The 57,221-nt window shown below is 68.9% G+C and carries 46 protein-coding genes and 3 tRNA genes; 9 read left to right on the top strand and 40 right to left on the bottom strand.

Going from position 1 to position 57,221, the window contains the following annotated elements; all coding sequences use genetic code 11:
* Positions 1 to 76: 76 nt before the first annotated feature.
* Both ACTHK2_RS07770 and ACTHK2_RS07765 read right to left on the bottom strand, forming a co-directional pair.
* A complete protein-coding gene (locus ACTHK2_RS07770) occupies positions 77 to 961 on the bottom strand; it encodes a DnaJ C-terminal domain-containing protein (protein WP_440245130.1) in 885 nt (294 codons plus the stop codon).
* Positions 962 to 1,173: 212 nt separating this feature from the next.
* The gene (locus ACTHK2_RS07765; protein WP_440245129.1) at positions 1,174 to 1,614 is read right to left on the bottom strand and encodes an Hsp20/alpha crystallin family protein; all 441 of its coding nucleotides are present in this window, start codon (positions 1,612 to 1,614) and stop codon (positions 1,174 to 1,176) included.
* A 150-nt stretch (positions 1,615 to 1,764) separates the two neighbouring features.
* Between ACTHK2_RS07765 and ACTHK2_RS07760 the strand changes: the two genes are divergently transcribed.
* The gene (locus ACTHK2_RS07760) at positions 1,765 to 2,253 is read left to right on the top strand and encodes a peroxiredoxin (protein WP_440245128.1); all 489 of its coding nucleotides are present in this window, start codon (positions 1,765 to 1,767) and stop codon (positions 2,251 to 2,253) included.
* Between the two features lie 278 nt (positions 2,254 to 2,531).
* Here ACTHK2_RS07760 and gyrA read toward each other — a convergent pair whose 3' ends face one another.
* The 19 genes from gyrA to murJ form a co-directional block, all read right to left on the bottom strand.
* Positions 2,532 to 5,192 carry a DNA gyrase subunit A gene (gene gyrA, locus ACTHK2_RS07755; RefSeq protein ID WP_440245127.1) on the bottom strand — a complete coding sequence of 887 codons (2,661 nt, stop codon included), beginning with the start codon at positions 5,190 to 5,192 and terminating at the stop codon, positions 2,532 to 2,534.
* A gap of 185 nt (positions 5,193 to 5,377) precedes the next feature.
* Positions 5,378 to 5,818 carry a GtrA family protein gene (locus ACTHK2_RS07750; RefSeq protein WP_440245126.1) on the bottom strand — a complete coding sequence of 147 codons (441 nt, stop codon included), beginning with the start codon at positions 5,816 to 5,818 and terminating at the stop codon, positions 5,378 to 5,380.
* 23 nt (positions 5,819 to 5,841) lie between these two features.
* The gene (gene mtnA / locus ACTHK2_RS07745) at positions 5,842 to 6,867 is read right to left on the bottom strand and encodes an S-methyl-5-thioribose-1-phosphate isomerase (RefSeq protein ID WP_440245125.1); all 1,026 of its coding nucleotides are present in this window, start codon (positions 6,865 to 6,867) and stop codon (positions 5,842 to 5,844) included.
* 94 nt (positions 6,868 to 6,961) lie between these two features.
* On the bottom strand, positions 6,962 to 8,725 hold the full coding sequence (gene recD, locus ACTHK2_RS07740) for an exodeoxyribonuclease V subunit alpha (RefSeq protein ID WP_440245124.1): 1,764 nt from the start codon (positions 8,723 to 8,725) through the stop codon (positions 6,962 to 6,964).
* Positions 8,722 to 12,339 carry a UvrD-helicase domain-containing protein gene (locus ACTHK2_RS07735; RefSeq protein WP_440245123.1) on the bottom strand — a complete coding sequence of 1,206 codons (3,618 nt, stop codon included), beginning with the start codon at positions 12,337 to 12,339 and terminating at the stop codon, positions 8,722 to 8,724. Before ACTHK2_RS07735 ends, recD begins: the two co-directional genes overlap by 4 nt.
* Entirely contained in the window at positions 12,336 to 15,782 is a 3,447-nt protein-coding gene (gene recC / locus ACTHK2_RS07730) for an exodeoxyribonuclease V subunit gamma (protein ID WP_440245122.1), read from the bottom strand. Before recC ends, ACTHK2_RS07735 begins: the two co-directional genes overlap by 4 nt.
* A 146-nt stretch (positions 15,783 to 15,928) precedes the next feature.
* Positions 15,929 to 16,003, bottom strand: a tRNA-Val gene (locus tag ACTHK2_RS07725).
* A gap of 75 nt (positions 16,004 to 16,078) precedes the next feature.
* Positions 16,079 to 16,154 (bottom strand) — tRNA-Thr (locus ACTHK2_RS07720).
* A 56-nt stretch (positions 16,155 to 16,210) separates the two neighbouring features.
* Positions 16,211 to 16,624, bottom strand: a complete 414-nt coding sequence (locus ACTHK2_RS07715) for a type IV pilin protein (RefSeq protein ID WP_440245121.1) — start codon at positions 16,622 to 16,624, stop codon at positions 16,211 to 16,213.
* Between the two features lie 70 nt (positions 16,625 to 16,694).
* Positions 16,695 to 20,807 carry a pilus assembly protein gene (locus ACTHK2_RS07710; RefSeq protein ID WP_440245120.1) on the bottom strand — a complete coding sequence of 1,371 codons (4,113 nt, stop codon included), beginning with the start codon at positions 20,805 to 20,807 and terminating at the stop codon, positions 16,695 to 16,697.
* A gap of 25 nt (positions 20,808 to 20,832) precedes the next feature.
* The gene (locus ACTHK2_RS07705) at positions 20,833 to 21,513 is read right to left on the bottom strand and encodes a pilus assembly PilX family protein (protein ID WP_440245119.1); all 681 of its coding nucleotides are present in this window, start codon (positions 21,511 to 21,513) and stop codon (positions 20,833 to 20,835) included.
* Positions 21,514 to 21,521: 8 nt separating this feature from the next.
* Positions 21,522 to 22,841: a PilW family protein gene (locus ACTHK2_RS07700; RefSeq protein ID WP_440245118.1), complete on the bottom strand. Its 1,320-nt coding sequence runs from the start codon at positions 22,839 to 22,841 to the stop codon at positions 21,522 to 21,524.
* 29 nt (positions 22,842 to 22,870) lie between these two features.
* Entirely contained in the window at positions 22,871 to 23,377 is a 507-nt protein-coding gene (gene pilV / locus ACTHK2_RS07695) for a type IV pilus modification protein PilV (RefSeq protein WP_440245117.1), read from the bottom strand.
* An 11-nt stretch (positions 23,378 to 23,388) separates the two neighbouring features.
* The gene (locus tag ACTHK2_RS07690) at positions 23,389 to 24,024 is read right to left on the bottom strand and encodes a GspH/FimT family pseudopilin (RefSeq protein ID WP_440245116.1); all 636 of its coding nucleotides are present in this window, start codon (positions 24,022 to 24,024) and stop codon (positions 23,389 to 23,391) included.
* A gap of 129 nt (positions 24,025 to 24,153) precedes the next feature.
* A complete protein-coding gene (gene ispH / locus ACTHK2_RS07685; RefSeq protein WP_440245115.1) occupies positions 24,154 to 25,101 on the bottom strand; it encodes a 4-hydroxy-3-methylbut-2-enyl diphosphate reductase in 948 nt (315 codons plus the stop codon).
* A gap of 7 nt (positions 25,102 to 25,108) precedes the next feature.
* Positions 25,109 to 25,606 carry a signal peptidase II gene (gene lspA, locus ACTHK2_RS07680; protein WP_440245114.1) on the bottom strand — a complete coding sequence of 166 codons (498 nt, stop codon included), beginning with the start codon at positions 25,604 to 25,606 and terminating at the stop codon, positions 25,109 to 25,111.
* A complete protein-coding gene (gene ileS, locus ACTHK2_RS07675) occupies positions 25,606 to 28,485 on the bottom strand; it encodes an isoleucine--tRNA ligase (RefSeq protein ID WP_440245113.1) in 2,880 nt (959 codons plus the stop codon). Before ileS ends, lspA begins: the two co-directional genes overlap by 1 nt.
* 96 nt (positions 28,486 to 28,581) lie before the next feature.
* Complete coding sequence (locus ACTHK2_RS07670; RefSeq protein WP_440245112.1) at positions 28,582 to 29,523, bottom strand: bifunctional riboflavin kinase/FAD synthetase; 942 nt, start codon at positions 29,521 to 29,523, stop codon at positions 28,582 to 28,584.
* Between the two features lie 105 nt (positions 29,524 to 29,628).
* Positions 29,629 to 31,236: a murein biosynthesis integral membrane protein MurJ gene (gene murJ / locus ACTHK2_RS07665; RefSeq protein ID WP_440245111.1), complete on the bottom strand. Its 1,608-nt coding sequence runs from the start codon at positions 31,234 to 31,236 to the stop codon at positions 29,629 to 29,631.
* A gap of 152 nt (positions 31,237 to 31,388) precedes the next feature.
* Between murJ and rpsT the strand changes: the two genes are divergently transcribed.
* Positions 31,389 to 31,652, top strand: coding sequence for a 30S ribosomal protein S20 (rpsT, locus tag ACTHK2_RS07660; RefSeq protein WP_131995482.1), 264 nt, complete (start codon positions 31,389 to 31,391; stop codon positions 31,650 to 31,652).
* 167 nt (positions 31,653 to 31,819) lie between these two features.
* Here rpsT and cgtA read toward each other — a convergent pair whose 3' ends face one another.
* From cgtA to ACTHK2_RS07640, 4 genes are all read right to left on the bottom strand, one after another.
* Positions 31,820 to 32,863: an Obg family GTPase CgtA gene (gene cgtA / locus ACTHK2_RS07655; protein ID WP_440245110.1), complete on the bottom strand. Its 1,044-nt coding sequence runs from the start codon at positions 32,861 to 32,863 to the stop codon at positions 31,820 to 31,822.
* Positions 32,864 to 33,113: 250 nt separating this feature from the next.
* The gene (gene rpmA, locus ACTHK2_RS07650) at positions 33,114 to 33,371 is read right to left on the bottom strand and encodes a 50S ribosomal protein L27 (protein WP_131994653.1); all 258 of its coding nucleotides are present in this window, start codon (positions 33,369 to 33,371) and stop codon (positions 33,114 to 33,116) included.
* A gap of 11 nt (positions 33,372 to 33,382) precedes the next feature.
* On the bottom strand, positions 33,383 to 33,706 hold the full coding sequence (gene rplU / locus ACTHK2_RS07645; protein ID WP_440245109.1) for a 50S ribosomal protein L21: 324 nt from the start codon (positions 33,704 to 33,706) through the stop codon (positions 33,383 to 33,385).
* 130 nt (positions 33,707 to 33,836) lie between these two features.
* Positions 33,837 to 35,267, bottom strand: coding sequence for a hypothetical protein (locus tag ACTHK2_RS07640; RefSeq protein WP_440245108.1), 1,431 nt, complete (start codon positions 35,265 to 35,267; stop codon positions 33,837 to 33,839).
* Between the two features lie 272 nt (positions 35,268 to 35,539).
* On the opposite strand from ACTHK2_RS07640, the gene uvrA reads away from it, so the two are divergent.
* Both uvrA and ACTHK2_RS07630 read left to right on the top strand, forming a co-directional pair.
* A complete protein-coding gene (gene uvrA, locus ACTHK2_RS07635; protein ID WP_440245107.1) occupies positions 35,540 to 38,407 on the top strand; it encodes an excinuclease ABC subunit UvrA in 2,868 nt (955 codons plus the stop codon).
* Positions 38,404 to 38,871 carry an acyl-CoA thioesterase gene (locus tag ACTHK2_RS07630; RefSeq protein WP_440245106.1) on the top strand — a complete coding sequence of 156 codons (468 nt, stop codon included), beginning with the start codon at positions 38,404 to 38,406 and terminating at the stop codon, positions 38,869 to 38,871. The genes uvrA and ACTHK2_RS07630 overlap by 4 nt, the downstream gene beginning before the upstream one ends.
* On the opposite strand, the gene ACTHK2_RS07625 is transcribed toward ACTHK2_RS07630, so the two are convergent.
* Positions 38,832 to 39,278: a copper chaperone PCu(A)C gene (locus ACTHK2_RS07625; RefSeq protein ID WP_440245105.1), complete on the bottom strand. Its 447-nt coding sequence runs from the start codon at positions 39,276 to 39,278 to the stop codon at positions 38,832 to 38,834. The genes ACTHK2_RS07630 and ACTHK2_RS07625 overlap by 40 nt on opposite strands.
* 61 nt (positions 39,279 to 39,339) lie before the next feature.
* On the opposite strand from ACTHK2_RS07625, the gene ACTHK2_RS07620 reads away from it, so the two are divergent.
* On the top strand, positions 39,340 to 40,764 hold the full coding sequence (locus ACTHK2_RS07620) for a DUF4139 domain-containing protein (RefSeq protein WP_440245104.1): 1,425 nt from the start codon (positions 39,340 to 39,342) through the stop codon (positions 40,762 to 40,764).
* Between the two features lie 38 nt (positions 40,765 to 40,802).
* A complete protein-coding gene (locus ACTHK2_RS07615) occupies positions 40,803 to 41,558 on the top strand; it encodes an enoyl-CoA hydratase/isomerase family protein (protein ID WP_440245103.1) in 756 nt (251 codons plus the stop codon).
* Positions 41,559 to 41,732: 174 nt separating this feature from the next.
* On the opposite strand, the gene ACTHK2_RS07610 is transcribed toward ACTHK2_RS07615, so the two are convergent.
* The 9 genes from ACTHK2_RS07610 to ACTHK2_RS07570 form a co-directional block, all read right to left on the bottom strand.
* The gene (locus ACTHK2_RS07610) at positions 41,733 to 42,584 is read right to left on the bottom strand and encodes a sulfurtransferase (RefSeq protein WP_440245102.1); all 852 of its coding nucleotides are present in this window, start codon (positions 42,582 to 42,584) and stop codon (positions 41,733 to 41,735) included.
* Positions 42,581 to 43,192: a CoA pyrophosphatase gene (locus ACTHK2_RS07605; protein WP_440245101.1), complete on the bottom strand. Its 612-nt coding sequence runs from the start codon at positions 43,190 to 43,192 to the stop codon at positions 42,581 to 42,583. The genes ACTHK2_RS07610 and ACTHK2_RS07605 overlap by 4 nt, the downstream gene beginning before the upstream one ends.
* Complete coding sequence (locus ACTHK2_RS07600) at positions 43,189 to 43,374, bottom strand: DUF1289 domain-containing protein (RefSeq protein WP_440245100.1); 186 nt, start codon at positions 43,372 to 43,374, stop codon at positions 43,189 to 43,191. Before ACTHK2_RS07600 ends, ACTHK2_RS07605 begins: the two co-directional genes overlap by 4 nt.
* 84 nt (positions 43,375 to 43,458) lie before the next feature.
* Positions 43,459 to 44,109, bottom strand: coding sequence for an FKBP-type peptidyl-prolyl cis-trans isomerase N-terminal domain-containing protein (locus ACTHK2_RS07595; RefSeq protein WP_440245099.1), 651 nt, complete (start codon positions 44,107 to 44,109; stop codon positions 43,459 to 43,461).
* Between the two features lie 203 nt (positions 44,110 to 44,312).
* A complete protein-coding gene (locus ACTHK2_RS07590; RefSeq protein ID WP_440245131.1) occupies positions 44,313 to 45,221 on the bottom strand; it encodes a DUF1684 domain-containing protein in 909 nt (302 codons plus the stop codon).
* A 140-nt stretch (positions 45,222 to 45,361) separates the two neighbouring features.
* A complete protein-coding gene (gene mutL / locus ACTHK2_RS07585) occupies positions 45,362 to 47,143 on the bottom strand; it encodes a DNA mismatch repair endonuclease MutL (protein ID WP_440245098.1) in 1,782 nt (593 codons plus the stop codon).
* A 177-nt stretch (positions 47,144 to 47,320) separates the two neighbouring features.
* Positions 47,321 to 48,658, bottom strand: a complete 1,338-nt coding sequence (locus tag ACTHK2_RS07580) for an N-acetylmuramoyl-L-alanine amidase (RefSeq protein ID WP_440245097.1) — start codon at positions 48,656 to 48,658, stop codon at positions 47,321 to 47,323.
* Between the two features lie 106 nt (positions 48,659 to 48,764).
* Positions 48,765 to 49,235: a tRNA (adenosine(37)-N6)-threonylcarbamoyltransferase complex ATPase subunit type 1 TsaE gene (gene tsaE / locus ACTHK2_RS07575; protein WP_440245096.1), complete on the bottom strand. Its 471-nt coding sequence runs from the start codon at positions 49,233 to 49,235 to the stop codon at positions 48,765 to 48,767.
* Complete coding sequence (locus ACTHK2_RS07570) at positions 49,232 to 50,716, bottom strand: NAD(P)H-hydrate dehydratase (RefSeq protein WP_440245095.1); 1,485 nt, start codon at positions 50,714 to 50,716, stop codon at positions 49,232 to 49,234. Before ACTHK2_RS07570 ends, tsaE begins: the two co-directional genes overlap by 4 nt.
* 102 nt (positions 50,717 to 50,818) lie before the next feature.
* Here ACTHK2_RS07570 and queG point away from each other — a divergent pair, with 102 nt between their 5' ends.
* Positions 50,819 to 51,901 (top strand): tRNA epoxyqueuosine(34) reductase QueG, encoded by a 1,083-nt coding sequence (queG, locus tag ACTHK2_RS07565; protein WP_440245094.1) that lies wholly within the window; start codon positions 50,819 to 50,821, stop codon positions 51,899 to 51,901.
* Between the two features lie 144 nt (positions 51,902 to 52,045).
* Here queG and panD read toward each other — a convergent pair whose 3' ends face one another.
* The 5 genes from panD to pcnB all read right to left on the bottom strand — a co-directional run bounded on the left by panD (position 52,046) and on the right by pcnB (position 56,323).
* Entirely contained in the window at positions 52,046 to 52,426 is a 381-nt protein-coding gene (gene panD / locus ACTHK2_RS07560; RefSeq protein WP_440245093.1) for an aspartate 1-decarboxylase, read from the bottom strand.
* Between the two features lie 288 nt (positions 52,427 to 52,714).
* On the bottom strand, positions 52,715 to 53,569 hold the full coding sequence (gene panC, locus ACTHK2_RS07555) for a pantoate--beta-alanine ligase (protein ID WP_440245092.1): 855 nt from the start codon (positions 53,567 to 53,569) through the stop codon (positions 52,715 to 52,717).
* The gene (panB, locus tag ACTHK2_RS07550) at positions 53,569 to 54,384 is read right to left on the bottom strand and encodes a 3-methyl-2-oxobutanoate hydroxymethyltransferase (protein ID WP_440245091.1); all 816 of its coding nucleotides are present in this window, start codon (positions 54,382 to 54,384) and stop codon (positions 53,569 to 53,571) included. Before panB ends, panC begins: the two co-directional genes overlap by 1 nt.
* A 78-nt stretch (positions 54,385 to 54,462) precedes the next feature.
* The gene (folK, locus tag ACTHK2_RS07545) at positions 54,463 to 54,960 is read right to left on the bottom strand and encodes a 2-amino-4-hydroxy-6-hydroxymethyldihydropteridine diphosphokinase (RefSeq protein WP_440245090.1); all 498 of its coding nucleotides are present in this window, start codon (positions 54,958 to 54,960) and stop codon (positions 54,463 to 54,465) included.
* Positions 54,953 to 56,323, bottom strand: a complete 1,371-nt coding sequence (gene pcnB, locus ACTHK2_RS07540; protein WP_440245089.1) for a polynucleotide adenylyltransferase PcnB — start codon at positions 56,321 to 56,323, stop codon at positions 54,953 to 54,955. Before pcnB ends, folK begins: the two co-directional genes overlap by 8 nt.
* A 72-nt stretch (positions 56,324 to 56,395) precedes the next feature.
* Between pcnB and ACTHK2_RS07535 the strand changes: the two genes are divergently transcribed.
* Together ACTHK2_RS07535 and fdxA are read left to right on the top strand one after the other, a co-directional pair.
* Positions 56,396 to 56,471: transfer RNA gene (locus tag ACTHK2_RS07535), tRNA-Glu, on the top strand.
* 345 nt (positions 56,472 to 56,816) lie between these two features.
* Positions 56,817 to 57,140 carry a ferredoxin FdxA gene (fdxA, locus tag ACTHK2_RS07530; RefSeq protein ID WP_440245088.1) on the top strand — a complete coding sequence of 108 codons (324 nt, stop codon included), beginning with the start codon at positions 56,817 to 56,819 and terminating at the stop codon, positions 57,138 to 57,140.
* The last annotated feature ends 81 nt before the right edge of the window (positions 57,141 to 57,221 follow it).

Below are 57,221 nucleotides of genomic sequence, written 5' to 3'. Positions count from 1 at the left end.
ACGCGTGCGTAGGCAGGATCGAGCCGCGCAGGGCGGATCCGGCGCTGGCGCGCCTCGATCCGCCCTGCCTGAAGACTCAGGCGCGTGGATCGTACTCAGGATACGCACGCGCGAGTTGTTCGAAGCATTCGCGCTGCTCGTCGGTTTCCGCCTTCGGCGTGTGCACGACGAGCGTGACGATCTGGTCGCCGGCGACCCTACCCGGCCAGCCGCGTCCGCGCAGGCGCATCTTGCGGCCGCTATCGGACCCCGCCGGCACGCGCAGTTCGACATCGCCGCCGAGCGTCGGCACCGTCACCGTCGCGCCGAGCGCGGCTTCCCATGGCGACAACGCGAGCGTGCTGAGCACGTTGTTGCCATCGAGGGCATAGACATCGTCCTCGCGCAGGCCGACCTCGAGGATGAGATCGCCCGGCGTGCCGCCATGCATGCCCGGCGAACCCTGCCCCGCGAGCCGGATCTGCTGGCCCGGCTGGATGCCCGCGGGAATCTTCACCTCGAGGGTTCGTTCGCGCTTGCCATCGCGCAGGCTGATGCGCTCGCGACCACCGTGGTACGCGGTGCGCAGGTCCACCGCGACCTGCGCGTGCACGTCGCGCCCGCGCCGCGGACCCGCGCGCCCGCCACCGCCACGTCCACCGAACAGCGATTCGAAGAAATCGCTGAAGTCGGCGCCTTCCTCGTCGAACGCGGGGCCATGCTGCCAGTTCGGCGGCGGTCCACGGAATTCGTCGCCACCGCGAGACCCGCCCGCGCGCAGTTGGTCGTAGGCGCGCCGGCGCTGCGGGTCCTTGAGCGCCTCGTAGGCCTCGTTCACCGCTTTGAACTTCTCCTCGGCGCCGCCTTCCTTGCTGACGTCGGGATGATATTTGCGCGCGAGCTTGCGATACGCCGACTTGATCTCGGCGTCGGTCGCGTCGGCCTTCACGCCGAGCGTGTCGTAGTAATCCTTGAATTCCATCCGTTACCCCGCCAGTACGTACCTCGTGGACGGTCGCGGTCGACGATCCGGAGCCCCGGGATGCCCCACGCGCGCCGGCCTCGACCGACGGACCGCGCAAAAACGAACGGCCCGCGGACGGGTCCGCGGGCCGGATATCGAAGACCGCGGTGTGCGCGCGGCCCAGCGTAGCAAAGCCGCGCGCTCCGGGGCGCATCCGCGCCCCTTCGCGTTCAGCCGTTGATCGCGATGCGCCGCGGCGCCGACTGCGCCTTCTTCGGGATCGTGATCTCGACCACGCCATGCTTGCCGCTCGCGCGGATGCCGTCGGCATCGGCGCTCTCGGGCAGCACGAAACGGCGGTCGAAACGGCCGTGCGCCCGCTCGACACGCGTCGCCTTGGCGTCGTCCGCCAGCGTTTCGGCGGCGCGCTCGCCCTTCAGCGACAGCACGTTCTTGTCCATCTGCACTTCGATCGTGGCCGGATCGACGCCGGGCAGGTCGGCGAGAATGACGAAGCGTTCGGCTTCCTCGCGCACGTCGACGCGCGGTGTCCAGTGCGCTTCGGCGGTGGTCCCCGCAGCCGGCTGCTCGCCGTTGAAGAAGCGATCGAGCGCCTGCTTCGCATGCAGGTTGCCGCGCACGAACCAGGGGTTGTAGTGGGTGACGATCATGAGTCTCTCTCCGCGATCTTGGGGCGGCTCGATGCGCCGCGATGGCGGATAGATAGGTGCCGGCAAGGTCGTTTCAAGAGGCGGCACCGACGTATGATGACCGCGAGGCGGCGATTCGCCGCGAATTCCCTGACCCAAGAGCATCCAGCCATGACGATCGAAGTCGGCGAACCCATTCCCGCGGCAACCCTGAACATCCTCAAGGACGGCGTCCAGACGATCACCACCGCCGAGATCTTCGATGGCCGCAAGGTCGTGCTGTTCTGCGTGCCCGGTGCATTCACACCGACCTGCTCGGAGCGCCACCTGCCCGGCTTCGTCGAGCACCATGGCGAATTCCGCGCACGCGGCATCGACGTCGCATGCATCGCGGTCAACGACGCGTTCGTGATGGATGCGTGGGCGAAGGCGCAGCACGTCCCCGACGGCATGCTCATGCTCGCCGACGGCAACGGCGACTTCACGCGCGCACTCGGCCTCGAGATGGACGCGACGAAATACGGCATGGGCATGCGCGGGCGCCGCTATGCGTTGTACGCCGAGAATGGCGTCGTGCGGCACCTCGCGGTGGAGGCGCCGGGCGAGTTCAAGGTGTCGAGCGCGGACGCGATGCTGGGTTGGTTGAGGGCTGAGGGCTGAGGCCGGGCGGCAGCGGCACGCGCTGCGCGCGCCCTACAGGTTGGGGGATCAACGCTTAGGGCGGATCAAGCCGCGCAGCGAAGGATCCTCCTCCACTACCCCGCGTCTTTGCACTTGGCGGCTCCGTCCTTCGGCCTCGAGCCGCCCTACCTCTTCGCCGAGGGCTGGTTTTCCCAACCTCGCCATTGCCGCGAAAGCGGTTTTACTTTGCCACGGCGAAAAATCCCCGCTTTCGCGGGGACTTCGTTCCGTTGGCTTTGCGGCTGCGCGTCGCCGGATCAGGACTCGGCAGGCGTACCGTCAGGGGCTGCGCCAGCCTCGTCCTCGTCGCCCTCGCCGAGCGAATCGACCTTGACCACGCCGACCAGCGATTCGTCGGCCGGCAGGCGGATCAGGGTGACGCCCTGCGTGTTGCGGCCCACGCGCGCGATCTCGGCCGCGCGCGTGCGCACGAGCGTGCCCTGGTTCGAGATCAGCATGACCTCGTGCGTGTCGTCGAGCAGCGCCGCGCCGACGAGGTTGCCGTTGCGTTCGGAGCACTGGATGCCGATCACGCCACGGATGCCGCGGCCCTTGCGCGGATACTTCGACAGCGGCGTGCGCTTGCCGTAGCCACGCTCCGTCGCCGTGAGCACACAGGCTTCGGCCGAATCCGCTTCGATCAGCGCTTCGCCCTCGGCCGGCTCGCCCGCGTCATCGTCTGCTTCGTCCCGTTCGGCCGCATGTTCGACCACCAGCAGGGAAACCACCTGCGCACCATCCGCGAGGCGGATGCCGCGCACGCCGCCGGCGGTACGGCCCATCGGACGCACTTCGTCTTCGGCGAAGCGCACGGTGCGACCGTTGGACGCGAACAGCATGATGTCCTGCGCGCCGTCCGTGATCTGCACGTCGACGAGCGCATCGCCCTCGTCGAGGTTGATCGCGATCTTGCCGCGCTGGAGCTGGAACTCGAACTCCGGCAGCGGCGTCTTCTTGACCGTGCCGTTGCGCGTGGCGAAGAACACGAAACGCCCCTCGGTGTAGTCGTGCACGGCCTGCACCGCCTGCACCTTCTCGTCGGCTTCGAGCGGGAGCAGGTTCACGATCGGCTTGCCGCGCGCATTCGGGCCTGCGTCGGGCAGTTTGTACACCTTGAGCCAGAACACGCGGCCCGCGCTCGTGAACACGAGCAGCGTGTCGTGCGTGTTGGCGATCCACAGGCGCTCGATGAAATCCTCTTCCTTCATGTTCGTCGCCGAGCGGCCCTTGCCACCGCGACGCTGCGCGCGGTAGAGGCTCACCGGCTGGCGCTTGGCGTAGCCCGCATGGGAGAGCGTGACGACGACGTCCTCGGGCTCGATCAGGTCGAGGATGTCGAGGTCTTCCTGGCTCGCCTGGATCACCGTGCGGCGCGCGTCGCCGTACTGCTCCTTCAGCTCGACGAACTCGTCGCGGATGATGCGCAAGAGGACGTCGGGATTCTCGAGGATCTCGATCAGCTTGCCGATCGTCTGCAGCAGGTCGCGGTATTCGTCGCTGAGCTTCTCCTGCTCGAGCCCGGTCAGGCGCGACAGGCGCATCTCGAGGATTTCCTTGGCCTGGATCTCCGACAGCTGGTAACCGTCGACGCCGAGGCCCGCGGCCGGATCGAGGTCCTCCGGGCGCGACGCGTCGGCGCCGGCGGCGGCGAGCAGTGCGCGCACCATGCCCGGCTCCCAGTGGCGCGCGAGCATGCGCTGCTTCGCCTCGTCCGGCGACGGCGAGGTCTTGATGAGTTCGACCATCTCGTCGATGTTGGCGAGCGCGACGGTGAGGCCTTCGACGATGTGTGCGCGCGCGCGCGCCTTGCGCAGGTCGAAGATCGTGCGCCGCGTGACGACTTCGCGGCGATGGCGGATGAACGCGTCGAGGATCTCGCGCAAGCCGAGCGTGCGCGGTTGGCCGTCGACGAGCGCGACCATGTTGATGCCGAACGTGACCTGCAGCTGGGTCTGCTGGAACAGGTTGTTGAGCAGCACGTCGGCCGAGGTGTCGCGGCGCACTTCGATGACGACGCGCAGGCCGTCCTTGTCCGACTCGTCGCGCAGCTCCGAGATGCCCTCGATGCGTTTTTCCTTGACCAGTTCCGCAATCTTCTCGATCAGGCGCGCCTTGTTGACCTGGAACGGGATCTCGGTGACGACGATCGTCTCGCGGCCGTTGTCGTCGCTCTCGATGTCGCACTTGGCGCGCACGAGGATGCGGCCACGACCGGTCTTGTACGCCTCGACGATGCCGGCCGAGCCGTTGATGATGCCTGCGGTCGGGAAGTCCGGGCCGGGCACGAGGCGCATCAGATCGTCGAAGCCGAGTTCCGGATCGTCGATGAGCGCGATGCAGGCCGACAGGACTTCGGACAGGTTGTGCGGCGGCACGTTGGTCGCCATGCCGACCGCGATGCCGGCCGAGCCGTTGATGAGCAGGTTCGGTATGCGCGTGGGCAATACCGTCGGCTCGAGTTCCTTCTCGTCGTAGTTCGGCTGGTAGTCGATCGTCTCCTTGTCGATGTCGGCGAGCAGCTCCGAACTGAGCCGCTCGAGGCGGCACTCGGTGTAGCGCATCGCCGCCGCTTCGTCGCCGTCGACCGAACCGAAGTTGCCCTGGCCGTCGATGAGCGTGTAGCGCATCGAGAAATCCTGCGCCATGCGCACGAGCGCGTCGTAGATCGATGAGTCGCCGTGCGGGTGGTACTTGCCCATGACGTCGCCGACCACGCGCGCGCACTTCACGTACGGGCGGTTCCACGAGGTGTTCGATTCGTGCATCGCGTACAGCGTGCGGCGGTGCACGGGCTTGAGGCCGTCGCGTACGTCGGGCAGTGCGCGGCCGACGATCACGCTCATCGCGTAGTCGAGATAGCTCTTCCTGACCTCGTCCTCGATGTTGACGCGAATGATTTCTTTGGCCAGCTCAGCCATCCGGGAACCTCAAAAAGTCCAATTTCGGGAGGTGCGCACCACGCCGCAACGCCGCCGTCCGGGAAGCCGGAAACGGCGTTCGGCGCCATCGTGGAAGGGGTTCGGGCGAAGCCGGTCCACGGGCGCAAAAGCAACGGGAAATGATACCACACGGCGCCCGGCCAACGGGCGTTTTTTCCCTGATTTCAACGGGACTTAGCGTCGTCCGTGGCGGCGCCGGCGGGGGCCGGCCGGGGTGGCCGGAATATCCAGTATTTGGAACTCAGGAAGTTGACCGCCGCCCCGGCGACCGAACCCGCCGCGACGCCGATCGCCGGCCATTGGCGGACCAGCGGCCACAGCAGCACGCACGCGACGTAAGCGCCGTAATTGAGCGCGAAACCGCACGCCATCGCGACGAGATAACGCACGAGCTGGCGTCGCCGGCTGCCGCCGCCGTGGCCGGCGAACGTGTACGTGCGGTTGAAGCCCCACGTGGTGGTGGCGGCGGCGAGGAAGGACACCACGCGCGCACCGTATGGATTCGCGCCGAGTTCGCGCACGAGGAATTGCACGATGCCCGCGTCGACGACGAATCCGAGCACGCCGCTGATCGCGAACAGGAAGATCTGCCGGCGCCATGCCATCCGGTTCGCCTCGATCGAACGGCTCAGGCGGCGCCGAATACGGCGGCCATGCGTGCGGTGTCGGGGTGCTCGACCACGCCGCGCTCGGTCACGATCGCGTCGATGAGCCCGGCGGGCGTGACGTCGAATACCGGATTCCACGCCATCGCGCCCTCGACGACGGTGCGCTGGCCCGCGTAGCCGAACAGCTCGTCGGGCGAACGCAGTTCGATCTCGATGTCCCTGCCGCTCGCGGTCGCCATGTCCACGGTCGACGAGGGCGCGACGACCATGAACTTCACCCCGTGATGGCGCGCGGAAATCGCCAGCTGGTACGTGCCGATCTTGTTCGCGGTGTCACCGTTGGCTGCGATGCGATCGGCGCCGACGACGACCCACTGCACCTGCCCCGTGCTCATGAGGTGCGCAGCCGCCGCATCGGCGACGAGGGTCGCCGGGATCGCGTCGCGCAGCAGTTCCCACACGGTCAGCCGCGCGCCCTGCAGCCATGGCCGCGTTTCGCCGGCGAACACTCGCGCGATGCGCTCGGCCGAGACGCCGGCGCGGATCACGCCGAGTGCGGTACCGTAACCCGCCGTCGCGAGCGACCCGGTGTTGCAATGCGTGAGCACGCCGCTGCCCGGCGCGATCAGCGCCGCGCCGAGTTCGCCCATGTGGCGATTCGCGGCGAGATCCTCGTCGTGGATCGCCTGCGCCTCCGCGGCCAGCGCGTCGGCGTCCGCGCCACGCGCGATCACGCGCTGCATGCGGTCGAGCGCCCACATGAGGTTCACCGCGGTCGGCCGCGCCGCGCGCAGGCGCGCGAGCGCGGCGTCGAGCCCGGATCGATCCTGGCGCGCCGCGAGTACGACGCCCCACGCCGCGGCAATGCCGATCGCCGGCGCACCGCGCACGACCAGGTCGCGGATCGCCTGCGCGACCTCGTCGGACGTGCGGCAATCGACGTAGGCCTCCTCGCGCGGCAACAGACGCTGGTCCAGGAGGCGCAGGTGATCGCCCTGCCAAAGCACGGCGCGGATCGTGTCGTGGGAACGTGCGGATGGATTCATGCGGCTGCGGTGGCGCGCGGCGCCACCGTGGGATCGGCGGGTGAAGCGGGAGGTTAGCAGCGCGGCGCCGGACTCTCCAGATGCCCGCCGCGCTTCAGAACAGGCTGCCCTGGCGTGGCTGCGCCGCAGCCGGCGCCGGTTGCGGGGCTTCGCCGAGCCGTTTGCGCAGGCCGCCATGACGCTCGACGCGACGCGCGACCGCCGCCTGCAACGCCGCAGCGGTGGTCCAGAGCTCGGCGCGCCGTCGCGCGCGCGAGATCGCGGTGTACACGAGCTCGCGGCTGAGCAAGCGGTGCTCGGGATCGGGCGGCAACACCACCGCGACCTCGTCGTACTCCGATCCCTGGCTGCGATGGATCGTGATCGCCCACGCGGTCTCGCACGCGGGCAGCACGCGCGGCGAGAAACTGCGCAAGGCGCCGCCGTCGCGTCCCGCGGCTTCGAACCAGACGCGCACGCCGTCTTCGCCCGCGAGCGCGATGCCGACGTCGCCGTTGAACAGGCCATGCGCGTAGTCGTTGCGCGTGACGATCACCGGGCGGCCGTGGTACCAGGCCTGCGTCGCGTCGAAGCCGTGGCGCACGCCGAGCCGCTCGGCGATGCGCGCATTGACGCCGGCAGCGCCGAAGCGCCCTTCGCGCAGCGCGCACAGGACCTGGCTCTCACGCAATACGGCGAATGCCGCAGCGGGCTCGATCGGCGTCGAGAAGAGCCGCGCGTGCGCCGGCGCATGCCGATCGAGCCATCCGTCGATGCACGCGTGCATGGCGGTGGCATCCGCACAGGCGCGCAACGACGCGCCCACGGCCGCGTCCCGCGAACGCTCGGTCCAGCCGGCCTCACCGTCGCGCAAGGCCTGGATCGCCCGCTGCAGGTCACCGCCTGCGCGCCACACGTGGCGCAACGCAGCGACGTGGCCGTACAGCGGCGAAGCGGCGGCGGCGGCGCCGGCGACGATGTCCGCGAGCACCGATCCGGCATCGACCGAGGCGAGCTGGTCAGGGTCACCGAGCAGGATCAGCAGCGACGATGCCGGCAACGCCTCGGCGAGCTGGCGCATCGTCGCGAGGTCGACCATCGACGCCTCGTCGACGACGACGATGTGCGCGGGCAGGCGGTGCTCCGCGTCGTGGACGAAGCGGTTGCGTGTCGGCTGGTAGCCGAGCAGGCGATGCAGCGTCTGCGCCTGCTCATGCGGGATCGCCTCGAGCAGTCCGTCGAAGGCGGTTCCCGCGAGAGCCGGCGCGAGACCGTCCTTGCCGCGCGCGATCGCCTGTGCGAGACGCTGCGCGGCCTTGCCGGTCGGCGCGGCCAGTGCGATGGATGGCTGCCCGGGCAGGCCGCAGGCGGCCGCATGCCGCAGCAACATCAGCAGCATGCGCACGACGACCGTCGTCTTGCCCGTGCCGGGCCCCCCCGTGAGCACGAACAGCCGCGTACCGGGCACGGCGGCCACCGCGGCGCGCTGGTCCGCCGTGGACGCCGCGTCGCTGCCGGCGAACAGCGTCCCCACGTCGCGTGCGAGCGCCGCGTCGTCGAGCGGGCGAGTCCGCGCGGCGCAACGCTCGAGCAACACGTCGGCGAGGCGCCGCTCATGGCGCCAGTTGCGCCACAGCCAGAAGCGACGCTCGCGATCGAGCACGAAGGGTTTGAACGCGCTGCCGTCGCCGACCCAGGCGTGGGCGCGCAGCGTAGCGATCTCTGCGTCGTCGAGTTCGACGAGCCGCGCGCACGCATGCCCGTCGCCTTCGGCGGCGCTCGCCGCCTGCGCTGCGCGTGCGAGCACCTCGCAACCGGTGCGGTCGCGCAGCCACTGCGCCAGACCGAGATCGAGCGCGCGTTCGGCCGCAGCATTCATGCGGCCACCTCGCCCGTTCCGGCGAACGCGTCATCGAGCGCTTCGACGAGTTGCGCCGGCCAACGCCGCCGCCAGACGCCGCCGCCGGACTCGAACCCGAGCGCGCGCACGAACAGGTACCAGCTGTCGCCGAGGTCGCGCGCGGCATCGTAGTCGCGCAGCCGCTGGCGCAGATAGCGGTGCAGCGCGACCGTGTACAGCAGCGCCTGCAGCGGATAGTGATGCGCGCGCATCGCCTCGTCGAGCGCGCCACCGGCGTAGTCGGCGAGCGATGCGCCGAGCCAGTTGGTCTTGTAGTCGAGCACGTGGTAACGGCCGTCCCAGGCGAACACGAGGTCGATGTAGCCGCCGAGCATGCCGTTCAGCACCGGTCGTTCGAGCAGTGGCGGCATGGCATCGCCGACGCCATGCTGTTCGCACAGGTGGCGCAGGCGGGCGATCGGCACTTCGTTCGCGGGGAACTGGAATTCGAACTCCGCGACCCGCCGGCCGTCCTGCAACGCGGCCAGCGCGAGGCCATCGCCGAGATCGGCGGCACGGCAGCGATCGACCATTCGGGCGATGCGCTCGACCGCGTCGGAATCGCCTGCGACGGCACGCAGTCCCTGCGCGAGCAGTTCGTGCTCGACCAGGGCGCGCTGCGTCGGCCACAGCGCGTGCGGCTCGGCGCGTTCGAACAACGTGTGCACGGCATCGCCGAAGCGTGGGCCGCGCCAGGCCTGCAGCGCGGACAGGCGCGGATCCTCGACCGGCGACGGCTCCGCCTCGCTCTCCGCCACCGGCTCGTCAGAGGCGCCGGCTTCGTCGAGCACGCGCGCGGCGACGCCGCGCACCATCGAGCTGAAGCTGTGCAGCCACTCGAAGCGCCGCAGCGGCGGCGGCGGCGCCTGCACGGCGCGCGGGGGCGGCTGCGCCCGGTCGGCACCGGACAGGGATGCGGCCCGCGCGCACGCACCGACGACCTCGATGACCGCGGTCCGCTGCGCGAACTGGCGCACGCCCTGGTCGCTGCGGGCGATATCCTCCCGGCGCAACGCCGCGTCGAGGAGCAGGTCGATCGCCGGCACCCTCCACGCCTGCGCGTCGTCGACGTGGCCGCCGTGGGGAAGACAGCCGCGATCGACCCAGTACACGTGCAGCGCGTGCACCGCGCGCGTCAACGCGACATAGAGCAGGCGCAGGCGCTCGTCGAGAGCGTCGCGATGATGGCGCGCGCGATGGGCGATGAATTCGGCCGAACCGACGTCGATGCACAGCCTCCCCGCGTCGTCGCGGAAGCGCAGCACGCGCGGCGCGCGCGGGCCGGAAAGGTCCTGGACGCGCCATGCGAGCGGGAGGTACACGACCGGATACTCGAGGCCCTTGCTCGCGTGGATGGTGGCGATCTGCACGCGCGCGGCGTCGCTTTCGATGCGCAGTTGGCGAGCGTCGGTCGCCGCCGTGTCGTCGTCGCCCTTGTCGCGGCGGATCGTCGCGAACCAGGCGAGCAACCCCTCGAGGCCATGCTCGCGCGTTTCCTCGGCGGCGAGCAATTCACCGAGATGGCGAAGATCGGTCAGCATGCGCTCGCCGTCGACGGCGGCGAGCAGCGCGCCCGCGCGCCGTTCGAGCACGGCACGCAGCAGGGCGAGCACGCCGCGGCGGCGCGCAAGTTCTCGCCACTCCGCGAAGCGTTCGATCTCGCGCTCGAATTCCGCTGGCTGCTCGTTCCATCGCTCCAGCGTGGCGAGATCCGCGCCGAGCAGGCGCGTCGCGAGCGCCGCGCGCACCGCGCGCTCGTCCTCCGCGTCGATCACGGCATGCAGCAGCAACTCGAGGTCGGACGCGGCCTCGCTGTCGAACACGCTGCCGCGGCCGCCGCCTGCGCACGGCACGCCACGCTCGCGCAGGCGCCGGCGCATCGCGAGCACGTCCTGGTTGGTGGGCACGAGTACGGCAATGTCGCCGGGCACGAGCGGACGACCGCCGATCGTGTGCGAACGATCGCCGAGTCGGGCGACGATGTCGTTCGCACAGTCGTCGAGTGCGTGCTCGTGCAGGCGCGTGACCTTCGGCAACCCGCCTTTCGCATCGGCCGTGGCGAACAGATGCAGGGTGAGCGGCCGTGCCAGCGGTTGGCCATCGATGCAATACGGCGTGCGGTCGGCGCGGCCGGCGGCGCTCACCGGCTGGTAGTCGATGCCCGCCGTGCCGAAACCGCCACGGTCGCCATACAGCGCGTTGAGCGCGTCGACGAGCCGGCGCGCGGAACGCTGGTTGGTCGCCAGCGAATAGCGTGCGCCTGCCTGCCGGCTTGCCGCGAGATAGGTGCCGATGTCGCCGCCACGGAACCCGTAGATCGCCTGCTTGGGGTCGCCGATCATGACGAGGCTTCCGCGCACGCTGCCGCTGGCGTCGCGGTAGATGCGATCGAAGATCGCGTACTGGCGCGCGTCGGTGTCCTGAAATTCGTCGATGAGCGCCGCCGGGAATGCGCCGAACAGGCGATCGGCGAATGCCGGGCCGTGTGCGGGGTCACCGAGACGCGCATGGATGCGGTCGATCAGCATCGCGAACGTCGCCACGCCGCGGCGCTGCGCACGTTCCGGCACGCCGCTGCGGCAGGCCTCCGCCGCCGCCGCAAGCACGACGCCGCGGGCGAGCGTCGCGCGCGCGCCGCGCAGCGAGCGCAAGGCCTGCAGTTCGCGAACGAGCGGATGCGCGCGCAGACGCAGCGGCGAGGTGGCTGGCTGCTGCTCCTCGATCGCATCGTCGTCGAACTTGCCATCGACGCACTTGGCGAGTTCGTCGAGCGGTACCGGCCTGGCTTCGAGCATGCCCGCCACCGCGGCGAACCGCTTCGCGAGCGCAGTGCGTCGAGGTGCGTACAACCGGCCGTCCGCCGCGAGTCGCCGCAACTCGCGCACCGCGTCCGGGTTGGCGAGCCGCTCAACCGCTTGCCCCAATGCCCCGAGCCCGTCCGGTCGGATCCATTCATCGCCCGATGCCGCGATCGTGCCGAGGTCGCGTAACAGGCCTTCCGGGCCGTCGCGCAACAGCGCACCGCCCCCGCTTGCGTCCGCAGCATCGTCGAGGTAACGGCGGCGCCAGAAGTCCTCGACGCACTCGCGCCGCAGGTCCTCGTCGACGACGAGGCGCTCTTCGCCGAATGCGGCGCCGCTCTCGAGCGGGAAATCGCGCTGGATGCGCTGGCACAGCGCATGGATCGTCGAGATCGGCGCCCGGTCGATGTCGGCCCGCGCCACGCGCATACGACGCAGCGCACGCTCCGTCCAGCCCGGGTCGCTGCAGCGTTCGCGCAGGTAGGCGTCGAGTGGCGACTCCGCCATCGTCGCGTCGTGCGCGCCGTCGAGATTGCGCTGCAGCCATTGTTCCGCCTCGACGATGCGTTGGCGCAGCCGCTCGCGCAATTCCTGCGCCGCGGCCACCGTGAAGGTCGCCACCAGGATGCGGTCGACGCCGATGTCACGTTCGAGCAGCAGGCGCAGGTAGACGAGGCCGATGCTCCAGGTCTTGCCGGTGCCGGCGCTTGCCTCGATCAGCGCGCGGCCTTCGAGGGCCATCGTGCGCCAGTCGAGTGGTTGCAGCGGCGCGTGCGCGGTCGTCTGCATCATGCGGCGCGTCCGCGTCGCGGCGGCGCGAACAGGACCGCGCGCGCCGGATCGAGCACGTCCGCAACCGCGGCGACGGTCGCCACGAAGACGGCATGCTCGGGGGCTTCCTCTTCGAGCAGGTCGAGGTCGCGCGCCAGCAGGCGCGCATGGCCCGGCGCGTAATCGCGTTCGCCCTGGCGTACGTTCTCGTCGCCGAGCCAGCGCTCGCGCGCGGCCTCGAGGCGCCGCTCAGGCGCGTTGGTCGCGTAGGCCCAGGCCGTGCGCGGGAAGAACAGCAACGGCCGTCGTTCGCTGCCGCGCCACAGCTCGATGAGCCGACGCAATCCCGCGCGCAGGCTTGCCGGTTCCTGCGCGAGCGCCGCGGCAAGCCAGGTCGGCGCCGTCGCGCAACGATCGTCCTTGTCGTAGTCGAGGAACGTGGCCGTGGCTTGGTCGCCGCAGGCGAGCCGGAGCGCGGCCCAGTCGATGTGGAACGCGAGCCACTCGCGCATGCCGGATTCGCCGGACGGCTTCGCGTCGAACAACGCGAGGGTACCGTCGGGTCGCCGGAACAAGCGAGCGATGCGACCGGCGACGGTGATGCCATCGCCGAGGTCGAGGTCGATCGCGAGTGCATCGGCGCGCACGGCGCCCCCGAGCCACTCGCGCGCGGCGGCGAGCAGCGGGTTCACCGCGGCGCGCACCGCTGCATACGCCTCGGCGCCGATCGCACCTGCCGGCAACTGGCCCGAGCCGGCGAGCCAGCGCGGTGGCGTGTCGGGCAAGGTGGTGTCGCTGGCGGCGAGCGCGTCGAACAGCAGACGCCGATCGAATCGCTCGAGCGGGGCGGCACGCGACTCCAGCGGTTCGCGATCGGGCCATGCTTCCTGGTCGAGCGCGTCGAGGCCGATTCCAGCCGCGTCCAGCGCACCGCGCGCAGGATCGCGCCAGAAGCGCCGCAACGCCTGCAGCGAAACCTCGACGTCACCGATGGCGGCCGCCGCCGGCGGCGCGGGCTCGATGAACGGCGAGCGCGCGAGCGCCGCGTCGTCGCGTGCGGGCACGAGCCATGTCGCGTCGTACGAGTAGAGGCGCTCGTCGTGCGCAGGCGCGCCACGCGCATCGCGTTCGTAGTAGCGGCCGTCGAACGGCTGCAGCGGATGCGCGACGTGCCACGGGCGGGCGACCTCCGACGAAACCGGGATCGCGTGCTGCTCGTCGAGGAACTGCAGCAGTTCCGCCAGCGGCGAAGCCGGATTGCGCCGCTTGCCGTCGTGCACGCCGATGCCGATGTAGCTCACGTGCAGGCGCTCGCGCGCGGCCATGAGCGCCTCGAGGAAAAGATGGCGATCCTCGTTGCGCGTTTCGCGATCACCACGGCGAGGCCCGGCTGCCATGCGGTTGAGCCCCGCATCGCTGCCACTGCGCGGGAATTCGCCCTCGTTCATGCCGAGCAGGCAGACGACTTTGAACGGGATGGAACGCTGCGGTACGAGCCCGCAGAACGTCACGCCGCCGAGCAGGAACGGCTGCCGCTCCGGCAGTTCGGCGAGCATGCCGAGCACGGCTTCGCGCACGACCGCCCACGGCTGCGGCGTGGCGAGTCCCGCATCGCGTGCCTGTCGCGACAGGTCGGCGATACGTCTGCGTAGAGCGTCGCCGGCGGCGCGTTCGGCGTCGTCGCGCGGATCGAGCAGGAACAAGGCGTCGACGCGCTCGGCGAGCCATGCTGCCCAGTCGGCGAGCGGCCGCGCCTCGGCGAACCCCGTACGCAGCCGCCGCAGTTCCGCCAGCAGGCGATCGAGTTCGCCGATCGCGCTCGTCGCGCCGCCGGAAACGCCATCGAGCGGCAGCACGCCGTCGACGAGCACATCATCGGCCTCGTTGCCGGCGATCAGGCCGGCATACAGCCGGTCGAAGCCGAACTGCCACGAGTTCGTCGCGACCGCGGCACCACCCACCTGCTCCTTCATTGCCGCATCGAGCCCCCAGGCGACGCGCGCGCGGCGCAGCCATTGCTCGAGCGTCTCCCTGCCCGCTTCGTCGAAGCCGTAGCGGCGCGCGATCGCCGGCACGTCGAGCAGCCCGAGCACGTCGCTGACGGCGAACCGGCTCTCCGCGAGGTCGAGCAGGCGCGTGAATGCGCCGATCAACGGATGCGAGCCGGCGAGGCCGATGTCGACGATGTGCCAGGGCACGTGCAGCGGATCGTGCACGTGCCGCGCCGGTTCACCGAACACGGCAGGCAGGTATGGTGCGTAGTCGGACATGTCGGGTGCCATCACGACGATATCCCGGTGGCGCAGCCGCGAGTCGTCGGCGAGTGCACGCAGCAATGCGTCCTTCAGCACTTCGAGTTCGCGCAGGCGCGTGTGGCACGCATGCACGCGCAGGCTCGCGTCCGCGCGCAATGGTCGCAGCCCCGCTTCGAGCAGTGCGTCGCGAGTCGTTGCGTCCTCGTCCTCTGCGACGGCAGGGAGCGATTCGCGGAACGCGGTGCCGACCTCGTCCGGCTGCATGCAGCGGATGCTCGCCTGCAGGCGGTCGAGCAGCGCGGCGTCGCGACGCACGACCTCTTCCTCGTCGAGCGCATCGCGCTCCTCGGTCGCGTCGAGGTCGTCGAGCACGAGGCAGAAGTCCTGCGCGACGCGGCCGAGCGCGACGAGCAGCGGATGACCCACCTCGAAATAGAGGGCCTGCGGATCGGCGTCGAGGCGAAGCAGTTCGCGCCGATTGCGCAGGTAGCTCCAGTGCTCGCGGCACGGGTCCGGGAAGTACAGGTGCACGGCGCTGCGCTCCGCGAGCGTGCGCAGCGCGGCAAGCATGTCGCGCGCGAGATGGCTCACGCCGAAAACATGCAGCGGCGGCCACACGCGCTCCGCGCGTGCGAGGTCGGCCCGCAGGCGGTCCATGCGATCGACACGATGCGGGCCGGGCGCACGCCGGCGGACTTCGCGCCAGAGCGCGGCCTGCCAGTCGGATGCGGCACGAGGCGTGCGTTCCCACTCGCGGATCCAGTCGGCGCGGTAGATCAGGTATTGGGTGTACACGCCGGCAAGATGGTCGGCGAACCGGAAGCGACGCCGGGGGTCGGTATCGGTGCCGGCGACGGCGTCCGGCGGCTCTTGCTCGATGGCATCGAGGATGAGCCAGCGCAGCGCGTCCTGGCGCCAGACCTCTTCGCCCATCGGGGCATCGCGCTCGAAGTCGCGTGCGCACGCGAGCAGCCATTGCCAGGGGAGGACCATTTCGATGTTCGCCGCGATCGGATGACCGCCGCGTGGCGGCGGCCGACGCGCGAGGAAACCGAGCAGCCAGCGCTGCATGCCCGGATGGGCCACGACCACGCGTTGCGGCTGCAGGGGGTTGGCCGGCAGCTCCGCCTCGAGATGCCCGGCAAGCGTCTGTGCCAGCCTCTCGACGCGGCTGCCGCGATGGACGATCAGTCCGTGCTGCTCGCTCAACGCCTGCCCTCCGCCGGGCCGGTTCGGTCCGGAAGACTTCCTTGTAACGGCGCCACGTCTCGCGATGCAAGACACCCAGCGGGCAGGAACGAAAAACCGCCCGAAGGCGGTTTCGTCGCGCAGAGGCCCGAAGGCCACCGCAGGATTGGTGGGCGGTGCAGGGATCGAACCTGCGACCCTTGCCGTGTGAAGGCAATGCTCTACCGCTGAGCTAACCGCCCGGTCGCCGATGGTCGGCGCTTGCTCGCCGGTCAACGCGAACGCGGGCAGCGGACCCTGCGTTCGAACGCGACGATTGGTGCCGGAGAAGGGATTCGAACCCCCGACCTACGCATTACGAATGCGCCGCTCTACCAACTGAGCTACTCCGGCGAGGGGCGCGGAGTATAGACATTCGCAGCCGAGCCTACAACCGCCGGGGCTCGCACCTACCAGCAGGCACCGTTCTGGGTGTTGCTGCCGGTCTGGTGCTTGTAGCCCGTGTTGTTGATCGTGAGCGACTCGCAGGCGTCGGGTTCCTGCGCCATGCCCGCAACCGGCGTCAATGTCAGCAGGTACGTCTGGTCCTGCGGTCCCAGTTGTACCACCGCCGAGTACAGCCCCCGTTCGGACACCGGATTGATACTGAGATCGTCAAGGATCTTGTCGGTGTAGCGGTTGAAGTTCGTGAAGTACCGTTCTTCCGCCGAGGCGATGCGCATCGCGAGATCCTTGCCGTCGGCGCGTCCCGCGCGCAAGGCGTACCTGCGGTAGTTCGGATACGCGATCGCTGCGAGGATTGCAATGATCGCGACGACGATCATCATTTCGAGGAGTGTGAATCCGCGCGATGTAGGTTTCATGCGTGTTGCCCCATGGTTGGCCCCCGCCCGCTCGAGCGGGCGGGGGCGCAAGCTTTGAAGAGATAGCGGCTCAATGCAAGTCGATCAGCTCTCGCCACGCCGCGCGATGCCAGGGCGCGGGAGAAATCGACGCGTTGATCGCAGCAGTCACATCGGGCGAAGCGCCGGGGATGATGAGCCCGCCACCCTGCTTCTCGATCGGATCGCCGATCGGCCGGTTGCTGCCGGTGACCTGGCCCGTCACGCCCACCCCGGCGCGACGGCCGAGGCCGCCCGGGAACGCCGCAGCGCCATTGGCCGCATTGATCGCCATCACCGCGAAGCGGCGACCCGGATCGCACGGGTCGTCGCCCTTCGGGATCATCGTGTAGAGCACGGCGATATTCGCGCTGAAATACGGGATCGCCCGGCGGTCCGCACGCTCGCCCTTCTCCGGGGTGCCGGCGAAATTGAGCGGCAGACGCCAGCCATTGGCGGGGCCGATCGAGACGTTGATCGGGTTGTTGTGGGCATCCAGGGCCCCGATCAGCATGTTCGGCGCACCCACGGGCACCGATGCGGGCGGCTGCTCTCCGGTGATCGTGCGCAAGCCCGTCGTCGCATTCTGCGTGAGCACCTGGGTCACGAGCGTATTCGGCGCGATCGGGGCGCTGTACGTCGAGTAGTCGCGGATGCCGTAGAACGCCTGCGCCGGGATCGCGCTGGTGCGATCGTCGCGACCGAGGTACTTGCCCGTGCCGAAGACGAGGATCGGCCGCAACGTGACCGGATCGCGCAGCGCGGTCGGGTTGTACACGATCGGCTGGTCGCCCACGGCGGCCGCGCCGCCCGCCGCGTACGTGCTGAACATCAGGTCGACCTTCCAGTTGGAAGAATTCGGATCGCTGAGGTCGAAGCGCCACAGGTTGCCGGCGAGGTCACCCGCGTACACGTAGTCGGCGATCTGGTCGTTGCCGACGTCGTACACGGTCGGCGTCGACAAGCCGTAGGTCTTGAATCCGGGCGGGCGCGTCTGCGGCGCGAGATCAGTGCGGATCTCGCGGATCAGCTTGCCATTGGACAGGTCGATGACCAGCAGCGACGTGTGCTTCGCCGCCGGCTCGCTCGCATCGTTGGCGATCGCCGCATCGGCCGATCGCGAGGGGAAATAACCACTCGACACCACCGCGACCCACTTGTTGTCGGCCTTGATGCGCGCGACGTTGACGGCGTCGTACGTATAACCGAGCGACGGACAGGTAATGGCACCGGGAGCGCATACCGGATCGTTCGCCGGCACGCTGGCAGGGTCGCGCGTCGGACCGCTGTTGAACTCCCAAAGCACGGTCTTCGTGGCCACCGTAGACTCACTCAATGCGTTGCTAGGCACGTCCGTGACGTCGAGCGCGTAGACGCCACGGCCGCCCAGCCGCAGCGAGCCGACCAGGATCGTGTGCCAGGAACCATTGAGGAACACGTCGGCTTCGCGCGGCGCCGAATCCACCCCCGGTGTGAGCCCCGCGGTGTCGGCCGTCGAGCGCGGCACGCGCCGGTTCTGGATCAGTGTCGACGGCACGAAGGCCCAGCTCTCCACGCCGGAGGCCGCGTCGAATGCGTGCAGCATGCCGTCGTTGGATCCGACATAGACCATCGGCTTGCGATCGCGGCGGCTCTCCTGGAACTTGGCGTAGCCGTTACCGAGCGCCGCTGCCGTCTGCTCGGGCGAGCCGAGCGGGAACGTGTCGTAGAAACCGCCGCGCGGCGAGGAAACGTACAACGGCGCCGCATTGATGACCGCCCCGAGGACCGAGCTGCGGGTACGGAAATGCGGAGTCGGCGTTGCCTCGTTGGTGCGGAAGCCGCGCACGTAGTTGACTCGGTTCGTACCGTAGGCATCGCAGGCAACCACATTGCTCGCGCTGCACAGCGTCGTGTCGGTCGGCTTCTGGTTGAGGCCATTGGCGAGTTCGGGGATGGACGACATCGAACTCCACGTGAACGGCACCGCCGCCGTGCCCGTCGACGTTCGCACCGACGTGAAGATGCGGCGCGAATCGGGGCTGCGTGCGGTGCCCGGATATCCCGGCGGCGCGACCCACGGGCCGCCGCTCGGCTGGGTGCAGCGCGCGGTCCCGGGGTCGAACGTGCCGCCGGTCAGGATGCAGCCCGCATCCCAGTCCGGATTGATCAGGTCCTGCGTATCGGGATCGGCAGCGCCGTGGATGAGCGAGCCCGACCAGTCGGAACTGTCGTAACCCGCCGAATAGGCATTGTTGCCGGCCGTCGCGAGCGGCAACGAAATCGACGTCGGTGTCGAGGACGCGCCGCGCGCGAGCACGTTGTTGATGATCGCCTCGAGGTGCGAGACGAGGTCGCCGGGATTGCTGGCACTGAAATACGAACCGCGCGAATTGACCGCCGCATGCCAGGTGTCGTCGATCGCGGGCGGCGCATTGTTGGACGGCCGCGGCCAACCGGTGATTCCGGCGGAATTTTGCTGGCCCTTGCGCAGCTTGCACATGTCGCTGTTCGGATTGGCGCAGTCGACGTCTTCGGAGAAGTTCAGGTCGCCGGCAATGCCGAGCGTGACCATGAACTGCACGACGTGCTGCCATGTCGCCGGATCGTTGGCAGGATTGAAGTACACCTCGGCATTGGCGAGCGGGTCCTGCCCGACCGGCGTCGAGCCGGTGATCCCGGTGGTCTTGTCTGGGATGAACGGCTTCACCTTGTTGTCGAGATCGCTGCGCAGGTCCTGCGCCCAGTAGTTGAACGCGATGTTCGCGAGCGACGAGGTGTAGATGTTGCCGTCGACGTCCCAGTACACCCGCGAGGTCGCATCGCTGTTGGAAAAGGCCTTGCCGTCCGGCAGGGTACGCCCGGCTTCCGAGGTGTAGAACGGCGAGGGCAACGTCGGATCGCCCTCGTTCCAGTAACCGTCGGTGACGAGCATGTGGAAGTTCTGCCGGCACGACAGTTCCCGTCCCGCCGTACCCGTGCTCGCGTCGGCGAGCTGCCAGTACGGGTCGAGCAGGTTGCCCGTGTTGCCGCGCTTGAAGAACTCACCCGCGCGGATCGTCGACGCGCGGTCGGGCGTCGTGCCACTCGCACCCGTTTCGAACACCCAGTTGAAGAACGCGCTGCGGTAGCAGTCGGGTTGTGCGCCTGTCGCGAATGTGCTCGCCGGATTGGTCCCGCTGCATGCGACGCCCGCCTTGTCGAGCAGCTTGGTGATGATCGCGGTGCCAGGCAGCTTGAACGTGCCATCGTTGATGTTCTGCCACGCCACGCGCACGTTGCCACCGAATTTCGCGAAGGTGCGCGACAGCGCAGTACGCGTCATCAGGTTTCGCGTGCGGTAGTACGCATACCAGTTGGCGAAGTTCTGCCACTGGTTGATCGACACGCCTTCGATCGTGACGGTCGTGTTGGGCACGCGTACCGCTTCCCAGTTGGCGCTGTTGTAGAGGCGGTTGAGGCCGGTACCCGTCGTGCCCGCAGGCCCCGTCGGATCGCCGAATGCGTCCACGGGAATCGCGGGAGCCGTGTCCTTGTAGCGGTAGTAGTAAGGGCCGCCGTTGTTGACGTTCTCGCCGCCCACGAATGCGGTCGGATACGAGCCGTAGCCGCACGTCCAGCGTTTGTCCGTCGAGCCCGACTTGATGCCGACGATATTTGTCCGCCGGCTGTCGTCACCACCGGCGTCACCATCCGGGTTGTCGTTGTCCCCGGCCGTGCCCGGCGTGACGGGATTGCGCGGTCGATTCACCGCGATGCCGTCGGCCCACACCGCGGCCAATGTCGCATCCGCGTTCGGGAACGACGTGCCGTCCGCCTTCACAGGGGGCGTATAGAGCACGTTCGGGTTGTAATAGACGCCGTTCATCGCACGCGAGCGAACGTCGCCCGCTGGCGCACGGGGATCGATCACGCCTGCGCATCCCCATGGCGCGCCCCAGCCTGAATTGTCGAATGGGCGGCCGTCGCCCATGTAGTGGCTGGCCATCGAACCGGAGTCGTCGAACGTCACGACGATGTTCGGCTCGACCGATGCAGTGAGTTCCGGCGGCGTGGCGAGCAGATCCGTCGTGCCCGGGGCGATGACCGCCTGCGCGAACGCGTTGCCGGACATGCCGGCTGCGGCGCACAGGCCCGCGGCCGCGAACGCGAATGCGAGGGAATGGAAGGTACGGGGCGAGTGCATAAAAATTTCCTCTGCCTAGGCGGCGTCAAGGAGTCCCGGACAGGTTGGCGCCGGCATTGCCGAGATTGAGGCCGGGCGAATACACGCTTTCCGCGACGCGGATGACCGCGCCGCTACCACCCTGGCTGCGGGCGGTGAGTCGATAGAGCCATGCGCTCTTCTGGTTTTCCGGATCGATGATGCCGCGCTGCTGACCGAGCCCGGCGGGTACATCCGCGCCGAGATCTTCGATGAGGTAGATCGGCTGGGCGCTCAGCGCGGCCGTCTTGAGATCGTCTTCGCTGAAGCTCGTCAACGTACGCGCATAGGTGTACGCGCTCGGAGGCGGGGCGACCCAGCTCGACGCCGTGCGGAATTGCTGCACGGAATCGTCGAGCTTGGCACCGGCCCATCCGCCGCCGAGGTCGACCTGGCGTGGCGGATACACGCAGACGCCGCCGCCGCCCACCGGGCACTGCGGCAGCGGGTTGCTGCCGCTGAAGTTGGCCGTCGTGAAGAACGCCTCGCCGCCGCGCAACGCGCTCTCCGAACCCATCAGGCCGAGCTGGCGGTTGCGCATGCCACCCGTCATTTTCTCCTGCAGGATCGATGTGCCGGTCGCGGTCAGTGCAAGCAACGTGACGAGGATGAGGAAGACCAGCGCGACGAACAGGACGGCGCCGGACGGCCGATGGGCCATGTTGGAAATGCGGGAATGGCGCTTCATGTCGCTGCTCAGAAGTTGTGGTTGCGGGTGGACGCGAAGGCGACGAACTCCCGGCGCAGCATGCTGCCGGCCTTGAGCGTCGACGGCAGGTCGGTCGCATTGGTCGTCGCATAGGTCTGGCCCATGAAATGGTATTCACGGGCCGAATCCTCGAGTCCGAACAATTCGTCGACGGTATTCATGAGCAGGTGCGCCTCGATCGAACGCACCGAACGCCAGAGGCAGCCCGGCTCGGTGGTCATTCCATCCGGCGCGGGAATGCACGGCGCCACACTGGTCTCGATCTCCTGCGCCGACATGAAACTCGTGCTGCCATCCGGGTTCTGCACACCGAACACGAACTTGAGTTCGTCGACACCCTGCACGAGTTCGCTGAGGTTGATGTCGGCGCCGTTCTCGCGTCGCACGAGCACCGGCACGACACGCTTGGCCGAAGTCGGACTGTTCGGCCGTGCATCCGGATTGGGATCCTCGACCAGTTTCACGAAGTACGTCACGGTGACGAAGTCCTTCGAGAAATTGAATACGCGCTGGTCACGGTTGCCCGGATTCACGCACTGCGCCGAGGTACCGGGTAATACCGTGCCCACCGTGAGCGCCGCCGACGTCGCGGTGGCGACCGGCAGGATGTTCGAATTGACGCCGTCGGTGATGATCGCCAGGTCGCCTGCCTCGAAATCGAACGGATCGTCGCCGGTCGCCGGCGACAGCCGCACGAGCGCTCCGCTCGCGCACGCGCCGAGGGCGGTGGCCGGCCATCCGCTGCCACGCTGGTAGCGGATCGTCAGCACGTCGCTGCCCGGCAGGCGCTCGTCCTTGTCGGTGCCTTCCGGCGGCAGCTCCGACGGCAGGCCGGACGGCGTGCAACTGCCGGGGGCGTCGCAGGAGTAGCCCTGGATGAAATAGCGTGGACTGAGCAGGTAGGTCGCCGTGGCATCGGTCGCACTCGGGTAGCCGGCGGCATCGATGCTGTGCATTCTCGCCAACGGGGCATCACCCGCCGCGGGCGAAGGATCGCGCCAGTTGAGATTCGGCGCGAGCACGGTCGGCGTGCGCGCACGAACCACGGGCACGAGCGTGTTCGGCAAGGCCTGGCCGGAGAAGTTGTTCACGAACTGCGCGCCGACCATGCGCAGGTCCTGCTCCATCGAAGTCGCGGCGAAGCGACCGTTCTCCTGCAGCCGGGCCAGGCCGTTCTGCAGCTTGTTCGTCTGGCTCGTCGTGCTGAACAGACTGACGATGCCGATGCTCAGCACGAGGCCGAGGGCGATCGCGATCATCACCTCGATGAGGGTGAAACCGCTCGCGCGGTGGCCGGCGACGCTCATGCAGGTCTCCCTGTGCATCCGGTTCTTCTTCACGGCTGGAACACCCATGCGAACGTCTGCGGAGGAACCGCCGCGGGATCTTCCGCTACCTCGAGCGCCGCTTCGGTCCACTGGATCGTGAAGGTGCAGATCCCGTCGTAGGTCGATGCGCCGCTGGTCGCCGGCGTACCCAAGGGGTTGCCGACGCAGTTGATGTTCGCCCTCGGATTGGGAAGCGAACCGACCAGCTGCTGGCTCCAGGAGGCCCGATCACGTTCGACGAGCTGGTCGGGCGTGCAGCCGGTTTCGCAGGGCGGGTCCGCGGCGGTGGACGCGTCGTAGTCGCCGTTGTAGCTGTTGGTCTTGCCGGTATTCGCGCGCATGCGGTCGGCCATCGACTGCGCGAGGAACGAAGCCTGCGTGCGCAGGTACGCACTGTTGTTCGTCTTCACCGACACGACCATGAGGCCGGCCACGCCGAGCAGCCCGAGGCTGAAGATGAGCAGTGCGATCAGTACTTCGAGCAGGGTGAAACCGCGAGGGATGCCACGTCGCATGGGAGTCTCCGTCAGCCGCAGTCGCCAGCAGGCGCACCGGTCGTATCGCGCTGGGTCGTGACGATTCCTGACCGGGCGACCATGACCTGCCGGGACTGCGCCGGATTGGGATGGGTGGTGGGGCGGCACACGCTGAAATCGAAATGCGTCGCGGGACTGGCGAGCCCGCCCGAGGAATTGAAGATGATGCGATCGTCCACGGTGCCGCTGCCGACGGCCCGGCCCAGGATGCGATAGTTGTCCGGAATCGGGCCGGCCCAGCGCGGGCACAGCGGCGTCTCTCCATCGAGGTCGACCCAGGCGGCGCATGCCGCCTCCGACGGCTGCTGCTCGGGAGCGTCCACGCTGCCGGTCGCGGTGGCCTTGCCGGCCACGATCTGCCATCCGTTGTTCCAATTGCCCCCATTCGCGATGAGGGCGACCTGGCGTCCGCGCTTGACCGCCTCGGAACGCGCCGAATTCAGTGCGCCGACAAGCGCATTGGTGTTGTCGGTCACGGTCATGCGCATCGAGAACTCGCGGAAATCCGGCAGCGCAAGCCCGATGAGGATCGCCACGATCGCCACCGCGATGACCAGCTCGAGCAGGGTGAATCCGGCCGCCGGCCGCCGGCTGCCCTTCGCGGACACGGATACTCGCTTCGACATCGCCCTTCCCCAGCCGAACCGTCAGGTGGAGCTACCCTACGCAGCGACTCCGGGGCGGACAAGCAGGTGCGGTCGCAAGGTAGGATTTGCCGGACGAGCGGCGCCGCCGCAGGGCTTTCTGCCGCCCGATCAGGCCACTACGCGCAGGCGCCGTTCCTTCGGAAGGGCGAAGGTGACGTTCTCGGGCTCGCCGTCGAGTTCGCGCACGCCGCCGGCACCGGCTTCCCGCACGGCGGCGACCACTTCGCGCACGAGGCTCTCCGGCGCGGAGGCGCCCGCCGTCACGCCGATGCGCGTGCGGTGCTGGAGCCATTCCGGACGGATGTCCGCGGCGCCGTCGATGAGGTAGGCCGGCACGCCCTGCTTCTCGGCCAGTTCGCGCAGGCGATTGGAGTTGGAGCTGTTCGGCGAACCCACGACGAGCACGAGGTCGCATTGCTGGCCGAGCTTGCGCACCGCGTCCTGCCGGTTCTGCGTGGCGTAGCAGATGTCGTCGTGGCGCGGGCCCTGGATCGCCGGGAACCGGCGCTGCAGCGCCTCGATCACCGCACGCGTATCGTCGATCGATAGCGTCGTCTGCGTCGCGAAGGCGATGTGCTCGGGATTGCGCGGCTGCAGCCGGTCGACGCACCCGGGCGTTTCGACCAGGTGGATCGCGCCCGCGTTGGCCGGGTCCCATTGGCCCATCGTGCCTTCGACCTCGGGATGCCCCGCATGGCCGATCAGGACGACGTCGCGGCCGGCCTTGCCGTGGCGCGCGACTTCCATGTGCACCTTGGTCACCAGCGGGCAGGTCGCATCGAACACGCGCAGGCCGCGTTCGGTGGCTTCGCCGCGCACCGCCTGTGAAACGCCGTGCGCACTGAAGATCACGGTGGAGCCATCCGGCACCTCGTGCAGTTCGTCGACGAACACGGCGCCCTTCGCACGCAGGCGGTCGACCACGAAGCGGTTGTGCACGACCTCGTGGCGCACGTAGATCGGCGCGCCGAATGTTTCCAGCGCACGCTCGACGATCTCGATCGCACGATCGACGCCGGCGCAGAATCCGCGGGGGTTGGCGAGCAGGACTTCCATCGCTCGATTATCCGCCTTTGGCGGCGGCTTTCCCACCGAAGAATCCGAACACGACGAGCAGCACGGCGCCGACCGAGATCGCCGAATCGGCGACGTTGAACGCCGGGAACGACCAGTCGCCCCAGTACACCTGCACGAAATCGGTCACATGGCCCAAGCGCAGGCGGTCGATGAGGTTGCCGAGCGCGCCGCCGATGATCAGCGCCAGCGGCAGCGCGTTGCGCCAGTCGCCGCGCGGCAGGCGCGCGAGCCAGGTCGCCAGCACAGCGCTCACGCCGATCGCGAGCGCGGTGAACAGCCAGCGCTGCCAGCCGCCCCCGCCGGCGAGGAAGCTGAATGCCGCGCCCGGATTGAAGGCGAGCGTCCAGTTGAGCAGACCCGGGATCACCGCATGCGGCTCATACGGGCGAAGTTCCGCGAGCGCGACGTGCTTGGTCAGCTGGTCCAGCCCGATCACCAGCAGCGACAGCGCGAGCCAGGCGAGCGCGTTCGGCCGCATCGCCATCAGAACCACCGCCGCGTTTCGCCGGCGCCGTCGACGTTTTCGATGCAGCGTCCGCAGATCTCCGGATGCTCCGCGTGCGCGCCGACGTCGGCGCGGTAGTGCCAGCAGCGGATGCACTTCTGCGCGTCACTCGGCTTGGCGCCGACCCACACCTGCGCCCCTTCGAGCTCGACGCCCTGCACGTCGGTGCGGCCATCCGGATCGGGCAGCGCCGCGAGGTCGGCGAGTTCGAGGCTCGAGGTGATGAAGAAGAAGCGCAGCTCGTCGGCCACCTCGGCGTAGCACGCGCGCGTCGCGGCGTCCGCATGCACGACGACTTCCGCCTGCAGCGACGCACCGATCGAACCCGCGGCACGCATGCCTTCGAGCAGGCGCGCGGCGCCACCGCGGATCGACAGCAGGTCGGCCCACCAGCGGCGCTGCTCCGGGGAGCCCTGCGGTGCGGCGAGGCCGTCGTACCAGGTTTCGAACATCACCGATTCGGCGCGCGAGCCAGGAAGCAGCGGCCAGATTTCCTCTGCCGTGAACGACAGGATCGGCGCGATCCAGCGCACGAGTGCCTCGGCGATGCGATGCATCGCCGATTGCGCGCTGCGCCGGCCGCGGCTGTCGGTCGGCATCGTGTAGAGGCGATCCTTGGTGATGTCGAGGTAGAGCGCGCCCATCTCGTTGGTGCAGAAGTTCTGCACGCGCGCGACGACCTCGGGGAAATCATGGCGTGCGTATGCGGCGACGACCGCCTGCTGCACGTCGTACGCCTGCTGCACGGCCCACTGGTCGAGCAGCAGGCAGTCCGCCACCGGCAGCAGGTCGCGCGACGGATCGAAGCCGTCGAGGTTGCCGAGCAGGAAACGCGCGGTGTTGCGGATGCGCCGGTACGAATCGGCGACGCGCTTGAGGATCTCGTCGGACACCGCGATCTCGTTGCGGTAATCGGTCGAGGCGACCCACAGGCGCAGCACGTCGGCGCCGAGCGTGTCGACGACCTTCTGCGGCGCGATCACGTTGCCGAGCGACTTCGACATCTTGCGCCCCTGCGCATCGACGGTGAAGCCGTGCGTGAGCACCGCGTCGTACGGCGCGTGGCCGCTCATCGCGGCCGAGGTCAGCAGCGAGGAGTGGAACCAGCCGCGATGCTGGTCCGAACCTTCGAGGTACATGACCTCGTCGCCCGGCTTGCGCGCGAGTTCCGGCCGCTGGTCGAGCACGCACCAGTGCGAGGTGCCCGAATCGAACCAGACGTCGAGGATGTCGGTGACCTTGTCGTAGTCCGCGGCGTCCGCGCCGAGCAGCTCGGCCGGATCGAGCGCGTACCACGCGTCCACGCCATCGCGCTCGATGCGCTGCGCGACCTGCTCCATGAGCTCGACGCTGCGTGGGTGCGGCTGCTGCGTCGCCTTGTCGACGAACAGCGTGATCGGCACGCCCCAAGTGCGCTGGCGAGAAATGCACCAGTCCGGGCGCCCGGCGATCATGCCGGCGATGCGCTCCTCGCCCCAGGCGGGGAACCAGTCGACGTCGTCGCGGATCGCCTTCAGCGCACGCGCGCGCAGGCCTTCCTTTTCCATGCTGATGAACCACTGCGGCGTCGTGCGGAACGCGACCGGCGACTTGTGGCGCCAGCAGTGCGGGTAGCTGTGCGTGATCTTCGTCGCCGCGAGCAACACGCCGCGCTCGCGCAGCAACTCGACGACGGCGTCGTTCGCCTTCCAGATGAATTGGCCTTCGACGATCGGCGTGCCGGGCAGGTAGACGCCGTTGCCGCCGATCGGGTTGAGCACCGATGCGGGGTACTTGTCGACGAGGCCGTACTTCTGGCCGACCGCGAAGTCCTCGACGCCGTGCCCGGGCGCGGTGTGCACGGCGCCGGTACCGTCCTCGGCCGAGACATGCTCGCCGAGCAGCAGTGGGATATCGCGTTCGAAGAACGGATGCGCGAGCAGCAGGTTCTCGAGCGCCGCGCCCTTCGCGCGCCCGAGCACGTGCACCCCGTCGACACCGTAGCGCGCGAGCGCCGCCGGTGCGAGCGCATCGGCGACGACGAGCAGCACGCGCCTGCCGCCGCGCGAGGGCCCTTCGATGAGCGCGTATTCGAGTTCGGGCCCGAGCGTGACCGCGACGCTCGCGGGCAGGGTCCACGGCGTCGTCGTCCAGATCGGCACCGCGACGATGTCGCCATCGGCGATCGTCACGCCGAACTTCGCCGCGAGCGCTTGCGGATCGCGTGCGTCGTAGGCGACGTCGATCGCCGGCGACACCTTGTCCGCGTACTCGATCTCCGCCTCGGCGAGCGCCGAACCGCAGTCGAAGCACCAGTGCACCGGCTTGAAGCCGCGCACGACGTGGCCGTTCGCGTGGATCTTCGCCAGCGCGCGGATGATGTCCGCCTCGTAGCGATGGTCCATCGTGCGGTAGGGATGGTCCCAGTCGCCGAGCACGCCGAGTCGCTTGAAGTCGGCGCGCTGCAGGTCGATCTGCTTCTCGGCGTATTCACGGCATTTGCGCCGGAACGTCGCCGCGTCAACCTTCTGGCCGACCTTGCCGATCTCCTTCTCGACCGCGACTTCGATCGGCAGGCCGTGGCAGTCCCAACCCGGCACGTAAGGCGAGCGCAGGCCGGCGAGCAGCTTGGACTTGACGACGACGTCCTTGAGGATCTTGTTGACCGCGTGGCCGATATGGATCGCACCGTTCGCGTACGGCGGGCCGTCGTGCAGGATGTAGGCGCGCTCGCGCTTCGCGGTGCGGCGCTGGATCTCGCCGTAGCGATCCACGCGCTCCCACTCGGCGAGCATCGCCGGTTCGCGCCTGGCGAGGTCCGCCTTCATCGCGAAGTCGGTCTTCGGCAGGTTGATCGTGTCCTTGTAGTCCTTGCTCATGCGCCGCTCGGGGGATCAGGAAATCGGGGAATCGGGAATCGGGAAACCGCGAAGGCTACCGGGTCGCGGCGCCGTCGCAAGCCTGCGTCCGGAGGTTCATGCCGGCGCCACGCCGAGGATCGAGCGCGCCTGTTCGGCATCGCGACCGATCTGTCGGACCATCGCGGCGAGGTCGTCGAACTTCGCCTCGTCGCGCAGCTTCCGCACGAACTCGACTTCAATGCGGCGCCCGTACAGGTCGCCGTCGAAATGGAACAGGTGGGCTTCGAGCAGCGGCTCACCGCCACCACCGATGGTCGGACGGATGCCGAGGCTGGCGACGCCTGCGCGCGCGCTGTCTTCCACGCCATGCACGCGTACCGCGAAGATGCCCGCGACGGGCGACGTGCGCCGCCCGAGGCGGATGTTGGCGGTAGGCCAGCCGAGCTTGCGGCCGAGCTGCGCCCCGTGCACGACATGCCCGCCGATCGCGAAGCGCCGGCCGAGCAGGCGCGCGGCCGCGTCGAAATCGCCGGAACCGAGGAACGTGCGTATTGCGCTGCTGCTCACGCGCACGCCATCGGCGGTCACGTCGGGCATCACCTCGACCGAATAGCCGAGGCGCCGGCCGCAATCGCGCAGCAACGCGACGTCGCCGCGCCGCGCGTGGCCGAAACGGAAGTCCGCGCCCACCCAGATCTCGCGCGCATCCGCGCGGCCGACCAACACGTCTTCGACGAAGCTTTCCGCCGGCATTGCCGCGAGGTTCGCGTCGAAACGCAGCGACAGCAGCTTCGCCGCCCCGGCCGCGCCGAGCAGCGCGATTTTCTCCCGCGCACTCGCGAGGCGCGGCACCGGCGTCCCGCGCGCGAAGACCTCGCGCGGGATCGGCTCGAAGCTGATCGCGAGCGGCACGCGGTCCTGCGCGCGCGCGCGCTCGCGCACGCGCGCCAGCAGCGCACGATGGCCCAGGTGCACGCCATCGAACGCGCCGACGCAGACGACGCTGCCGCCCGGGGCCAGGCTCGGCCCCGCGGCATCCCGGAAAAGCAGGCTCATCCACCGAGTATAGCCGCTGCGCCGCAGCACGCGCGCGCGTCGGCGTGGGGGCGATGTGCATCGCGGGGCGGTACGCACGACGGGACTCGTGCTTCGTGCTCGCCCCTACACACCGCGCAGGTCGCGCAGGCGGAATCCGCAGGCGAACAGCACGCCGGCGAAGGTCGCGCCACCGCCGAGGACGAGCACGCCGAGGCGGACGACGCGCGTACCGGTATCCCAGGCGCCCCATTCGGGCCACTGCCACAGGCCGACGCCGAGCACGGCGACCATCGCCGCGCACGCGGCGGCGAGGCGCACGAGATGCAGCCCCCAGCCGGGCTGGCGCACGTAGATGCCGTCGCGGCGCAGCGCCATCCAGAGTTGCGCGAGGTTGAGGTAACTCGCGAGCGCGCTCGCGAGCGCGAGCCCCATGTGCAAGCCGGGCACCTTCGCGATCGCCGCGAGCCAACCGTCGGCGAGGTCCTCGGGGCGATGCCAGAGCTGGAACAGCACGGCGACGAAGACGAGGTTCAGCAGCATGTTGACGACCATCGCCACGATGCCCGCACGCACCGGCGTCTTGGTGTCCTGGCGCGCGTAGAACGCGGGCGCGACGACCTTGACCAGCGCGAACGCGGGTAGGCCGAACGACAACGCCGACAGCGACAGCGCGGCCATCTCGACGTCGTGCGCGCCGAAGCGGCCGTGTTGCAGCAACGTCGCGAGCAGCGGCCTGGCGAGCAGCACCAGCGCAAGCATCGCCGGCACCGAGATCAGCAGCGCGGTGCGCAGGCCCCAGTCGAGCGCGCGCGCGAAGCCGTCGCGATCCGTCGCGACGTGATGGCGCGACAGCGACGGCAGGATCACCGTGCCGAGCGCGACGCCGAAGATGCCGAGGGGGAATTCGAGCAGGCGATCGGTCTGCGTGAGCCAGGTCTGTGAGCCGGTGATCAGGAACGACGCGATCAGCGTGTCGAGCAGCAGGTTGACCTGCGCGACCGAGGAGCCGAACAGGGTCGGCACCATCAGCGTGAGGATGCGGCGCACGTCCGGATGGCGCCAGCCCCAGCGCGGCCAGGCGAGCAGGCGCAGCTTCGCCAGCGCGGGGAGCTGCACGAGCAGCTGCAGGATGCCGGCGGCGAGGATCGCCCAGCCGAGCGCCATGATCGGCACGTCGAACCAGCGCGACCACCAGAGCGCGGCGGCGATGATGCACAGGTTCATGATCACCGGCGTGATCGCCGGCAGCATGAACTGGTGGAAGCTGTTCAACACCGCGCCCGCCAGCGCCGTCAGGGAAACGAACAGCAAGAACGGGAACATCACGCGCAGCAGATCGGTCGTCAGTGCGAATTTCGCCGGCTCGTCGATCGCGCCCGGTGCGAAGCCGCCCGCGACCCAGTGCGCGCCGAGCATGCCGAGCGCGGTCACGAGCAGCAGCACGCCGCCGAGCGTGCCGGCCGTGCGCGCGACGAGCTGGCGCAGGTCTTCGTGGCTGCGCGTCTCCTTGACCTCGGTGAAGACTGGCACGAACGCGACCGAGAACGACCCCTCGGCGAACAGCCGGCGCAGGAAGTTCGGGATGCGGAACGCGACCCAGAACGCGTCGGTCGCCGCATTCGCGCCGAACGCATAGGCGATCGCCTGCTCGCGCACGAGCCCGAGCACGCGCGACACGAAGGTGCCGCCGCTGAAGCTCAGCATCGAGCGAAGCAGGCTCGGGCGGCTCATGCTTGGAGCGAGGCTTGAAGACCGGAGGCCCGGCGCGGCTGCGCCCGCAACACAGGACCGGCGAATCGGTCGCGCAACTGATTGACGCAACTGGCCCAACTCGGCATAATCGCGCCCCTTTTTCCAACCCGAACAGTTACCGGAGCAATCCCTTGGCCAACATCAAGTCCGCGAAGAAGCGTGCGCGCCAGTCCGAGCAGCACCGCCAGCGCAACGCCAGCGCGCGTTCGATGGTTCGCACGGCGATCAAGAATGTCGTGAAGGCGATCGAAGCGAAGGACAAGGCGAAAGCCGAGGCCGCGATGAAGATCGCCGAGCCGGTGATGGATCGCTACGCCGCGCGTGGTCTGATCCACAAGAACAAGGCCGCCCGCCACAAGAGTCGCCTCACCGCGCACATCAAGGCGCTCGCCTGAACGACCCGCGGTCATCGCATCGAAGAAGCCGGCGCAAGCCGGCTTCTTTTTTGCCCCACCGGGAGACGCGGCATGCCTCGCGCAAGGACACGGCCGGGGAAGCAGGCCGCTGGATTCCCGCGTTCGCAGGCATGACGCCGACATGAAAGCCGTCGCCGGAACGGCGCTCACGCGCCCTGCCCGGCCGCCTCGGCGGCGTACTTCTGCTCGTCGAAGAAGCGCTGGATGTCCAGGCACAGCGGCCAGGTGCCCTCGCGCGCGATCGCGGACACCATGTACCACGGTTGCTTCCATTTGAGCTTCTTCACGATCGCCTTGGCCGCCTTCTCGCGTTCTTCGGGGGCGATCAGGTCGACCTTGTTGAACACGAGCCAGCGCGGACGATCGAGCAGTTCCGGATCGAACTCCGCCAGTTCGTTCTCGATCGCGCGGATCTCGGCGACGGGGTCGGTGATCCCGTCGAGCGGCGCGATGTCGACGACGTGCAGCAGCAGGCGCGTGCGCGCGACGTGCTTGAGGAACTGGATGCCCAGTCCCGCCCCTTCCGCGGCGCCTTCGATGAGGCCCGGAATGTCGGCGATCACGAAGCTGCGATCGGCCTCGATGCGCACCACGCCGAGGTGCGGCTGCAGGGTCGTGAACGGATAGTCGGCGACTTTCGGCGTCGCCGCCGACACGGCGCGGATCAGGGTCGATTTGCCCGCATTGGGGAAACCGAGCAGGCCGACGTCGGCAAGTACCTTGAGTTCGAGCTTGATCTCGCGCTCGTCGCCGGGGCTGCCGTGGGTCGCCTTGCGCGGAGCACGATTGACCGAACTCTTGAAGTGGATGTTGCCGAGGCCGCCGTGACCGCCCTGCGCGACGAGCAGGCGCTGGCCGTGCGTGGTCAGGTCGCCGATTTCCTCGTCGGTCGCGGTATTGATGACGACCGTGCCGACCGGCACGCGGATCAGCGCGTCCTCGCCGCCCTTGCCGGCCATCTGCCGGCCCATGCCGTTTTCCCCGCGCTGCGCCCGGAACACGCGCTGGTGGCGGAAGTCGACGAGCGTGTTGATGCCTTCATCCGCGACGAGCCAGACGCTGCCGCCACTGCCGCCGTCACCCCCGTCCGGCCCGCCGAAGGGAATGAACTTCTCGCGCCGGAAGCTGACGCAGCCGTTGCCGCCGTTGCCGGCGTGGACCTGGATGACTGCTTCGTCGACGAATTTCATGGGAGGACCGGGATTGGGGATTCGGGATCGGGGATTCGGTATTCGGGACGGGGATCGGTGACAAGTCGGTCTCCGGCGGTGATGTCACTGCTCGCTGCATCCGGCGCTCGAAGCTGGCGGATGCCGGTGTCGCGAAGAGGGCGAGATGCTGGCTTTTCCGAATCCCGAATCACCCATCCCGAATCACCGTGCCGCAAACGAAAAACCCCGCTCGAAGCGGGGCCTTCCGCGGTACCGCTCGCGAACGCGATCAGCCCGGAATCACGTTGACCGTCTTGCGCGCCTCGGCGCCCTTGACCTTGAACTCGACCGTGCCGTCGACGAGCGCGAACAGGGTATGGTCGCGGCCGAGGCCGACGCCGGTACCCGGGTGGAAGCGCGTGCCGCGCTGGCGCACGATGATGTTGCCGGCTTCGACGGCCTGGCCGCCGTAGACCTTCACGCCGAGGTACTTCGGATTCGAGTCGCGACCGTTGCGGGTTGAGCCGCCTGCCTTTTTATGTGCCATTGCCGTGCTCCTTACTTCTTGCCCGCGCCGGTGATGCCGACGATTTCGATTTCGGTGTAGTGCTGGCGGTGCCCCGTCTCCTTGCGGAAATGCTTGCGGCGACGGAACTTGACGATGCGGATCTTCTCCGCGCGGCCGTGCGACTTCACCTTGGCGGTGACGAGCGCGCCGGCGACCAGCGGGGCGCCGACGGTGACGCCTTCGCCTTCACCGACCAGGAGGACCTGGTCCAGCTTGACTTCGGCGCCGACGTCCGCGGCGATCTTCTCGACGCGCAGGACTTCGCCCTGCGCCACGCGGTACTGACGACCGCCGGTTACGATGACTGCGTACATGATGGCCATGCCTCTGTAGTTATTCTGGAATCAGCCCGGCCCAGGGTCATGGACCCGGAGCGAGCCGCGCAGTCTAACGGAGCGCGGTTTCGCGCGCAAGTCGTTGTTCCGTCACGACGGGCGCCCGGGGTCACTGCTCGAAACCATCGGCGAACAGCACGCCGGTCAGGTACGGGGCGAGGTAACGGAACTGCTCGGCCATCGAGCCGTCGACGGTCGACTCCAGGTTCGGCTCGCACGGGTGGAGGTTCACCGGGTCATACAGGCAGCCGCCGTGGAGCTGTCCCGCGACGATCGCCTGGCCGCCATCGAGGACGAACGCAGCCGATCCGCTGCTGCCGGCATAGACCGCGCCGGCCCAGTCCGGCAGGCCGCCGCTGAGCAGATAGGGATACGGTGCGAGCGCATTGCCGCACAGGATCGAGTCGTCGCTCGCGTGCAACGTGCGGTAGCTGTACGCGAGCGGCGAGCCGAGCGGATGACTGAGGTGATGGAGGCGCACGCCGTTCGCGGGGCGCGTCGCGCTCCAGCCGAGCAGGGACCGCCCGGGCGGCAGCCTGGACAGGCGCAGCAGGCTGAAGTCCGGCAGGTCCAGGCCCGCGCCCGTTGCGACCAACGTCGCTCCCTCGACGGTGACCGCCGGCAGCATCTGGCAGCCGCCGCAGGTCGTGGTACGCCGATCGAAATGCGCCTCCACCGTCGCGGCCTCCGCGGCCGTCGCCACGCAGTGGTTCGCCGTGAGGAACCACGGGGTTCCGGTCGCTTCGGTGTCGTTGAGCAATGTCCCCGTGCACGCCGAGCCGCCGCCGTCGTCGCGGACGAAGGAGTAGTTCGCGACCGCCTTCGCGGCGACCGCCAGTGCCGGCTCGGCCGAGAGCACGCAGGTCGCGTCCTGCGTGCAGTCGGGCACCGGGGTACCGCAGAAGTCACGGTCGTCCGGCTCCGGTCCGACCTGGTACTCGCGACGCAAAGCGGCCAAGGCGCCGTCGCGCGGTCCGATGTGCAGCAGCGCGGCGATCGTGAAGCGGCTCGCCGCGAGCGCGGCCGCATCCGGCGCGCGCAACTGGACGCGCACCGCATCACCGAACACGCTGCCCGACCAGAGTCGTCCCGCGAATGCCGCGCTGCCCCGATAGGGGCCGACCGCCTGCCCCGCCTCGTTGTATACGGTCAGCGTCGCGCCCGCCGCCAGCCGCAGCGCGTCGAAGCGGATCCTGACGCCGTCCGCGCCGCGCGAGCGCAAGCCGATCTCCCACACACGCGCGCCGTCGGTGCCGAGGCCGAAGCGGCCGCGCTGCCCGCCTGCTCCTTCCGCGCGCTCGCCCGCATCGAACGCGACCGGCAGGTTCGCCGGCACCGACGTTCCCGTATGCAATGGCACACCAAGCCGGGGCGAATCGTTCAGCAATGCGTCGCGCTGTGCCGGCGCCAGCGGCAGGTCGATGAACTCGGCGTCGGCGATCGACGGGCGGCCATCGAGAAGCGCGTCGAAGCGGCGCCGGCGGTCGGCTGCCAGCGCCGCAGCGTCGGGCGCTCGCGTATCGAGTTCGCGCGTGGGCACGCGGAGTGCTCCCGGCGGGAACGCCGCACCCGTTGCGGCAACGGGCGCGTCGATGCGCACGGGACATCCAGCCCCATCGGCGCCTGCGGCGGACCACGCGGGCCAAGCGAGCAGCAAGGCGAGGCGGGCGGGCAGAAGCGACATGGCAGCCACTCTACCTGAACGGCGATTGCGAGGCGCCATCGCGCCGCGCGACGTCTCGGCCCGCGCGACGCACCCGCCTGATCCTGGCGCCCTTGCTATAGTGGACGACGCCCCTCACCTTTCCCGCCATGGACTTCATTCGCATCCGCGGTGCGCGCACGCACAACCTCAAGAACATCGATCTCGATCTGCCGCGCGATAAGCTGATCGTGATCACCGGACTCTCTGGTTCGGGCAAGTCCTCGCTGGCGTTCGACACGATCTATGCGGAAGGCCAGCGGCGCTACGTCGAGTCGCTGTCCGCGTACGCGCGGCAGTTCCTGTCGATGATGGAGAAGCCCGACGTCGACCACATCGAGGGCCTGTCGCCGGCGATCTCGATCGAGCAGAAGTCGACGTCGCACAACCCGCGTTCGACCGTCGGCACGATCACCGAGGTGTACGACTACCTGCGCCTGCTGTTCGCGCGCGTCGGCACGCCGCGTTGCCCCGACCACGGCATCCCGCTCGAGGCGCAGACGGTGAGCCAGATGGTCGACGCGACGCTCGCGCTCGACCCAGCGAAGCGTTACATGCTGATCGCGCCGGTCGTGCGCGAGCGCAAGGGCGAGCACGTGCAGGTGTTCGACCAGCTGCGTGCGCAGGGCTTCGTGCGCGCGCGCGTCGACGGCACCGTGCACGAGCTCGATGCAGTCCCCGCGCTCGCGCTGCGCCAGAAGCACACGATCGAAGTCGTCATCGACCGTTTCCGGCCGAAGGCCGACATCAAGCAGCGTCTCGCCGAATCGTTCGAGACTGCGCTGCGCCTCGGTGAAGGCATCGCGATCCTCGTCGACCTCGACGACGTGAATGCAGCCGAGGTCACCTACTCGTCGCGCTTTTCCTGCCCAGTCTGCGACTACTCACTGCCGGAGCTCGAGCCGCGCCTGTTCTCGTTCAACTCGCCGGTCGGCGCCTGCCCCGCCTGCGACGGCCTCGGCGTCACCCAGTTCTTCGATCCGGCGCGCGTGGTCGTCAACCCGCACCTGAGCCTCGCCGCGGGCGCGGTGCGCGGCTGGGACCGACGCAACCAGTACTACTTCCAGCTCATCCTCTCGCTCGCCAAGCACTACAAGTTCGACGTCGACACGCCGTGGCACGACCTGCCCGAAGCGACGCGGCACCACGTGCTGTTCGGTTCCGGCGGCGAGCCGATCAGCTTCCGCTACGTCACCGGCGCGAGCGGCGCGGTCACGCGCCGGCATGCGTTCGAAGGCATCGTGCCGAACCTCGAGCGCCGCTACAAGGAAACCGAATCGCCGGCCGTGCGCGAGGAACTCGCCAAGTTCATCAGCGAGCGCGCCTGCCCAGACTGCCACGGTCAGCGCCTCAACCGCAGCGCGCGCAACGTGTTCGTCGGCGACTCCAACCTGCCCGCGCTCGGCGCACTGCCGATCGAGCAATCGCTCGCGTTCTTCAAGTCGCTCACGCTGGCCGGCTGGCGCGGCGAGATCGCCGCCAAGATCGTCAAGGAGATCCGCGAGCGCCTGCACTTCCTCGTCGATGTCGGGCTCGACTACCTCACGCTCGACCGCCAGGCCGACTCGCTGTCGGGAGGCGAGGCGCAGCGCATCCGCCTTGCCTCGCAGATCGGCGCCGGCCTCGTCGGCGTCATGTACGTGCTCGACGAGCCGTCGATCGGCCTCCACCAGCGCGACAACGAACGCCTGCTCGGAACTCTCAACCGCCTGCGCGACCTAGGCAACACCGTCATCGTCGTCGAGCACGACGAAGACGCGATCCGCCTTGCCGACCACATCGTGGACATCGGCCCCGGCGCGGGCGTGCATGGCGGCGAGATCGTCGCGCAGGGAAACATCGACGCGATCCTCAAGTCGAAGCGCTCGCTGACCGGCCAGTACCTTTCCGGCCAACGCGGCATCGAGGTACCCAGGCAGCGGCGCAAGGCCGACCCCGACAGGATGCTGCGACTGCTCGGCGCCAGCGGCAACAACCTCAAGAATGTCGATCTAGAGATTCCTGCGGGCCTGTTCACCTGCGTCACCGGCGTGTCGGGCTCGGGCAAGTCGACGCTCATCAACGACACGCTGCACAAGTACACTGCGGCCGAACTCAACGGTGCGAACGAGAAGCCGGCGCCGTTCCGCCAAATCGAGGGGCTCGAGCTGTTCGACAAGGTGGTCGACATCGACCAGTCGCCGATCGGCCGCACGCCGCGCTCGAACCCGGCCACGTACACCGGGCTCTTCACGCCGCTGCGCGAGCTCTTCGCGCAAGTGCCCGAGGCGCGTTCGCGCGGCTACGGTCCCGGCCGTTTCAGCTTCAACGTCAAGGGCGGGCGCTGCGAGGCGTGCGAAGGCGACGGCCTGATCAAGGTCGAGATGCACTTCCTGCCCGACGTGTACGTGCCCTGCGACGTCTGCCACGGCAAGCGCTACAACCGCGAAACCCTCGAGATCACCTACAAGGGCCACACGATCGCCGACGTGCTCGAGATGACGGTCGAGGACGCGTACAAGCTGTTCGAGCCGGTGCCGGTGCTCGCGCGCAAGCTCGAGACGCTCATGCACGTCGGGCTCACCTACATCAAGCTCGGCCAGAGCGCGACCACCCTGTCCGGTGGCGAGGCGCAGCGCGTGAAGCTGTCGCGCGAGCTCAGCAAGCGCGACACCGGCCGCACCCTGTACATCCTCGACGAGCCGACCACGGGCCTGCACTTCCACGACATCGAGCAGTTGCTCGGCGTGTTGCAGCGGCTTGCCGACGACGGCAACACGGTCGTCGTGATCGAGCACAACCTCGACGTGATCAAGACCGCAGACTGGATCGTCGATCTCGGACCCGAAGGCGGTGGACGCGGCGGCACGATCGTCGCGACCGGCACGCCCGAGCAGATCGCGCGCGTGCCCGGCTCGTACACCGGTCGGTTCCTCGCCCGCACGCTCGCCGGCACGGCCACCACGCCCCGCAAGCGCAGCCGCAAGGAAGCCGCATGAGCACGACCGATGCCAACGAAGCCGTCGATGCGGCGATGCCGCTGCTCGCACGCGTGCCGATGGCGGTGCGCTGGGGAGATCTCGACGCCTTCAACCACGTCAACAACGCGGCCTTCCTCGTCTACGCGCAGGAGGCGCGCCTCGACTGGCTCGCCGGCATCGAAGGCGCCTGGTTCGACGAGACGATGATGCCGGTCGTCGCCGCGGCGCAGGTCAACTACCGACGCCAGCTCGGCTGGCCCGCGCGCATCGTGGTCGAACTCGCGACCAGGCGCCTCGGCAACTCCTCGGTCACGATCGCGCATCGCATCGTCGATGCAAGCGATGACACACTCGTCTACGCCGACGGCGAAGTCGTGATGGTGTGGATCGATCCGGCAGGCGGACGTTCGGTGCCGCTGCCGCCCGCGATCCGCGCGGCCTGTCAGTCGTTGGTGGAATCGGGCGCGACGACGTCGAAGTAGGTTTCCAGTCGCGTACCGTCGGAGAGCAGGAACATCACCTGCACTTTTTCGCCGACTTCGATCGCATGGCGCGGCTGCATCAGCATGAGATGCTTGCCGCCCGGGGCGAGGCGGGTCTCGCCGCCCGGCTCGATCACGAGGCGGTGGACCTCGCGCATCCTCGAAACGCCGCGTTCGACGACCGTCTCGTGCAGCGAGGTCAGGCGGAAGGCATCGCTCTGCACCGTGAGCACCGTGAGCGGCGCGTCGCCGCTGTTCTTGAGGGTCACGTAGCCGGCCATCATCGTCGCCCCTGGCGGCGCGGCGCGGATCCAGGCGTCGAAGACGCCGAGCTTGCCGTCGGCATGCGCGCTCGTCGAAGCCGACAGCAGCATGAGCAGGAGCGGAACGAAGCGCGGACGAACCATGGCGGCCTCCAGTGTCGCAGTTATCATACCCGCAACCCATCTGCGCAACAGGAGTGCGACCATGCGCCTCGACCTGCTGGTGCTCGCCATGACCGCCATCGTTTCCACGATCGCTTCCGCCGCCGATCCCGCCGTCACGATCTATCGCAGCGACAGCGACGCGCTGTTCGATTCGGGCAACCAGCCGGTCGCCGATGGCCATGCGATCGTGCACGAACAGCGCACGCTCTCGCTCGCGGGCGGCCGCGAAACCCTCGTCGTCGACGGCCTGCCGACGATGCTCGACACCGAGGCGGTCGCGGTGGATTTCGGCACGGCCGCACGCGTGCTCGGCCAGCGCGTGATGTCGGCGGGGGATGCGGGCCTGCTCGCTGCGCATCGTGGCGAACGCGTGCAGGTGTTCGGCGCGGACGGCAAGCCGCTCGCCGACGGCACACTCGTCGCGATCGACGGCAGCGGTCTCGGCATCCGCGGGCCGAACGGGCGGATCAGCTACGTGCGTGACTACGCGCGCGTCGAGTTCGCCGAAGGATCCGGCCTGCCGGGCAGCACCCTGCAGGTTGCCGTCGACGGCAAGAGCGGCTCCGCCAAGGCGACCCTGACCTATCCCACCTCCGGCCTCGGCTGGCGCGCCGCATATTCGGCGCTGCTGCTGGGCGACGACGGCTGCCGCCTGCGCCTCGATGCGCTCGCGAGCATCGCCAATCGCAGTGGCCGCGACTATGCGGGCGCGACGATCAAGCTCGTCGCCGGCTCACCGAACTTCGCGAAGTACGATCGCGGCCCGCGCGTGATGATGATGAAAGCCGCCGCGGCACCGGCTCCGGAAGCGGTGCCCGAGCAATCATCGCTCGGCGACTATCGCAGCTACGCGATCGACGGCGCGCTGGAACTGCCGGATGCGAGCGTGACGCAGGTGCCGCTCTATGCGAGCGACGAGCTCGCCTGCGAGCGGCGCTGGCTGTACGAGACCGGCGGCGCATGGTTCCCGCCCAAGCCGATGCTCGAGCCGGAGGCATGGCAGAACGGCGGCGGCCCCGTGCAGAGCCAGCTGTCGTTCGTCGCCGCGGAGAACCTCCCCGCCGGCAACCTGCGCGTGCTGGCGCGCGACAAGGACGGGCGCACCGAACTACTCGGAGAAAACCGCATCGCCGACATCGCCAAGGGTCGCGACGTAAAGGTCGATCTCGGCGTCGCGTTCGACCTCGGCGCGACGCGCGAGCGCACGACGTTCAGGGTCGACAAGGCGACGCGCGAGCTCGAGGAAGGCTTCCGCATCGCGCTCACGAACAGCGGCGAACGCGCACGCGAGGTCACATTGCGCGAGCACCCGAACCGTTGGCGCGCATGGACGCTCGTGTCTTCGAGCGCCAAGCCGTCCAAGCAGGCGCCCGACGTGCTCGAATTCCGCATCGCGGTGCCTGCCGGCGGCAAGGCGACGCTCGACTACGTCGTGAAATACCACTGGTCGCCGACCGACGACTGATGCGCCCTTCCAGCCACGCGAATCGCCACGGGAGCACCATGCTCGACATCATCCAGCACGATACGATCCAGGAACTGCGCCTCGCCCGCGCCCCCGTCAACGCGCTCGACCCCGGCCTCGTGCACGCGCTGCGCGTCGCCGTGGAGGCGGCACCGAGCGAGGGCGCGCGCGCGCTGGTCCTCTCCGGTTCGCCTGGCCTCTTCTCGGCGGGTCTCGACGTGCCCGCGCTGCTGCAGCTCGACCGCGAAGCCTTCCGCGGGTTCTGGAACGACTTCTTCGGACTCTGTGGCGCGCTCGCGCGCTCGCCGATACCGGTCGTCGCTGCGATCACCGGCCACGCGCCCGCGGGAGGCGCGGTGCTGTCGATCATGTGCGATTACCGCGTCATGGCGCGCGGCGCTTACCGCATCGGCCTCAATGAAGTGCAGGTCGGCCTGTCGGTGCCCGAATGCATCCAGGCCGCGCTGCGCCGTCTCGTCGGCACGTACCGCGCGGAGCGCCTGGTGGTGGCCGGCGCGATGCTCGATGCCGAACAGGCCGATGCGATCGGCCTCGTCGACGAACTCGTCGTCGGCGACGCGGTGGTACCGCGCGCGATCGCATGGCTCGAGGAACTCCTGAAATTCCCGCCGCGCGCGATGTCGGAAACCCGCCGCCTCGCGCGCGCCGACCTCGCCGGCCTCTTCGCCGACCCGCACGCGTTGCCGGTCGACGACTTCCTCGACCGCTGGTTCGCACCCGAAGCCCAGGCCGTGCTGCACGCGCTCGTCGCGCGGCTGAAATCGAAGGCCTAGCTCAGCCCAACAGGGCGAAAATACATGGTGAGGCAAAGACAAGATCGAAAACACGGAGCACACCGATCACACCGGGGAAGGCAATTTGAATCTGCTTTCGCGGTTCTCCGTGTGCTCCGTGTTTCAATCTTCTCGAGCTCTTCGTCGTGTCCTTCGTGTTTCAGGCTCCGGCTTTCACGAACCGGTGGCCACGGGACGTGAAGCGTCGCTGACCCAGCCGCTCCACGACGGCGCGAACACTCGCGAGCCGGTGAGGCCGGCGTGTTCCATCGCGAGGAGGTTGTGGCAGGCGGTCACGCCGGAGCCACACATGTGCACGACGTCGCGCGCGTGGCGTCCGTCCAGCAGCGCCTCGAATTCGCGTCGCAGTTGCTCGCGCGGCTTGAAGCGGCCGCCGCTGCCGAGGTTGTCGGCGAAAGGCCGGTTGCGCGCATCGGGTACATGGCCGGCGACCGGATCGATCGGCTCGACCTCGCCGCGATACCGCGGCGCCGCGCGCGCGTCGAGGAGCAACACGTCACCGCTCGCGCGGCGCCGCTCGAGTTCGTCGAACCAGACGACCTGCGCGCGATCAAGAGCCACATGCACGTCGGTTTGTGCGGGCGCGACGCCAGCGGATTCGACCGGCAGCCCCGCGTCGCGCCAGGCGCTCCAACCGCCGTCGAGCACGCTCGCATTGCGCACGCCGGCCAGGCGCAGCAGCCACCACATGCGCGCGGCAGCGAGCGCGCCTTGTGCATCGTCGTATACGACGACGTCGACGCCGGGGCGCCAGCCGGCGCGCGCGAGCGCGGCGGAGAAGACGAGATCGTGCGGCAGCGGATGGCGACCGAGGCCGCGCTTGGTGAGGTCGGACAGGTCGCGATCGAGATGGAAATACGCCGCGCCCGGGACGTGCGCCTCGGCATGGTCGCGCTCGCCCTTGCCCGCGTCGGCAAGATCGAAACGGCAGTCGGCGACCAGCACGTTGCCGCGGACCTGCCGTTGCGCGACCTCCGTCGCCGTCACCAGGGTCGTCGGGTTCATGCGGAGCGCTCCAGTCGGTCGATCAGGTTCTTGAGCATCGCCGCCGTCGCGCCCCAGATGCGCCGGCCTTCCCATTCGTAGGCGTAGATCGTACGCGCCTTGCCGCGCCAGTCGATGCGTTCGCGGCGCAGGTTCGCCGGCGCGAGCAGGAATTCGAGCGGCACCTCGAAAGCCTCGTCGACCTCGGCCTCGTGCATGCGCAAGAAATAGCCGCCACGCACGAAACCGGTGACCGGGTAGACGTGATAGCCGGACACCGTGTCGAAACCGTCGAGGAAGCCGAACGGCTCCACGTCGCCGGGAAGGATGCCGACCTCTTCCTCGGTCTCGCGCAGCGCCGCGGCGACCGCGTCGGCGTCGCCGGGATCGATCGCACCGCCCGGGAAGCTGATCTGTCCTGCATGGTTTCGCAGGTGGTTCGCGCGGCGCGTGAACAGCACGGACAATTCGCCGCCACGCTGCACGAACGGTACGAGCACGGCGGCAGGGCGCAGCGGTCCGTCGCCGAGCGCATCGGCGAGTTCGGCGGTGTTCCAGCCCGCACCCCCGGGAGGATCGGCGAGGTCGCGCACCGCGCGGCGCAGGCGCTGCGTGTCGATGCCGCTCATCCGCGCGCCGCCTCCCGCTGCGGCAGCACGACGTCCATGAGTCGCCGGCGTTCGGCTTCGCCCATCGCGACCCAGCGCGCGATCTCTTCGCCGCTGCGCAGGCAGCCCTCGCAATAGCCGTCACCGCCTAGCCGACAGATGCCGATGCAGGGACTCAGGATGGGAACGAACTGCGGGTTCATGCGTGGCCTTGCAAACGCAAACGCCGCGACGGAGCGCGGCGTTGCGATTCGTGTTCGAAGCCCGCGCGACGGCGGGCATTCGCGTTACTTGACGTCGACGATCTTGACTTCCCAGATGAAGACCTGGTTCCCCGACGCCTGTTCCGGCGGCAGGTAGATCATCCAATGGTCGCCGACCTTCATCTTCTGGATCACGTCCGGCAGCAGCTTGGTGCCGAAGATGCCGGGCATGTCCGAAACCTTGGCCTTGACCGGCTCGCCGACGAAGGAGCTGCGGATCTCGCGACCGTTCGTGAGCGACACGCGCACATGGAACGTGACTTCGCTGGCCGGCGTCACCATCTTGCCGGTGCCGTCCTCGATCGCCTTGTACTGCACCTCGTTCGGCAGCACGACGACGCCCTTCTTGCTGCGATTGCCCGCCATGAATGCGTCGGCTTCGCGCTTGTTGTCGGCCAGTTCCTTGTCCATCGCCGACTTCATCTTCTGCTCGTACTTCTGCACCGCGTCGGCCATCGCGGCCTGCGGCACGGCCGGCTCCTTGCCGTTGAACGCGTCCTGCAGCGCGCGCGTGAACGTCGCGATGTCGACGTCCGCCTTCTGGCCGGACAGCCGGCTACCCAGCTGGAAGCCCATCGCGTAGGAAAGCTTGCCCTTGTCGGACGTGGTGTCCTGCGCGAACGCGGACCCTGCAACGAACAGCGCCGCGAGGGCGAGTGACCAACCGAACTTCATGCCTGTATCTCCGGGATGGATGGCGAATCTGGGCGATGCCGCAGCCGGGCCGCGCCGGGAAAAGCGCGCTAGTGTACCCGACGCCCGGCGAGGTCCAAAGCGAGCGGGTTCCGATCGCGGTGGGCGGCGGAAGTTCACCGCCGCGCCATGATCCGGCCGCCGCCTGAACGGCGGCCGGCCGGCCGCCATGTCGACCGCCGTACTCAGTGCGCGCCGTCCGCGTACTTCTTCTCGCCCGCCGTCACGCGCAGGTCGAGGCGGTTCTCCGGCGGCGCGAGCGGGCACGTCGCATACGGCGTGAACGCGCAGGGCGGGTTGTACGCCTTGTTGAAATCGACCGTCACCTTGCCGTCCTTGGGCAGGTCGGCATAGAGGAAGCGCGCCGCGCCGTAGGTTTCCTTGCCGCTCGTGCGGTCGGCGAAGATGAACCAGAGCTCCTTCGCGTCGGCCGTTTCGAGCACGGGCAGCAGCGCGTAGCTCTTGCCGTCGCGAGTGAAGGTGACCTTGCCCGGCACCGTCATCTTGTCGACCGTGCCGAGCACGGTCGGGATGTCCAGCGAATGCGCCGGCTTGAACTCCTCGAATTTCGCCTCGACGCGCCACGACGGGTCGATCGGGAAGTTGTCGATACCCTTGAAGCCGGTGCGCGTCTTCGCTTCGGTGTCCTTCACGCGCAGTGCCTTCTTGCCGTTGCGATCGATCACGTAGAAGCTGGCGCTGCCGAATGCGACAGTCGTCGGATTCTCGTGCGAGTCGTCGAGGAGTTCCGCGGTCTGCGCCGGCTTGCCGTCGACGGTGGCGCCGGACTTCGCATCGAGCGCGATCGTCGCCCTGCCGTCCTTCAGGGTGATCGTGCCGAGCTTGGCCGGCCCCTTGGCGAGCACGACATCGTTGCCCTTCGCACTGCCGACGCTGTTCGCGCCGTCCTTGAGCCAGTGCAGGCCGATCAAGCTGAGCCAGCCGCCCGGCGCCTTGAGGCGCTCGACGCGCTGCGCGCGCCAGGTCTCGATCTGTCGGGTGTAGTCGACGCCGGGCTTGCTCGTTTCGACATGGGCGGACATCAGTTGCACTCCGGCGAAGCTGGCCGCGGCCAGCGCGGCGCTCTTCAGCATCAACATGCGCGGGTTACCTCAGGACGATCCAGGAATGGGGGTTCGGGCGAACGGCGAAGCGTCGAAGTTGACGCCCTAAAAGTCAAGAAACCGCGAGACGCCTGCAAGTTCCCCCGCGCGTCGATCGGCGACGGCGGGCGTCAGCGGCCGCGCAGGAACAGGCGGTCGAGTTCCGGTATCGGCAGTTGCACCCAGGTCGGGCGTCCGTGGTTGCACTGGCCGGAACGCTCCGTCGCTTCCATCTCGCGCAGCAGCGCATTCATCTCCGGCAGGGTGAGGCGCCGGTTCGCGCGCACCGAGCCGTGGCAGGCCATGGTCGCGAGCAGTTCGTTCGTGCTCTCCTCGACGCGCCGGGTCTGGCCGTGCACGGCGAGATCGGCGATGACGTCGCGCACGAGCCGGCCGACGTCGGCACCGTCGAGCACGACCGGAATGCGACGAACCGAAATGCTCTGCGGCCCGCTGCGCACGAGGTCGAAACCGAGCTCGACGAAACGCTGCGCCTGCTCCTCGACGACCGCCGCCTCGCGCTCGCTCACCGCGAGCGTCATCGGCACGAGCAGCAGCTGCGAGCGGATGCCGTCGCCGTCCTGCGCCTGCTTGAGCCGTTCGTAGGTGATGCGCTCGTGCGCCGCGTGCATGTCGACGAGGACGAGGCCGTGCGCGTTCTCGGCCAGCACGTAGATGCCGTGCAGTTGGGCGAGCGCGAAGCCGAGCGGCGGCACGTCCGCCGCTTCGCCATCGCAGTGCCGGGGCGGAACCTGCAGCGAAGCCGCGGTGCCGAGCAGCGCCGCGTAGTCGGCGAGCGGTTCGCGCACGCCGAGGCCGAGGCCGGCCTGGCGCTGCTCGCGCCATGCGGCGGCGCCCATGCTCGCCGCCGCGTGCGCTGCCGCCGTCGGCGTGTCCGCCGGAGCGGCACCGGCACGCGCGCCCGAAAGCGCATCGTCGAGCGAGCGGTAGAGGAAATCGTGCACGAGCCGGCCTTCGCGGAAGCGCACCTCGTGCTTGGCCGGATGCACGTTCACGTCGACGAGCGCGGGGTCGAGTTCGAGGAACAGCACGAACGCGGGATGGCGGCCATGGACCCGGACGTCCGCATAGGCCTGGCGCACCGCGTGCGCGACGAGGCGATCGCGCACGAGCCGCCCGTTGACATGGAAATACTGCTGGTCCGCCTGCGCGCGTGACGCGGTCGGCAGGCCGACCCAACCGTGCAGGCGCAGTCCGGCGCCGGAATGGTCGATCAAGAGACATTGGCCGAGGAATTCCTCGCCGATCACGTCGGCGACGCGGCGCGCGCGCTCGGCGTCGCTGTCCACGGCCTTCAGGATGCGCACGGCCTTGCCGTTGTGGCCGAGGCGGAACTCGGTCGCCGTGCGCGCGAGCGCGATCGACTTGACGAGGTCCTCGATGTGGCCGAACTCGGTGCGCTCCGCGCGCAGGAACTTGCGCCGCGCGGGCAGGTTGTAGAACAGGTCGCGCACCTCGATGGCCGTGCCGACCGGGTGCTGCGCGGGCATCGGCGGGCGCGCATGGCCGCCGTCGACTTCGATGCGCCAGGCGGCGTCCGCGCCGCGCGCGCGTGACGTCAAGGCGAAGCGCGAAACAGAAGCGATCGACGGCAGCGCTTCGCCGCGGAAACCGAGGGTGCCGACGCGCTCGAGGTCGTCGAAACTCGCGATCTTGCTCGTCGCGTGCGATGCGATCGCGAGCGGCAGGTCGTGCGCATCGATGCCACCACCGTCGTCGCGCACGCGGATCAGCCGCGCCCCGCCCTGCTCGATGTCGATCTCGATGCGGCGCGCGCCGGCGTCGAGGCTGTTCTCGACGAGTTCCTTGACCACCGACGCCGGCCGCTCGATGACCTCGCCGGCAGCGATCTGGTTGACGAGCTCGGGCGGAAGCGAACGGATGCGGGCCATGGCGAGCCCGCATCATATCCGACTGCGGGAAGCGGCCTGAACCGGGAACGTCCGACCCCAATTCGAAAAGACTGAAACACGGAACACGCGGAGGAAGCCTCAGGGCCGAAGATCATTCTTCCAGCCGTTCTCCGTGTGCTCTTTGTTTCAAGCTTTGCTGCTCTGGCGATGCACGCGTCAGCCCGAGGGGATCTCGAGGACGGCGCCGACGCGGACGCGCTCGTCGGCGAGGTTGTTCGCCGCGCGCAATTGCGCCGTCGTGAGGCCGTGGTTGGCGGCGATCGCGCTCAGCGTGTCGCCACGGTTGACGACGTAACGCGAGGCTTTTGCGCGGTCACCGCGCTCGCGCCGGCTGTTCGCCGCGAACAGGCTGCCCGGCGGCGGCGATGCGCGGAAGTAGTCGCGCACGCCGTCGAGGATCGCGTCGGCGAGCTTGCTGCGGGGGTCGGGATTGGTCAGGCGCGCTTCCTCGGCCGGATTCGTGATGAACGCGGTCTCGACCAGGATCGAGGGCACGTCGGGCGAGCGCAGCACGACGAAGTTCGCGCGCTCGACGTAATTGCGATGCGTCGGGCCGAGCTTCTTGAGCGAAGCGAGCACCTGCTCGGCGACCGCGTTGCTCGCGCCCATCGTCGCGCCCTGCGACAGGTCGAGCAGCACCTTGGCGAGCGTGTCGTCCTTGTCGTCGAGCGAGATGCCGCCGACCAGGTCGGCGCGATTCTCGCGATCGGCGAGCCAGCGCGCGGCCTCGTTGGTTGCTCCACGCGGCGACAGCACCCACACCGACGAGCCGCGCGCGTCGCTGCTCGTGAACGCGTCCGCATGGATCGACACGAACAGGTCCGCCTTCATCTCGCGCGCCTTGAGGTAGCGCTGCTCGAGCGGAATGAAGTAGTCGGCGTCGCGGGTCAGCATCGCGGTCATGCCGGGCGTCTTGTCGATCGCCTTCTTGAGTTCGCGCGCGACGGCGAGCGTGATCGTCTTCTCGTGCGTGCCGCTGGCGCCGGTGGCGCCGGGGTCGTCGCCGCCATGGCCGGCGTCGATCGCCACGATCACGTCGCGGCTCTTGCCCGCCGACACCTCGGCGACGCTCTTCACCGGCGCCTGTTTCGTGGTCGACGGATAGAGGTCCAGCACGAGGCGATAGCCGAACTTGTCGGCGGGCGGCAGCAGGAAGCTCTTGGGGCGCACGCCTTCGGCAAGGTCGAACACGACGCGTGCGTCGCCCTTGCCCTGCTTGCCTGCGCGCAGGCCCTTGAGCACGCCCTTGACGGCGGGTGCGCTGAATTCATCGCCGAGACGGCTGTCGCGCAGGTCGAGCACGATGCGATCGGGCTTGGCGAGTTCGAATACCTTGTAGTCGAGCGGACCGGACACGTCGAACACCGCGCGCGTGTACTCGGGCCCCGCCCAGACGCGCAGGTTCTTGATCTCGGCCGCATCCGCGCGCGCCAGCACGCCCGATGTCGCGATCAGGCAAGCGGCGAGCCAGCGATGGTGGCGTATCCCCGACATGCCGCGTATTCAACCCGAAAGCCGTCGAAAATTGCAAGCTTTTTCCTTGAAAATCCGACGTGTGCAAAACTTTCCTAATGTAAGGGCCACGAGGCGGGTGATCGGTTCAGGCTGCGCATGCCGGGTTCCACTCGTCCAGCATGGCAGCGCCTGCCGTGCTCATGGCGATCGCGACGAGGTCGCGTCCCGGATCGGCATGGCTTAAGCGCAGCTGCAGGTCGGCCGGCGGCAGAGCGCCGCCGCCGCGTTCCGGCCATTCGACCAGCAGCAGCGACGTGCCCCCCGTCAGCTCCGCGAGCCCGAGCCATTCGAGTTCGCCCGGGTCGGCGATGCGGTAGAGATCGAGATGATGGATGTCGAGCGGTCCGGCGCGATAGGACTCGATCAGGCTGTAGGTCGGGCTTTTGATGCGCGCATCGACACCGAGCGCCTGCAGCAGCGCGCGCGCGAAGGTGGTCTTGCCCGCACCGAGATCGCCGCGCAGTTCGAGCACACCGCCGGCGCGCAGCGCCGGGGCGAGGCGTGCGGCGATCTGCACCAGTTGCGGCTCGTCGAGTCCGCGCAGCGCCACGCTCATGCGGGCACTCCGTTGACGAGGCGGCGCAGCGGCTCGAACAGGTCGCCAGCGACGAGCCCCCGCGGCGCAGCACCCGCCGCGGCGTCGCCCGCGCGCGCATGCAGCGCGACGCCGCACTGCGCCGCGTCCCAGGCGTCGCAGCCCTGCGCGAGCAACGCGGCGATCACGCCGGTCAGCACGTCGCCCATGCCTGCCGTGGCCATCCCCGGGTTTCCCCAGGGGCAGACGGCGAGGCGGCCGTCGGCTGCGGCAACGAGGCTGCCGGCGCCCTTGAGCACGACGGCGGCACGATGACGGCCCGCGAGGGCGCGTGCCGCGGCGAAACGATCGCGTTGCACCGTTGCGATGTCGCAGCCGAGCAGGCGCGCGGCTTCTCCAGGATGCGGGGTGAGCACCGCACCCGGCGGCAACGGCCGCGGCGCTTCGGCGAGCAGGTTGAGCGCGTCCGCATCGACGACCGTGCGCTTGCCGCTCGCGAGCGCCGCGTCGAACAAGGCGCGGCCCCAGTCGCGCTGGCCGAGCCCCGGACCGAGCGCGAGCACGCTCGCGCGCTCGAGCAGCGGCGCGAGCGCGGCTGCATCCTCGACGCCGCGCGCCATCAGTTCCGGGCGTGCCGTGTTGAGCGCACCGACGTGCGCTGCACGCGTCGCGACGGTGACGAGCCCGGCGCCGCAGCGCAACGCTGCTTCACCGGCGAGGCGGATTGCACCGCCGTAGCCTTCGTCGCCGCCGATGGCGAGTACGTGGCCGAAGCGCGACTTGTTGACGTTGGCTCGGCGCGGCGCGAGCACGCGCTCGATGTGCGGCGCGATCAACCCGGCATCGACCGCGACGCCTTCGTAGGCGACCGGCGGCAAGTCGAGCGTCGCGAGTTCGCGCGCGCCGCACTGGTCGATGCCATCGGCGGTGAACAGGCCGCGCTTCCAGCCGACGAAGCTGACCGTCGCGTCCGCGCGCACGCAGGCGCCCTCGCATGCGCCGGTGTCGGCATCGAGACCGGACGGCACGTCGAGCGCGAGCACGCCCGGATGCGCGATGCGTTCGACGAGATCGGCGGCGATGCCCTCGAGTGCGCGCGTAAGGCCGGTGCCGAACAGCCCGTCGACGAGCACATCGCCGTCGGGCAACGCGCAGCCCGTTGCGGCGACGCGCACGCGCCCGCCCGCCTCCGCGAATGCGGCGCGCGCACGCTCGGCGTCGCCGCGAGGCGTGGACGGCAGCGCGAGCGCGTCGACGGCGAAACCCGCCTCGAGCGCGAGCCGCGAAAGCAGCAACGCGTCGCCACCGTTGTTGCCGCCGCCGGCGAGCACGCCGATGCGGCGTGCATGCGGCCAATGCCGACGCAGGCAGGAAAACGCCGCCGTGGCGGCACGCTGCATGAGTTCGAACCCGGCGATGCCGCAGCGATCGATCGCGGCGCGATCCACCGCCCGCACCTGCTCGGTCGTGTACAGGGACACCATGGGATCGCGCATCGGCATCCGCCCATTCTAACGGCGAGCGTCCGACGCGCTATCCTGACGCTCCGTCCCGCGAGATGCCGCTCGCGATCGGCAACGCACGCGGCCCTGCCGTTCCGCCCGATGATCGACTACGACGCCCTCGCTTCCGACATCCGCCGCTGGGGCGTCGAACTCGGTTTCCAGAAGATCGGCATCACCGGCGTCGAACTCGGGCCGGATGAAGCACACCTGCTCGACTGGCTCGATGCCGGGCACCACGGAGAGATGGAATACATGGCGCGGCACGGCGTCCGGCGCAGCCGGCCGGCCGACCTGCAACCGGGAACGGTGCGCGTGATTTCGGCACGCCTGGACTACGCGCCCCCCGGCGTGCGCGATGCGTGGAGCGTGATCGGCGATGGCGCGCTCGGGTACGTTTCCCGCTACGCACTCGGCCGCGACTACCACAAGGTGTTGCGCGGCCGGCTGCAGAAGCTCGCCGAGCGCATCGCCGGCGTCACCGGCCCGTTCGGCCACCGCGTGTTCACCGATTCGGCGCCGGTGCTGGAAAAAGCGCTCGCACGCAACGCGGGGCTCGGCTGGATCGGCAAGCACACCTTGCTGCTCGACCGCGATGCGGGCTCGTGGTTCTTCCTCGGCGAGATCTACACCGACCTGCCATTGCCGATCGACGCCGCGGCGAGCGCGCATTGCGGCACCTGCACGCGTTGCATCGACATCTGCCCGACGCAGGCGATCGTCGCGCCGTACCGGCTCGATGCGCGCCGCTGCATTTCCTACCTCACGATCGAACTGCGCGGCGCGATCCCGGAAGACCTGCGCCCCCTGATCGGCAATCGCATCTTCGGCTGCGACGACTGCCAGCTCGTCTGCCCCTGGAACAAGTTCGCGCAGGCGACCGGCGAAGCCGACTTCGCGCCACGCAGCGGCCTCGAATCGCCGCAGCTGGTCGAGCTGTTCGGCTGGAGCGAAGCGCAATTCCTCGCCCGCACCGAAGGCATGGCGATACGCCGCACCGGCTACGAAGGCTGGTCGCGCAACATCGCCGTCGCGCTCGGCAACGCGCCGACCCGCGACGACATCATCCAGGCGCTGCGTTCCCGTGCCGACGACCCATCCGCCCTCGTCCGCGAACACGTCGCCTGGGCCCTCGCCCGACACACGAAGAAGAGCAGCGTCAGCACTGAAAATGGCGCCGAGTGACCGCGCTTCGGACCCGCGCCCATCAACGCCTGCTTCACGTGAAAAGTGCGGCCATGGATGGCCGCTCTGGAGTACGGCAAAGCGGCGCACCGAAATCCAGTTCGTATCCCCCGCACCCTCCGCGGTCAGGGATGACCGCAAAAGCTACGCCGCCTGCTTGGGAATCGAGCGGTTGGTGTGCGTGATCCTGTTCTGGCGGTCGACGTAGACGAGCTGCGGCTTGTGCTGCTCGGCCTCGGCTTCGCTGTATCCGCCGTACGCACAGATGATGATGATGTCGCCCGGTTGCGCGCGATGCGCGGCGGCGCCGTTGATCGAGATCACGCCCGAGCCCTCGTCCGCGCGGATCGCGTAGGTCGAGAAGCGTTCGCCGTTATTGACGTTGTAGATGTGGATCTGCTCGTACTCGCGGATACCGGAGGTATCGAGCAGGTCACCGTCGATCGCACAGGAGCCTTCGTAGTGGAGCTCCGCGTGGGTCACGCTGGCGCGATGGATCTTCGCCTTGAGCATGTTCAGATGCATGGGTCGTCACCCCGGATCGTTGCGTGCGCGCAACATGCGCTGGAACATCCAGTATAACAAAGGCTTGTGCAGAGCAGCATGCGCTGCCGCCGATCCGGCGCTTCCATCGCAAGTCGTTGATCTACAGGAGTTGCGGACAAAAAAAACCCTCGCGCGATCACCGCTGCGAGGGTCTTAATCGGAGTGACGATTACCTACAATGCGCCCTGCGTGTCCTCGGAGCCCCGCAACATGTTGCGGAAACCCCTAACGACGGTGGGGAGAATACCACAGGCCGCGACGAAAAAGCTACGCCGGATTCACGAGCAGGTTGTCGATCAAGCGCGTCGTGCCCATGCGGGCGGCAATGAGGGCGACGAGGTCCTGCGGCGAACCGTCGGCCGCCGGCTCGCCGAGGTCACCGGCGTTTCGCAGCGTGGCGTAATCCACAACGAACCCGGCGTGCCCCAGCGTCGTCGCGGCCTCGGTTTCGACGTCGGCGATCGCGCGCCCCTCGAGTACGGCGGCGCGCATGCGCTCGAGGGCCGCGTGGATCGTGCCCGCGCGCTCGCGTTGGGCGGCGTCCAGGTACTGATTGCGCGAACTCATCGCCAGGCCGTTCGACTCGCGCACGATCGGCGCACCGATGATCTCGATCGGATAACCGAGATCGCGCACCATGCGCCGGATCACCAGCAGTTGCTGGTAATCCTTGCGTCCGAACACGGCGACATCGGGCTGCACGAGATTGAAAAGTTTTGCGACGACCGTCGCGACGCCGTCGAAGTGGCCCGGGCGGATCGCGCCCTCGAGCACGTCCGTTATTTCCGGCACGCTGACCTTGGCGCTGCCCTGCGCGCCGAACGGATAGAGGTCGTCCACGCCGGGCAGGAACAGCACATCGCAGCCGTGCCCGGCAAGCCCGGTCGCGTCCGCCTCGGGCGTACGCGGGTAGCGCGCGAAGTCCTCGTTCGGCCCGAACTGGGTCGGATTCACGAACACGCTCGCGACGACGACATCCGCATGTGCGCGTGCGATCGCGAGCAGCGAATAGTGGCCCGCATGCAGGTTGCCCATGGTCGGCACGAAGCCGACGCGGCGACCTTCGCGTCGGAGCGGTGCGAGCACCGCGCGCAGGTCGGCAGGGGAAACGCAGGTGCGCATCAGTAACTGTGCTCCGCCGCGGGAAATTCGCCGCTGCGCACCGCGGCCGCATAGGCGCCGATCGCGTCGAGCACCGAGTGGGTGCCGGCGAGGAAATCCTTGCTGAAGCGCGGCCGCTTGCCGGGGGTGATGCCGAGCAGATCATGCACGACGAGCACCTGGCCATCGCAGCCGGCTCCCGCGCCGATGCCGATCGTCGGGATCGCGAGGTCGCGCGTGATCTCCGCGGCGAGCGCCGCAGGCACGCATTCGAGCACGAGCAGGTCGGCGCCGGAGTCCTGCACCGCGCGCGCGTCGGCGCGCAGTTTCGCCGCGGTCGCATCGTCGCGCCCCTGCACCTTGTAGCCGCCGAGGCGGTGCACCGCCTGTGGCGTGAGGCCGAGGTGCGCGCACACCGGCACCTCGTGGCGCTTGAGCGCATGGATGATCGGGCAGACCCAGTCGGCGCCTTCCAGCTTGACCATCGCGGCGCCGCCCTCGGCGAGCAGGCGCGCGGCATTGGCGAGTGCGAGTTCCTCGTTGCGGTAGCTCATGAACGGAAGGTCCGCGACGAGCAGCGGGCGGCGCAGGCCGCGCGCGACGCACGCGGTGTGATAGACGACCGCGTCCATCGTCACCGGCAGCGTGCTCTGGTGCCCCTGCACGACCATGCCGAGCGAATCACCGACGAGCACGAGGTCGACACCGGCCTCGTCGGCACGCGCGGCGATGCCCGCGTCGTACGCGGTGATCGAGACGATCTTCTCGCCGCGCTGCTTGCGGGCCACGAGGTCCGGCACGGTGATCGGAACGGCGGGCGCTGTATGGGCGTACATCGTCGGGGGCCTGCGGGAGTGGCCGCGCATTATCATCCGTGCGGCTCCGGGACCGGAAGATGGCGATGCCGCTGCGCTTCAGTCGAGCCGCACGACTTCGCCCACGTCGACCGCGGCGAGCAGGTCGCGCACCCTGCCCGCGCCCGCGACGAAGAAGTCGGGGGCGATTTCGGCGAGCGGTACGAGCACGAACGCGCGCCGCGCGAGCTCGGGATGCGGCAGCACGAGCCCCGCTCCGGCGAGTTGCACGTCGCCGCAGGCGAGCAGGTCGAGGTCGAGCGTGCGCGGCCCCCAGCGGGTTCCATCGCGGACGCGGCCGTGGCGCTGCTCGATCGCGAGCAATGCGTGCAGCAGTTCGCGCGGGGCGAGCCCGCTTTCGAGTTCGGCGACGGCATTGACGAAAGCCGGTTGGTCGGCCACGCCCCAGGGTGCCGTGCGGTAGAGCGACGAACGCGCCACCAGGCGCGTGGAAGCAAGCGCGGCCAGTTCGCCCAGTGCCGACTCCAACTGTCGGCGCGGATCGCCGAGGTTGCCGCCCAGCCCGACGAAGGCGCGGCGGGTACCCGGGTCAGTCACCGGCGTCCGCGGCCGACGCCGCGCCTGCCTTCTTGCGGCGCCTCCGGCGCGGGCGCTTGCGTTTCGTCGCCGGCGGCGCCTCGCTGCCCGGTGCGGGCGGCGCCGCGGCAAGGCGCTCGGCGAGCTGCTGCTGGTCGAGCTGCTGCGCCTCGGTCCACCATGCGGCGAGCTCGGCGAGTTCGTCCGATTCATCGGCGCGCAGCACGAGGAAATCGTAGGCGGCGCGGAAGCGCGGATGCTCGAGCAGGCGGAATGCACGCTTCTTCGTGCGATGAGCGAAGCGCGGCTGCATCGCCCAGATTTCCTCGACCGCGATCGTGAAACGCCGCGGTACGGCGACGCGTTGCGCCTGCTCGCGCAGCACGCGTTCGGTCGCGTGCGACCAGGCCGCGCCGGCATCCCCGCCAGCATCGATCGCCGCCTGCGCGGCGCGCCGGACCGGCTCCCACAGGAGCGCGGCGAACAGGAACGCGGGCGTGACCGGCTTGTCCTCGCGCACGCGTTCATCGGTGTTGGCGAGGGTCTGTTCCACCAGCCGGCGGAAGTGGGTCGCATCACCTTGCGCGAGCACGCGCGCGGTGGCGGGAAACACGTGTTGCAGCAGGCCGTGCTGCTCGAGCGCGCGGAAGCTCGCGAGACCGTGGCCGCTGAGGAACAGCTTGAGCGACTCGTCGAACAGGCGCGCCGGCGGCGCGTCGGCGAGCAGCGGGCCGAGGGCGGCAAACGGCGCCGCCGTGGCGGGCTCGATCGTGAAACCGAGCTTCGCCGCGAGACGCGCGGCGCGCAGCATGCGTACCGGGTCCTCGCGATAGCGCAGTTCAGGGTCGCCGATCAGGCGCAGCACGCGGTGCTGCAAGTCTTCCATGCCGCCGACCGAATCGAGCACGCTGAAATCGGAGATGTCGTAGTAGAGCGCGTTGACGGTGAAATCGCGGCGCACCGCATCTTCTTCGATGGTGCCGTAGACATTGTCGCGCACCAGCCTTCCGTCGACGAGGTGGCGATCGCCGCTGCCGTCGTCGCTGCTGCCGCGGAACGTCGCGACCTCGACGATTTCGCGTCCGAATACGACGTGCGCGAGGCGAAAGCGCCGGCCGATAAGACGGCAGTTGCGGAACAACGCGCGCACCTGCTCCGGCGTCGCATCAGTGGCGACGTCGAAATCCTTCGGGTGGCCGCCGAGCAGCAGGTCGCGCACGGCGCCGCCGACCAGGCAGGCGCGATGGCCGGCCTCGTGCAACCGATACAGTACGCGCAACGCGCCGGCCGAGATGCTCTTGCGCGAAATCGCGTGCTCAGCACGCGGGATGATGCGGAACGAGCCGGGGATGGGCGCTTCCTGTACGATTCGTTCCGACGTCATCCGCTGCTTCTGCTCCTGGTTTGCCGCTCGTTACCGATTCGTTATACTACGCAGCTCCGCAATTCCCAACACGCTCCCTTCGTCTAGTGGCCCAGGACACCGCCCTCTCAAGGCGGGAACACGAGTTCGAACCTCGTAGGGAGCGCCATTTGCTTGTGCGATCGTCCGTGATCGCGGCCTGATGTACCGGCTCGGGCCCCTGCCGCAGCTTCGGCGATCCGGTCCACAGCGGCCATCCATGGCCGCACTTTTCACGGATAGCCCTCCGCCGGGCCGAGTCTGCATCCCACGCGCGCTTCGTTCGTGCGTGCGTCGTAGGAGCGGCTTCAGCCGCGATGCGCTTCGTCGGTCCAGGAATCGGCTACCGCCCTCTTGCGCGGATCGCGGCTGCCCCGCTCCTACGATCCACCACGACGTTGCTCGCGAGCGCGGAGGCATGACCGCCGCGGCGCGCTCACTTACAATGCGCGCCTCGCCATCGGATCCGATCTCCATGCCCTTCGTCGTCATCGAGAACTGCATCAAGTGCAAGTACACCGACTGCGTCGAGGTATGTCCGGTCGACTGTTTCCATGAAGGACCGAACTTCCTCGTGATCGATCCCGAGGAGTGCATCGACTGCACGCTGTGCGAGCCGGAATGTCCGGCCAAGGCGATCTACCCCGAAGACGACGTGCCGGCGGGCCAGGAAGGCTTCATCGCGCTCAATGCCGAGCTCGCGAAGGCGTGGCCGGTGCTGACCGAACGCAAGGACGCCCCGCCCGATGCGAAGGAATGGGACGGCAAGCCGGGCAAGCTGCCCCTGCTCGAGCGCTGATCGCGCGGACCCCGGCGAGGGCGGTTGCCGGGGCATGGGGCCGCCACACGCGAAACTGGGAAAACCGGGTGTGGCGAGGGC

The sequence above is a fragment of the Dokdonella sp. genome (assembly GCF_051958935.1).
Lineage (GTDB): Bacteria > Pseudomonadota > Gammaproteobacteria > Xanthomonadales > Rhodanobacteraceae > Dokdonella_A.
This window is presented reverse-complemented; position numbering and strand designations above follow the sequence as displayed.

Bases quoted from the DNA above. Each gene is read 5' to 3' on its own strand.
- ACTHK2_RS07770 (WP_440245130.1), bottom strand. From the start codon at position 961: ATGGAATTCAAGGATTACTACGACACGCTCGGCGTGAAGGCCGACGCG.
- ACTHK2_RS07765 (WP_440245129.1), bottom strand. From the start codon at position 1,614: ATGATCGTCACCCACTACAACCCCTGGTTCGTGCGCGGCAACCTGCAT.
- ACTHK2_RS07760 (WP_440245128.1), top strand. From the start codon at position 1,765: ATGACGATCGAAGTCGGCGAACCCATTCCCGCGGCAACCCTGAACATC.
- gyrA (WP_440245127.1), bottom strand. From the start codon at position 5,192: ATGGCTGAGCTGGCCAAAGAAATCATTCGCGTCAACATCGAGGACGAG.
- ACTHK2_RS07750 (WP_440245126.1), bottom strand. From the start codon at position 5,818: ATGGCATGGCGCCGGCAGATCTTCCTGTTCGCGATCAGCGGCGTGCTC.
- mtnA (WP_440245125.1), bottom strand. From the start codon at position 6,867: ATGAATCCATCCGCACGTTCCCACGACACGATCCGCGCCGTGCTTTGG.
- recD (WP_440245124.1), bottom strand. From the start codon at position 8,725: ATGAATGCTGCGGCCGAACGCGCGCTCGATCTCGGTCTGGCGCAGTGG.
- ACTHK2_RS07735 (WP_440245123.1), bottom strand. From the start codon at position 12,339: ATGATGCAGACGACCGCGCACGCGCCGCTGCAACCACTCGACTGGCGC.
- ACTHK2_RS07715 (WP_440245121.1), bottom strand. From the start codon at position 16,624: ATGAAACCTACATCGCGCGGATTCACACTCCTCGAAATGATGATCGTC.
- ACTHK2_RS07710 (WP_440245120.1), bottom strand. From the start codon at position 20,807: ATGCACTCGCCCCGTACCTTCCATTCCCTCGCATTCGCGTTCGCGGCC.
- ACTHK2_RS07705 (WP_440245119.1), bottom strand. From the start codon at position 21,513: ATGAAGCGCCATTCCCGCATTTCCAACATGGCCCATCGGCCGTCCGGC.
- ACTHK2_RS07700 (WP_440245118.1), bottom strand. From the start codon at position 22,841: ATGAGCGTCGCCGGCCACCGCGCGAGCGGTTTCACCCTCATCGAGGTG.
- pilV (WP_440245117.1), bottom strand. From the start codon at position 23,377: ATGCGACGTGGCATCCCTCGCGGTTTCACCCTGCTCGAAGTACTGATC.
- ACTHK2_RS07690 (WP_440245116.1), bottom strand. From the start codon at position 24,024: ATGTCGAAGCGAGTATCCGTGTCCGCGAAGGGCAGCCGGCGGCCGGCG.
- ispH (WP_440245115.1), bottom strand. From the start codon at position 25,101: ATGGAAGTCCTGCTCGCCAACCCCCGCGGATTCTGCGCCGGCGTCGAT.
- lspA (WP_440245114.1), bottom strand. From the start codon at position 25,606: ATGGCGATGCGGCCGAACGCGCTCGCCTGGCTCGCGCTGTCGCTGCTG.
- ileS (WP_440245113.1), bottom strand. From the start codon at position 28,485: ATGAGCAAGGACTACAAGGACACGATCAACCTGCCGAAGACCGACTTC.
- ACTHK2_RS07670 (WP_440245112.1), bottom strand. From the start codon at position 29,523: ATGAGCCTGCTTTTCCGGGATGCCGCGGGGCCGAGCCTGGCCCCGGGC.
- murJ (WP_440245111.1), bottom strand. From the start codon at position 31,236: ATGAGCCGCCCGAGCCTGCTTCGCTCGATGCTGAGCTTCAGCGGCGGC.
- cgtA (WP_440245110.1), bottom strand. From the start codon at position 32,863: ATGAAATTCGTCGACGAAGCAGTCATCCAGGTCCACGCCGGCAACGGC.
- rpmA (WP_131994653.1), bottom strand. From the start codon at position 33,371: ATGGCACATAAAAAGGCAGGCGGCTCAACCCGCAACGGTCGCGACTCG.
- rplU (WP_440245109.1), bottom strand. From the start codon at position 33,706: ATGTACGCAGTCATCGTAACCGGCGGTCGTCAGTACCGCGTGGCGCAG.
- uvrA (WP_440245107.1), top strand. From the start codon at position 35,540: ATGGACTTCATTCGCATCCGCGGTGCGCGCACGCACAACCTCAAGAAC.
- ACTHK2_RS07630 (WP_440245106.1), top strand. From the start codon at position 38,404: ATGAGCACGACCGATGCCAACGAAGCCGTCGATGCGGCGATGCCGCTG.
- ACTHK2_RS07625 (WP_440245105.1), bottom strand. From the start codon at position 39,278: ATGGTTCGTCCGCGCTTCGTTCCGCTCCTGCTCATGCTGCTGTCGGCT.
- ACTHK2_RS07620 (WP_440245104.1), top strand. From the start codon at position 39,340: ATGCGCCTCGACCTGCTGGTGCTCGCCATGACCGCCATCGTTTCCACG.
- ACTHK2_RS07615 (WP_440245103.1), top strand. From the start codon at position 40,803: ATGCTCGACATCATCCAGCACGATACGATCCAGGAACTGCGCCTCGCC.
- ACTHK2_RS07610 (WP_440245102.1), bottom strand. From the start codon at position 42,584: ATGAACCCGACGACCCTGGTGACGGCGACGGAGGTCGCGCAACGGCAG.
- ACTHK2_RS07605 (WP_440245101.1), bottom strand. From the start codon at position 43,192: ATGAGCGGCATCGACACGCAGCGCCTGCGCCGCGCGGTGCGCGACCTC.
- ACTHK2_RS07600 (WP_440245100.1), bottom strand. From the start codon at position 43,374: ATGAACCCGCAGTTCGTTCCCATCCTGAGTCCCTGCATCGGCATCTGT.
- ACTHK2_RS07595 (WP_440245099.1), bottom strand. From the start codon at position 44,109: ATGAAGTTCGGTTGGTCACTCGCCCTCGCGGCGCTGTTCGTTGCAGGG.
- ACTHK2_RS07590 (WP_440245131.1), bottom strand. From the start codon at position 45,221: ATGCTGAAGAGCGCCGCGCTGGCCGCGGCCAGCTTCGCCGGAGTGCAA.
- mutL (WP_440245098.1), bottom strand. From the start codon at position 47,143: ATGGCCCGCATCCGTTCGCTTCCGCCCGAGCTCGTCAACCAGATCGCT.
- ACTHK2_RS07580 (WP_440245097.1), bottom strand. From the start codon at position 48,658: ATGTCGGGGATACGCCACCATCGCTGGCTCGCCGCTTGCCTGATCGCG.
- tsaE (WP_440245096.1), bottom strand. From the start codon at position 49,235: ATGAGCGTGGCGCTGCGCGGACTCGACGAGCCGCAACTGGTGCAGATC.
- ACTHK2_RS07570 (WP_440245095.1), bottom strand. From the start codon at position 50,716: ATGCCGATGCGCGATCCCATGGTGTCCCTGTACACGACCGAGCAGGTG.
- queG (WP_440245094.1), top strand. From the start codon at position 50,819: ATGATCGACTACGACGCCCTCGCTTCCGACATCCGCCGCTGGGGCGTC.
- panD (WP_440245093.1), bottom strand. From the start codon at position 52,426: ATGCATCTGAACATGCTCAAGGCGAAGATCCATCGCGCCAGCGTGACC.
- panC (WP_440245092.1), bottom strand. From the start codon at position 53,569: ATGCGCACCTGCGTTTCCCCTGCCGACCTGCGCGCGGTGCTCGCACCG.
- panB (WP_440245091.1), bottom strand. From the start codon at position 54,384: ATGTACGCCCATACAGCGCCCGCCGTTCCGATCACCGTGCCGGACCTC.
- pcnB (WP_440245089.1), bottom strand. From the start codon at position 56,323: ATGACGTCGGAACGAATCGTACAGGAAGCGCCCATCCCCGGCTCGTTC.
- fdxA (WP_440245088.1), top strand. From the start codon at position 56,817: ATGCCCTTCGTCGTCATCGAGAACTGCATCAAGTGCAAGTACACCGAC.